Origin of the sequence: Pseudoalteromonas sp. BZA4 (assembly GCF_040104395.1) — a bacterium.
Classification (GTDB): Bacteria; Pseudomonadota; Gammaproteobacteria; order Enterobacterales; family Alteromonadaceae; genus Pseudoalteromonas.
Map to the genome: position 1 here is coordinate 1 of NZ_JBECOT010000032.1, position 47,872 is coordinate 47,872.

Below are 47,872 nucleotides of genomic sequence, written 5' to 3' on the forward strand. Positions count from 1 at the left end.
TACAATCGCCAACTGGTTGAAGCGATGATCAAAGTGAAGGCGCTAAATAAGATCAACACCCTTGGTCTGCCTAAATATCAGTAAGTTAAGTGAGTTTATTAGAGAGCTGCATTTGATCAACAAGGCCAATTTTTTCTGTCAATTCTGTCTCTGAATTTAGAAAATCATTAGAAAATTGTTCTCATCCATTGCTCGTTAGTTGTTTCCCGTTTTTATTTCTAACTAATAACTTCTTCAATTCAATTGCGATTTCACATAAAAAAGAGGCTTTTAAAAACCTAGGACTGGCTTTATTGTGCTGGCTAACCGCAGCTGTTATTTTGTATGTTGCCCATCAATTCCAATATGTATAAGAAGCTAATGGTTTTAATGAGATTCTTTTCACAGTTCCCGGTAAATACACTTTATATAATAGTGATAATTTAGAGAGCGAAATAGGTGGGTATAAATGCGATATTGTCATTACTCGAAGCTGATTTTCTAAACTACAAGGTATGATATGTGGAGTGGAATCGATAACGAAGAAACCATAGGAACGGTAGGCTCTGAAAGTGGTGAAATAATTATAGGAACGGTAGGCTCTGAAAGTGGTGAAATAATTAAAGACGAGGAGCACTTAAAAGGTGCGCGCCTAACTTTAGAAAAAGATAGTGTTAATGCACCATACACCTTAACAAGTGGGGTTTACGGTTGCTTCTTTCATACAACTCACTTATCAACCCTTGAAGAGGGGGTTAGTGAATTTGAAGCAATGAAAGCTGAAATATCAGAGTTCTTTAATAAAGAAACATCAACAGATGAAGAACATGATTGGATTTTAGCGTTTGCTGGTAGGCATTGAATACTTGCAAACTACATTAAACTTTATTTATTAAATTTGGATTTTGAATGATTTTTTTGATTTTGTGTGCTTTATCAATTTTATCTATGTTGATGTATTTCCATCGAAAACATAAGAATAATAAACGTAGACAATGTGCTTACGGATGTATAAAAGCTTACAACGTTTTAGATAAACCTGAACAATACAGTGACCTTAAAGAGTTATTTGAAACATTAGATAGCCATGAGGAGCGTTACTTTTATTCTGTAAGTATGTCTCGAATAATGTTTCCTCAAGCTTTAGATAAGTGGACAAATTCTCATCCAGACTCCGGGGATGCTCTACTTTGTTATGGTGCTCGTTTACTACAATGGTCTTGGTCTGCAAGGGGCTATGGTCGTGGAGCTGAAATATCAGAAGCTCAATGGAAAGAGTTTTTCAGACGATTGGATAAAACTAGGCAAGTATTATTAGAATGTGCAGATAAAACACCAGAGGATCCTACACCATGGGCATACTTGATTATGGTAGCTACATGGTACTCAGATAGCGATGAACTTAAATTTGAATATTATGAGGAAGCAATAGCTAGAGATCCTTATAACTGGGCTGCACACATGCACATGATCATTGCTTTATCTGAAAAGTGGGGCGGTGATAACGAAGAAATGCTTGAGTTTGCAAGAAAAGCTTCTATGAATGCCCCGACAGGTAGTGATCTTAAGCTTATTTTAGTTAAAGCTTATATCGAATATTGGAAGTATTTAGATTTGTTTGAGAATAAAATTGATGAAGCAAATGACTTCCTTATGGACAAAAATATTCAGAAAGACATAGTTGATTTATATAACGACTCGTTAAATCATGAGAGTTTTAAAGAAACGAAAGTAACTATTTTTGTGAGATATAATTTAAGTGGTTGGTTTTGGCTTACCAGAGATAGAAGCCGCTTAAAAAAAGAGTTATCAATACTAGGCAATAAGATTGAAGACATTCATTGGCGGTGGGTTTGTACAGAAGGGCAACTTGAAGACGCTAGGTTGTTTGCTAATGAAAGCTAGAGAATTACCCGTAATCAAAAACTCTTTACTGTACATTAATTACAGTTGTAGCAAGGTGTAAAATTGACATACGAGTTTCCTGATGAAGTAGAGTTTTTTGAAAAAGGATTTGGTTATTCTTGCGAATATGATCATGATGAAGGGCACTTCTCATTCATTAAGACTTATGAGACCGACGAAAAATTAATATTTACTCATTCACCATTTATGAATAATTCAGTGAGTGTAAAGTTATTTTACGGTACGGAGTTAGTATTTCATATTTATAAAGAAGAAATTACAAGAATTGCCTTTCAAGCGTGGGGCGGTGAGTTGGTTTTAAGAGTCTATTTAGCGAACGACGATAATAACTTCTTGGTTTATTTTGAACCAAAACCAAGGCTTAGATATGTTGAGCCGAATATCTAATTGCATATAAAAACCTGTTTTCGCTTAAAAGGATTGAATTAATGGAAATCAAACTAGGGCATGGAATCGACACAATTCAATTTGCCAAATAAAATAAACACTTAAATTTTCAACTCTAGAGGGAGCTATGAGTAAATTTTTAAATGGACTTGCCTTATTACCTATGAGCAGTTTTATAGTGACTATGATTTATATCTTAATGGTTAAGGGTGAGATCTATATAAATCACTATTGGTTTGTTGTTGCCTTGGTGTCACTCCAATCTACTGCAAATCGTCTTAAAAACGTAAGTTCAGTATGTATAATAATATTTGTTTCTAGTATCCTAGCGAACATACTATTGCTTATAGCATCCGGATTTGATTTAAAAATTACTCCAACTACTGTTGGGCTTTTTTTAGGCTATTTAAGTTTTGGTTTACTAATTGTATATGGGAATTTAGCTATAAATTGGTTTAAGCGCTTGAGTAATAACAAAGCTTTATAGCCGCATTTACGACTGTTAGTAGGTTTTGCTTTAACAAAAAATCGCTCAAAATAGTTTAAAAAATTTACGATAATCAAAACTAGAAAAAAAAGAGTAAAGCTTTCACTTTACTCTTTCAGATAATTCAATATCTTGTTAACTCGCAACTTATTTCAATCTAATCGACGTTGCTTCAATCTCGATTAAACCTTGCTTAAACAAACCGCCAATGGCTTTTTTGTAGTTTGCTTTACTGGTTGAGAAAGTCTTTTTAATTGCTTCAGGGTCTGACTTATCACCTAGGTGAAGTACGCCGCCTTCGGCTTTTAATTTAGCTAAGATTTTTTCGCCTAAGTCGTTCACTTTGCCCATGCCTGGCTTTTCAAGTAGTACGTCGATTTTGCCGTCTTCACGTACTTTATGAATAAAGCCTTTTAAGCGCTGTCCAACAAATAGCTTTTTAAATACGGTGTTGTAATAAACCACACCAATGTGGGCTTCGTTTACAAGTACTTTGTAGCCAAGGTCTGTTTTACCGGCAACGATTAAGTCAACTTCTTCCATTACAGCGTAAGTTGGTTCTTCTTTCGATAAAAATTTATTAAAGTTGCTCGATGCACAAATACGTTGGCTGGCGTTATCGAGGTATAAGCGTACAAGATACGAAAAGCCGTCTTTCATTTTTGGCTTTTGTTCGTTGTATGGCGCTAGAACGTCTTTTTCGAGGCCCCAATCCATAAACGCACCAGTGCTATTGATAGCTTTAACACGTAGTAGGGCAAATTCGCCTACCTCAGCCAATGGTTTTTTCGTGGTACCGGTTGGGTGACCTGCGTGATCTAAGTAAATGAATACTTGAACACTGTCGCCAGCTTCTAGTTCGTAATCAATTTCTTTGCTTGGTAAGAATACTTCGCCTAAATCATGGCCATCTAAATAAGCACCTTCGTTAGACATTTCGTTAACGAAAAGGGTTTGTGTGGTTCCTAAAATACTCATTGTTATTCCTGTTCTGGCTTTTTCTTACGGCGCATTGGAGCAAAACCATCTACATCAATTGGTGCTTGAATAGGGGCTTTTGGTTTTTTAGGGGCTGCTTTGCGTTTTGGTTTTGCAGGTTTAGCTGCCACTTTTTTCTCTGCTTTTTTCCAAACAGTGTTTGGTTTTTTCTCACGCAGACCTTTAAATTTACCAACAAGGCCGTCAACGGTGAAAAAGCTTAATTCATCATTTAAAAATGCTTTAATTGCTTTGTAGCTTGGCCAATCTTTCGGGCCCACTAACGAAATAGCAGTTCCTTTAAAGCCTGCGCGACCAGTACGACCAATACGGTGCACATACTCTTCAGCATGTTTTGGTAGGTCAAAATTAATTACGTGGGTCACGCTTAATAAATCAAGACCACGTGATGCAACATCGGTGGTGATTAAGATTTTAAAGTTTTCACGGCTAAAAGCGTCCATGATTTCAAGGCGCTTAGCCTGTGTTAAGTCACCCGCAAGCGCTTGTGCTTTAAAGCCTTTATCATTTAACAGTTGGCTTAAACGCTGAGTGTCGGCCCGTGTTGCGGTGAAAATAATGCATTGGCCAACATTGTCTTGCTTTACAAAGTGCTCAAGTAGGGCTTCTTTATGATCTAAGTGATCAGCTAAATAAAGTTGCTGGGTAATGTCACTATGTTGCTCGTTAGAGGCACTTAACAGAATTTGTTTTGGTGAACGTAAAAGGTTACGTGACAGGGCATCAACTTGTGCATGGTCAAGGGTTGCTGAAAACAATAACGTTTGGCGTAAACGGTGATCAGCAAGCTCGTTAATCATTTTAACTTGATCGGTAAAACCTAAATCTAAGATACGGTCAGCTTCATCAAAAATTAACAGCTCTAAGCCTGAAAGCTGTAATGAGCGTTGACTCAAATGGTCAGCTAAACGCCCCGGTGTGCCCACTACAAAATGAGGGTCTTTACGCAGTGCTTTAATTTGGTCATTAAAGTTTTCACCACCCAGTACTTTTACAGCACTAATGTTTGTACCGGCGATTAATAGCCTTAATTGGCTGTACACTTGGGTTGCTAATTCACGGGTAGGCGCAACGATTAAAACGCGAGGGTCGCGTTTACTGAGTGCTTTTTGTTTCATTACACGCTGTACAGCAGGTAATAAAAACGCCAGCGTTTTGCCCGATCCTGTTTTTGACTGTGCAAAAATATCATGGCCTGCGATAGCTGTTGGTACCGCGTGAGCTTGAATGTCAGTGGGCTGGGTGATGCCTTGATGCGCAAGTTGTTTTTCGAGGCGTGTATCAATCCCAAGTTCAGTAAAATGCAATGCGTAATCTCCGATGAGCAAAATTTGTAAATCCTTTTCATTATAACGCACTTGCCTCACTTGGAGACAGTAAAAACACAGCTATTTCGCATCAGTTTTTGCAATTATCACTAATTCGCGTAAAATACGCGCCCTCAATGCGCCGGATTTGCGATTCGGTTAACGCCCACATGGGCATTTAAAGCAAAAGGTAAAACCATGACTGCTGTTCATAAAGACAATGTAACTAGCGAGCACTTTGTTGTTTGCGCACTTTACAAATTTGTAGCCCTTCCTGATTTTGAAGCGATCCGCCAACCACTACTTAAAGTAATGGAAGACAATGAAGTACGCGGTACTTTGTTACTTGCGGCTGAAGGTATCAACGGTACTGTTTCTGCTAAACGTGAAGGTATCGATAACCTACTTGCATGGTTAGATTCACAACCAAACCTAGACAACATTGTGACAAAAGAGTCATACGATGACGAATGTCCGTTCTACCGTACTAAGGTAAAACTGAAAAAAGAAATCGTAACTATGGGTGTTGAAGGTATCGACCCACGTGAAGTAGTGGGTACATACGTAAAACCAGCTGATTGGAATGCATTAATTTCAGACCCTGAAGTGATTCTTATCGATACGCGTAACGATTACGAAATCGAGATCGGTACTTTCCAAAATGCGGTTGATCCAAACACGAAGACATTCCGTGAATTTCCTGCGTGGGCGAAAGAAAACCTAGACCCAGAAAAGCACAAGAAAGTTGCTATGTTTTGTACCGGTGGTATTCGCTGTGAAAAATCAACTGCGTACATGAAAGAGCAAGGCTTTGACGAAGTATTCCACCTTGAAGGCGGTATTCTTAAGTACTTAGAAGAAGTACCAAAAGAAGAAACCATGTGGGAAGGTGAGTGTTTTGTATTTGATAACCGTGTTGCGGTAAATCATGACTTACAAAAAGGTTCTTACGACCAATGTCATGCTTGTCGTATGCCTATCACTGAAGAAGAAAAGCAAAAGCCTGAATACATGGAAGGTGTTTCGTGTCATCACTGTCACGACAGCCTAACAGAAGAGCAACGTGCCCGTTTTGCTGAGCGTCAAAAGCAAATCGAGTTAGCACAAGCGCGTGGCGAAGGTCACATCGGTAACGAAGCGCAAGAAGTTCTTCGTAAGCGTAAAGAAGCTAAAAAAGCGCAAAAAGAAGCGCAGCGCCAACAGTAATTGTTAGCTTTATAAATTGATAGAAACCCCAGCATAGTCTGGGGTTTTTTTATGCCTATTCAAAAGGAACAAATATCTAATCAATCTGATTGTGTAGAGGTTACCATTGCAAGTGAAGCACACTTAAAAGGGGTCGATTCATCACATTGTCGTTTCTAATTAGAAAACACAGGCGATGTATGCGTTTATTTCACCTTGGCTAATTGTTTATTAAACGAAGTCAGCTTTTTATTGATCACAAAGCTGTTACACTTCGTAACAATTAAAACGATTCTTATTTAGGTGAAATTTTGACAATTGGCAAATTACATACATGGACTTTAATTGCCTGTATTAGTTGTGTTTCCGTCGCAGAGGCGGCTAATGTAGTTGTAGAATCAGTGTCTGTTGAAAAGTCTAAACAACAGATAAAAGCAGTGGGTAATGCTGAAGCGATTCACTCAGTCACTCTTTACCCAGCCGTTGGGGACAGAGTCACCGCTGTTTACTTTAAACCAGGCGATAACGTTGCCAAAGGTGACTTACTATTAGAGCTTGATTCACGTAGACAAAAAGCAGCGTTGATCGAAGCCGAAATTACTTTAAAAGATGCTGAGCGCACCATGAAAAGGCTTGAAGAAAGCCACGCCCGTGGTGCGGTGCCACAAAGTGATTTAGATGATGCGAAAACACTTTATGAGCTTGCAAAAGTCCAGTTAATGCAAGCGAAAACAGAGCGTGAAGACCGCGAAGTTCGCGCTCCTTTTAGTGGTGTTATGGGTTTAACTGACGTCGAAGTTGGCGACAGGATCACAACCCAAACAGCCATTGCCACTATCGATGATATTTCTGAGCTTTATATCAATTTTAATGCCCCAGAGGCAGCTATCTCAGTGCTTAAACAAAAATCTTCGGTCGAAGTGGTGCCTTGGTTAGGCGATAAAGCTTACATGGCTCAGGTGGCAGAGCTTGATTCGCGTATCAATGCGCAAACCCGCACTCTCAGAACGAAAGCCAAACTTGATAATAATGCTCAGCAATTTATGCCGGGTATGAGCTTTCGTGTGCACATAAATATTCTAGGTGAAGAGCTTGCGGTAGTACCTGAAGCTGCGATGATGTGGGGGGCAGCAGGCCCTTACGTATGGAAAAGCGTCGATAAAAAAGCAACTCGCGTTGATGTAAAAATTGAGCAGCGTTTAGCAGGGCGCTTGTTAGTCTCTGGTGGCTTAAACGAAGGTGACTTATTGGTGACAGAAGGGGTTCAGCGCTTAAGACCTAATCAAGAGCTTAATTTCATCAATGAAGTGCAGCTAGCCAAGGAGTAATGATGAAACAGCAACCTATGATGGAAGACTTACCATCAATGGCGATACGTCGCCCTGTTTTAATTGTGGTACTTAACTTACTCATTATTATCGCCGGTATTGCTGCAATAGCAGGGGTTGAAGTACGTGAGCTTCCTGATGTTGATAGACCACGTATTACTGTATCAGCGTCTTTTCCTGGTGGTTCTCCGGAGACCGTAGATACCGAAGTAACCAGTAAACTCGAAGGGGCAGTTGCCAGGGTAAGTGGTGTAAAGTCGATTCGTGCGCAAAGTGAAGAAAACAATGCTCGTATCGTGGTTGAGTTTCGCCCCGGTGTTAATTTAGATGATGCTGCAAACGAAACACGAGAATCGGTAGCCCGTGTGCAGCGAGAGTTACCCGAAGAAGTTGAACGGGTATCAATTATTAAAGCCGATAACGATGCCGAAGCGGTTGTATCTTTAACGGTATCAAGTGATAGCTTATCCCTTGAGGCGTTGACAGAGCGTGTTGATGTTGACTTAGCCCCGCAGTTTTTAACCATTCCTGGTGTTGCCGATGTTCGTTTAAATGGCGACCGTGAACGGGTGCTTAGAGTGCGCATCGACCCACTTAAGCTAAGCAGCTTTAACCTTACGGTACCAGATATTGCCAATGTACTTCGTCAGGCTCCCTTTGATGTGCCTGCGGGTAGTTTAAAATCAAGCGATCAACAGGTGATCGTTCGTGCTGATGCAACGTCAATCTCTGCAGAACAAGTAGCCGATATCATCGTTCGTGACGATACCCGTATTGGCGATGTTGCGGCTGTTTACTTTGGCCCAGCTGATCCGCGTTCGTTCGTGAGGCTCAATGGTACACCTGTGATTGGCATGGAAATTATTCGTCAGGCGCAATCTAATACCATTGAAATTTCGGATGAAGTGCTAACTTTAATCGAACGTATGCGAGTGCGTTTTCCTGAAATGGAATTTACTTTAACCTCTGACGATGCGCAGTTTATCAGAAGCTCAGTTGATGAAGTTATTAACTCCTTGTTACTAACCGTGCTGTTAGTGGTGATCACACTGTGGGTGTTTATTGGTTCATGGCGCGCAACGCTGGTTCCTGCATTTGCGATACCTGTAGCATTAATTGGCTCTTTAGCACTTATTTGGGCACTTGGTTTCTCGATTAATATTCTTACCTTGCTTGCACTCGTGTTAGCTACTGGCCTAATTGTAGATGATGCCATTGTGGTAAGTGAGAACATACAACGTCAGCGGGGCTTAGGTCTTGGTCGCCGTGCAGCTGCAGTGGTTGGTACCCGTGAAGTTTTCTTTGCTGTTGTGGCAACAACTGCCGTATTAGCTGCGGTGTTTGTGCCTATTGCCTTTTTACCATCAACAGCTGGGCGACTATTTAGAGAGTTTGGTGGTGTATTAGCTGGCGCTGTGATCATATCAAGCTTTGTAGCGCTGTCTTTGGTCCCTGCGCTGACGTCAAAACTAAAATTAAAGCAGGGCGGTTTTCATCCATTTGCAAAAGTTGGCCATGTGTTAGCCGCTGTTTATAAGCGCACAATACACGGTGTACTTGAGCATGCATGGATTACCTTCTTTGCATGTTTGTTGGTTGCTGCAGGCTCTGGGGCACTGTATTTCAATTTAGATAACGAGTTATTACCAACAGAAGATCGCGGTAAAATTCGTATTTTTGCCCGTGGTCCAGATGGTGTTGGCTTGAACTTTATGGACAGACAAGCGGTGCAAATGGAAGATATCTTACTGCCGTATGTTGAAAGTGGTGATATTGAGTCTATTTACACTGTGGTTGGGCAGTGGGATCCAAATATTGTATTTATTACTGTGCCGCTAAACATTGGGACGAACGTCATTTTAGTCAGCAAGAAATTATCAATAAAATCCGTGAGCCTTTAGGTAATATTCCTGGTGCGGCTGGTTACCCTGGTGGTTCAAATAGTTTGAACTTGCGTGGTCAAGGCGGTGGTATTGAGCTTGCGTTATTGGGCCAAGACTACCTCGAGATATTTAAAGCTGCGCAAGACTTTTCTGCTGAAATAGAAAAAGCAGTGCCAGAAGTGGCACCTGTGCGTATTTCATATCAGCCGTCACAGCCACAATTACGGGTTAATATTGATAGACGTCGTGCTGAAGAGCTTGGCGTATCGCTCAGTGATATCTCTGTAACTCTTCGTGCTGCAATCAATGGTGATGATATTGCCGATTTAAACATTGATGACCAATCAATCCCGATTATGTTGCAAGCACAAAACCAAACCATCACAAACCCGAGCGATTTAGCTAACTTGTATGTTGGTGGCCGCAATGGTCAGTTAGTGCCATTAAGTAGTGTGGCAACCATTACAGAAGAAGGTGTTGCCGCTGAGCTTGAGCGCCACGCGCAGCGCCGTGCTATTGAACTGAGCATGGAAATGCCTGAGGGCGTAACTATTGCTGAGCTGGTTACAAAAATTCGTGATATTTCAGAGCAATCTCTGCCATCTGGAATCAGCTTGGCGTTTAAAGGTGAGGCATTAACCTTTGAAGAAACTGCCAATGAAGTATTAGTGACCTATGTTCTGGCCTTTTTAATTGTTCTTCTGGTATTGGCAGCACAATTTGAAAGTGTGAATAGTGCAATCGTTGTTATGATCACAGTACCGTTTGGTATTACATCTGCAATTTTAGCGCTGTATCTAACAGGTACATCATTAAACATTTACTCGCAAATTGGTTTAGTGATGCTGATTGGTCTAATTGCTAAAAACGCCATCTTGCTGGTGGAGTTTGCCGACCAATTACGTGACCAAGGCCGCTCGGTTAGAGTGGCGGTAGAAGAGGCCGCACTAGTGCGCCTTCGCCCAATTGCGATGACGCTAGTTTCAACCTTATTGGGTGCATTACCACTTATTTTATCTACCGGTGCAGGGGCTGAGGCTCGTAACGCCATTGGTTGGGTAGTATTTGGCGGTTTAGCACTGGCGGTGTTATTTACCCTATATCTAACGCCTGTTATTTATCTTGGTTTAGCTCGCTTTACTAAACCAAGAGGTGATGAGTCGAAACTTCTGGCTGAAGAGTTAGAAAAGGCTTAATCCTACTTAATTGGCTATTTTTTCTTTGAAAAAATAGCCAATTACCCTCACAATTAAATCAAATGTTTAAAACTAGGTACGCGTATGCAAGCCGAACACGTCGATATAGCCCAATTTCTTTCTGATCATGCCCCTTTTGATGATCTTCCTGAAGAGGCGGTAAATAAACTCGCTACACAAGTCGAAATCGCTTATTTTCGCGCAGGCACTGAAATACTAAATTATGGCGAGGATATTGCTGATTTATTTGTTATTCGAACAGGTGCTGTAGAGATATATCGTCGTGATGGTGATTTATACAACCGTTTAACTATCGGTGGCATTTTTGGACAAATGGGCCTTCTGATGAACCGCAAAGTACGCTTTCCGGCAAAGGCACTCGAAGACACCTTAGTTTATTGCATTAATGTTGAGTTGTTTAATCAATACTGCGACGAATACGAAACATTTGCTGATTTTTTTGAAGCCGATGGTAATGTGCGCCTTCACCAAGCAATTGTTGAACAGGCAGACAGCAACGATTTAACAACCGCCAAGGTTAAGTCGCTTCTTCATCGTGATGTTGTCACTGTGGCAAAAGATGCCTCAGTGCAAATGGTTGCGCAATTGATGACGCAAGAGTCGGTATCGTCTGTGCTGGTTACTGATGCAGATAAACCAATCAGTGATGATCCTGATGACGATGACGGCCAAGTAGTTGGCATCATTACCGACCGTGACTTACGTACCAGTGTTATTGCTGAAGGCTTAAGTTACGAAGCGCCAGCCGCGCAAATAATGCAAAAAGACTTAGTATTGCTTGATAGCAATGCCTATGTGTTTGAAGCCGTGCTTGCAATGCTCAGAGATAACATTCATCACCTGCCTGTAGTCGTTAAGAAAAAGCCGATTGGCGTTATTTCGTTATCGGATATTTTACGCTACGAGTCGCAAAGTAGCTTATTGTTAGTACGAGGCATTTTAGCGCAGCAATCTGTTGAAGATTTAGCTCACTATGCAAGGCAGCTACCTAATGTCTTTGTACGCATGGTTAACGAAGATGCTAATTCTCACATGATTGGTACCGCAATGGCTGTAATAGGCCGTACCTTCAAACAGCGTTTACTTGATTTAGCTGAAGAAAAGTTTGGCCCGCCGCCAGTTCCTTATTGCTTTATCGCTTTAGGTTCAATGGCTCGGGATGAGCAATTAATTGTGACCGACCAAGATAACGCTATTATCCTTGATAATAGTTTTAACGAGGAGTTACATGACGAGTATTTTCAGAATTTAGCTGATTTTGTTTGTGATGGTTTAGCTGAATGTGGCTATAAGTACTGTGAAGGTGAAATTATGGCGTCATTTAAAAAGTGGCGTTTAACACGCGAGCAGTGGAAAGAACAATTTGCAGGTTGGATGGCCGAACCTAAACCGCAGGCTTTATTACATAGCTCGATCTTTTTTGATTTAGACGGTGTTTACGGTAAAAACAAATGGGCCGATGAGCTCAAACGCTTTATCGCAACAGAAGGGCGCAAGAATAAGCGTTTCTTAGCTAACCTCGCCGCTAACGCACGTAACAGAACACCGCCTTTAGGTTTCTTTAAAGACTTTGTGTTAGAGCATAATGGCCAACACAAGCGCTCTATGAACTTAAAACGCCGCGGTACTGCACCTTTATCTGACGTAATACGTGTGCATGCATTAGCGATAGGCAGTCGTAAACAAAATTCATTCGAGCGTTTAGAAGATATTATCGAAGCTAAACTACTCCCTGAAGGTAAAGCACAAGATTTACGAGATGCCCTAGAGTACATTGCCATGATCAGAATAAGACACCAAGCGTGGCAAATAGAAAAGCTTGATGAAGCGCCAGATAACGACTTAGAGCCTCATTTACTTTCTCCTTTTGAACAGCGAAACCTTAAAGAAGCGTTTGCGATTTTAGATAAAGCGCAGAATTTCCTAAAATTCAGATACTCTGCTAACACTGGGATGAAGTAATGGCAAAACAAGGCGCAAAACTTGATTGGCCGACTCGGTATCAGCAGTTATTAGCACAGAGCAAACAGCCGCTGATTCAAGCGTTTTATGAATCAGCTATTTGTGATTTAAACACGCCAATTAGCGATGTTCCCTTAGTAGCACTTGATTTTGAGACGACCGGTCTAAATTATCAAAATGACGATATAGTCAGTGTTGGTTTAATCCCATTCAATACTAAGCGTATTTTTTGTAAAGATAGCCAACATTGGATTGTTCAACCAAGGCGCAAGCTTGCTGAAGAGTCGATTGTTATTCATGGTATAACTCACTCAGAAGTGAGCGATGCACCAGACTTTTCAACAATTATGGAGCCATTGTTAGCAGCATTAAAAGGCAAAGTGATTGTGGTTCATTTTGCTCCCATTGAACGGCACTTTTTATATCAAGCGTTGCAAGCACGCTTAGGTGAAGGGCTTGAATTTGCTGTTATAGACACGCTTGATCTGGAAACGCGTGCACTTAAAGCAAAGCAGGGGTTACTTGGGCGATTGTTTAATTCTAAGATTGATTCTGTGCGCTTAGCTGACTCTCGCATTCGTTATTCGTTACCTGCGTATCAAAACCACAATGCACTTAATGACGCCACAGCAACCGCAGAGCTGCTACAAGCGCAAATAGCTTATCATTACCGCCCTGATACGCCGCTAAGCGAATTACTGATATAGCGCTCGTAGCAACGGTTTTTGCTGGGTAATTTAAATTAATTGAGCAAAGCTTATAAATAAAAAACGCCGCAAAAATGCGGCGTTTTTTATTATTTAAAGGCGTGTTTAGTGTCTTGGTTCTGTTCGTAAACCTAGGAGTAAACTCACACACATTAATAGCAATACAAAGGTAAACGGCAAGCCCGTAGATACGGCGCCGGCTTGTAAGGCCTCGATTGCTTGTGTGCCACCAATCCAAACAAGTGCAGCTGCAATAGCACCCTCGATTGTTGCCCAAAAGATACGTTGTGGCACTGGCGCGTCAACTTTACCACCGGCAGTGATTGAGTCGATTACTAATGACCCTGAGTCAGATGACGTAATAAAGAACACGAGTACTAGCACAATTGCAATGAATGAAAGCACTTGTGACATTGGCAGGGCTTCAAACATTTGGAACATAGCTAGTGGTACATCCGTTAAGCCTTTTTCACCTAGTACACCCACTTTATCAATAACTTGTTCAATAGCGATACCACCATAAATTGACATCCAGAAGATAGTCACAACAGTAGGAACTAGTAATACAGCAATTAAGAACTCACGGATTGTGCGGCCTTCAGATACGCGGGCAATGAACATACCTACAAACGGTGACCATGAAATCCACCAAGCCCAGTAGAATACAGTCCAGCCATGCATCCATGTTTCATCTTCACGACCATGTGGGTTACTTAGTGGAATAATGTTTTCAACATAACCCATAACTGTATTAGGTAGGTTACCAAATGCTGCAGAAAAACCAACAAGTGCAACAAATACAAGTAATACAAAAGCAATAAGCATGTTTACGTTACTAAGTAGTTTTACACCGCCGTCGATACCGCGAACAACAGAAATAACAGCAAGTAATGTAACACCTACAATAACGCCAATTTGTAAGCCAATTCCGCTATCAGTACCAAATACATGGTTAATACCTGCAGCAGCTTGTTGCGCGCCTAAACCAAGAGACGTTGCAAGGCCGAATAGAGTGGCAAGTACAGCTAGAATATCAATAAGGTGGCCTGGCCAGCCCCACGCTTTGTCACCTAAAATAGGGTAAAAAATTGAACGAATAGATAACGGCAAACCTTTGTTATAGCAAAAGAACGCGAGAGAAAGCGAAACAACCGCGTAAATTGCCCAAGGGTGTAAACCCCAATGGAACATAGTTGCACCCATTGCCAGTTTGGCAGCTTCTGGCGTGTTTGCTTCAACACCGAGTGGTGTTTCGTACCAGCCTGTAAAATAGGCAACAGGCTCGGCGACGCCCCAGAACATTAGGCCTATACCCATACCTGCAGCAAATAACATTGCAAGCCAAGAAATACGAGAGTGAGTTGGACGCGCTTCTTTACCACCAAGGCGGATATTACCGTATGGTGAAACAATTAACGCTAAGCAAAACAATACGAATAAGTTTGCTGACCACATAAAAAAGCCATCAAAGTTATTAATAATGTCGTTCTTAATACCATTCAGGGTTGTTTTTGCTGTTTCAGCATCTGAAATAAGTGTTGCCACTAAGAATAGGGCAATTAAACCAGCACTAATGCCAAATACAGGGTTATGCACATCAAAACCCCATTTTTGTACATTGTCCTGACCGACGGTGTAGTCGGTATTGTCGATACTGTACTTATCATGATGTTCGCTCATGAATACCTCTTGTTGTAGTTATATCTAGCAGAAAGCTAAACGGCCGGATGGCACAAGTTCAACTAATACTCTTTTTACGTGTAAAACTTAAAATTAGTTTGTAGACGAACTAAATTTGTACCAAAGTCTAGTCTTTAGTGTAGGAGTTCGAAAAAAAATGTAAATGGTTTTGTCCCTAAACAGCCGAATAAATGCAGTTTTTTACGTTTTTTGTTGGAATTGTGAACAAATTGGGTCGGGAATGGAATAATTTGATGACAGTATTATTTCAAAGCAAATTATTTCAATTGAGAGGAAAGTGCTGCAAACACGGGGCTTGCAGCACAAAATTGCTATTTTTTGTAAGCGTCGTTATGAACGCCAGCAGCACGACCTGAAGGATCAGCATTGTTTTGGAATGATGCATCCCAAGCAAGTGCTTCAGGAGTAGAACAAGCAACTGATTTGCCATGCGGAACACATTTCGCAGCGGCATCACCAGGGAAGTGCTCTTCGAAAATACTACGATAGAAATACGCTTCTTTAGAATCAGGCGTATTGATCGGGTATTTGTATTTAGCATTAGCAAGGTCTTGATCGCTAACTTGTTCGTTCACATACTCTTTTAAAGTATCAATCCAGTTATAGCCTACGCCATCAGAGAACTGTTCTTTTTGACGCCAAAGCACGTCGTCTGGCAGGTAGCCGTCGAACGCTTCACGAATAATGTGTTTTTCGATTTTACCGTCTTTACACATCTTCGCTTCTGGGTTGATACGCATTGCTACGTCAACAAATTCTTTATCTAGGAATGGCACACGCGCTTCAACGCCCCATGCTGCCATTGATTTATTAGCACGCAAGCAGTCGAACATGTGTAGTTTAGAGACTTTACGGTTAAGCTCTTCGTGGAACTCTTGCGCATTTGGTGCTTTGTGGAAATAAAGGTAACCACCAAATAGTTCATCTGCACCTTCACCTGACAACACCATTTTAATACCCATGGCTTTAATTTGGCGCGCCATTAAATACATCGGTGTTGAGGCACGAATAGTGGTTACATCGTACGTTTCGATGTGATAAATCACTTCACGTAGGGCATCAATACCTTCTTGAATAGTAAAGTGAATAGGGTGGTGAACCGTACCAATCATATCAGCTACTTTTTGCGCAGCTGCTAAATCGGGTGAACCTTCAAGACCCACAGAAAATGAATGCAGTTTTGGCCACCAAGCATCAGACTCGTCATTATCTTCGATACGTTTTGCAGCAAAACGCTGTGTGATAGCTGAAATTACAGAAGAATCTAAACCACCAGATAATAGAACGCCATATGGAACGTCACACATTAATTGACGTTTAACAGCTGCTTCTAGGCCTTCTTTAACATCGCTCGCTTTTGCTTCGTTGTCTTTTACTGCATCATAGCTTTGCCAATCACGGCTGTAATACTTACGAAGTTGACCATCTTTGCTCCACAAGAAATGACCCGGAGGGAACTCTTCAATATGTTTACAAATTGGCGAAAGTGCTTTTAATTCTGAGGCAACATAAAAGTTACCATGCTCATCATGACCCGTATAAAGCGGAATAATCCCGATATGGTCACGACCAATTAAGTAGGCATCTTGTTCTTCGTCGTATAAACAAAAGGCGAAAATACCATTTAAATCATCTAAAAACTCAGGGCCTTTTTGTTTATATAAAGCCAAAATAACTTCACAGTCTGACTGAGTTTGAAAAGTAAAATCAGTTTCTAAGCTGGCAGCGAGCTCTTTGTGGTTATAAATTTCACCGTTAACAGCAAGAATATTTGTACGCTCAGGGTTGTACAAAGGCTGTGCACCGCTTGATACGCCAACAATCGCTAGACGTTCGTGCACTAAAATAGCTTTATCTGATGAATACACGCCAGACCAATCTGGCCCGCGATGCCTTAATAGTTTTGACATCTCAATTGCTTGGCTACGCAATTGAGCGGGATCAGATTTAATATCTAATACCCCAAAAATTGAACACATAGTGACTCCTCATTCCAAATATGTGCGCAGTTAACAGAATTTATATAACTGCGAATGTTTCTTTTAACAGAAATAATTACCTAAGTCACACAGGTTTTTTAATTAATTGAGAATAAAATATGCACCCGCACTTACCTCTATGCACCAGTATGGGGTAAGTGGTTAAAGGGTGAGCGGTTTAAATGCTTGATTTGTACAAATTGGATGATAATGAGTGTGGAATAGAGGCTTTTGTTACTAAATTCTCTGCACAGCTTTGGTGCAAAGGAATGTGTAGGATTTTTACCTTTTTAAATGTATAGACAAGCCATGAAGGCAACGCGAGCAAAGACTTTCTTTGCTCGCTTTTTAAACATCAATAAATTAACGCTATTTATTAATATAGTTTAGCGCTATCGCAAGTTGATTTAAGTGCGCAGTGAGCTTTTCTTGTGCCTCGTGGGCTTCGTTGAGTGTAACAAACTTAAAGTGAAGGAAATCGCCGGGTTTTAATTGTGCAAAATGACGAAGATCCGCTTCGATCACAGTGCCGAGCAATGGATAACCACCCGTTGTTTGCGCATCGTTTAATAGCACTATGGGTTCACCGTTTGGCGGTAGCTGAATACAGCCAGGAGCTACAGCCATAGAGGGTAATGAAACATCATGGCTGATATCACATTCCTCACTTAATAGTCTTGTGCCCATGCGGTTACTATTAGGCGATACATGCCAAGAATGATTTATAAAGTTAACGATGGTGTCTTTTGGTAACAGTGCTGCATGTGGTGCAGCATGAATACGAATTTGTGTACTTTTAGGTGGTAGCATGGCGCCTAAGCCAACTTTGGTATTGTACCTTGGCGTTATATCAAAACTATCGCCAGCCTGTAGTGCTTGACCGGTTAAGCCACCAAAACCCGCTAATATATCAGTAGAATAAGAATCTAAAATGGGCTCAGGTAAATGCCACTCGCCGCCAATAGCAAGGTAACTTCTAAAACCATGACGCGCCGCATTAAACTTTAATACATCGCCTTTTTTTATGTAAAAGCTCCAGCCAGGATCAACAGGGTTGCCATTTACTGTGGCTTTCATATCTGTGCCGTGCAGAGCAATGTAGTAATCGTTATCGAACTGAATCTCGGCCAGACCCAAAGTGATCTCAATAACGGGGTTGTTGTCGTCGTTGCCAACTAAACGGTTTGTAATAACTTGAGCGTAAGGGTCTATACACCCTGATTGACCAATGCCTAAATGGCGAGAGCCTGTGCGGCCTTGATCTTGTATAGACATTTGCATGCCAGGTTTGATGATAGTGATCATTTTAACACCTCCTGAATAACAAACTCTAAAGTATCACCGGGTTCAATAGCACAAGGCGAGGCTGCATTGATATTAAACAGACGAAAATCTGTATGACCAATAATTTGCCAGCCACCAGGGGAGCTTTCAGGGTAAATACCGGTTTGATCGCCGCCAATAGCAACTGAACCTTTTGGAACAGAGAGCCTAGGTTTGGCATGGCGAGGTGTGTAAAGTTGTGGATTTAAACCATCTAAATAAGCAAAACCGGGCTTAAAGCCTAAAAATAGTACGTGGTATTTGGCACTACTGTGCATTTGAGCAACATCATCAACAGAAAGATTATGATGTTTAGCAACATGCGCTATATCAGGCCCATATTCACCACCATAACGAGTAGCAAGTTTATGATGACGTGAGTTAAAGTCAGTGGCTTTTAGTTCGTGCCATTGTTCAAGTAATCGTGGTAGCCAGCCAGCAAGTTGAGCGGGCTCTTTTAGATAAAGCGTTAAATTATTATTGGCAGGGACTACATCAACAAAGTCATCACTGCTTTGGCAATATTGGGCTAATGCCCATATTTTCTTTTGCGTAATCAGTGTGTCGCTTACTGTTTCATAGGCATCAAAAAAGATGCTATGCGTAGTGAGCGCCATAATTTTAGGTGTACTATTGGTCGTCGTCATTGCGTATCAATCTTATTATTATCCCTTAATGCTTATTAGCATATAGGCTGTTTGTTGATGATGTAAATGTGTCTTTAGTGTTAATTAGAAAAACTCAAGACAATCAAGTGGCTATAATAGCTTATAACCACTTGATAAAGCGCAATGCCTAATTACTGTGCGTTATTTAGTAACCAATTAGACAGTAAACGCACGCCATAGCCTGTACCGCCTTCAGCTAGTTCATCTTTTGCTTTAGAATTTAACGCGTTACCAGCAATATCAATGTGAACCCAACGTGTGTCACCGGCAAAGTTTTGTAAGAAACTCGCTGCTGTAGTAGCACCTGGGCCATGTGAACCAATGTTTTTAAGATCAGCTATGTCTGACTTTAATGCATCTTCATAACCTAAAGGTAAACGCCATAGGTTCTCGTTTACTTGCTTACCAGCAACAGTTAGTTGCTCTACAAGCGTGTCGTCATCAGAGAACACAGCCGCATAGTCATTACCTACAGCACGAATTTTAGACCCGGTTAGGGTCGCAACATCAACCATAATACTTGGCTTGTACTTGTCGCGGGCATACCACATTGCATCACTTAATACTAAACGGCCTTCAGCATCTGTATTTACAATCTCAACGCTTAAACCTTCAGCGGTTCTTACAACGTCACCCGGCGCTACGGCAAATTGCGATACCATATTAGCTGCCATGCCCATGACAGCAACTACGTTTGTGTCGGCTTTAGCCAGTGCCATTGCTTTTACAGTACCCAGTACGGCTGCTGCGCCTGCCATGTCTGATTTCATGCGGGCGATTGAAGCGCCTGTTTTAAGGCTGTAACCACCAGAATCAAAGGTAATACCTTTACCCACTAATGCGATAGGGGTGTTTTTATTACCTTGATAATGAGCAACCACTAAACGTGCACCTTCTTCGCTACCACGGCCAACAGCCTCAAGTGCACCCATGCCCAGCTTTTTAAGTTGCTTAGGCTCTAAAACAGTAATTTTAACACCTAACTTTTTAAGCTCTTTTGCCGCTTTAGCAAAATCAACCGGCGTCATTTCTGTTGCAACTTCAGACGTTAAGTCACGTGCTAAAAATACACCTTGTTCAATGCTTTGTAGTAGTTTATGGGTTTTGACCGCTTGGTCTAAATTTTCAACATCTACCGTGTAGTTAACAACGTGGCTGTCTTGTTCTTTTTTGTATTGCTCAAAACGGTGGTCACGTAAATTTGCGCCATGTGCAAATTCTGCTGCATATTTAGCATTGATTGCGCTGTCTTTTAGCTCTGAAAAATCAAGGCTAACATTGGCTTGTTTAGCCGATTGTAATTTAGCGTGAACATTACCACCTAGTTTTGCCATTTTTGCTGCATCTAGTTTTGGCTGCTCTCCTAAGCCAACAAGTAAGATGCGTTGATGGTCGCTACCGTTTGGTGCGATAACTTCTAACGTTTTGCCATAGCCTGCTTTAAAGTCGCTAAATTCAATGACTTTATTTAGGTGAGTTTGGGTTTCTGGCTTTAAATAATTAAAGTTAGCAACTTGGCTATCTGTATCTAAAAATAAAACTAGGGTGTTGTCGTTCGGTTTAATTGATTTCGCAAAAGTGAACTCTGCGGCATTCACTTGCGTAGCAAGTGTTAATCCTAATGCAATAGCAGATAAGCTGTGTGCAATTTTCATTTTTTAATATCCCAATGTTAAAAAGCTGTGTTTTACCGTAAATAAGGTTAAGAGTTAAATTGTTAGCGGTGAATCGCTGTTTGCATGCGTTTAAGTTGAAATTATTAATACCTATGCTCGGTCTGTCTTAAATACAGGCTTTTAAGAGGAAATTAGTATGACAATTAAGTCGATGTTACTGACACTATTCACTTGCAGTGCCATTTTTACCACCAGCTCAATTAAAGCTGAAACAATGCCAGATAACGCGACAGGGCATATTGAAACCATTGTGCTTGGTTCAGGTTGCTTTTGGGGAGCAGAAAAACGATACGAAGCACTTGATGGTGTGTTGGATGCGGTATCTGGCTATGCCGATGGGCATGGATTTAAAGCGACTTACAAGAACATAACACGTAGCTCTCGACGCTTTGATAAAAACAATTATGCAGAAGTTGTTAAAGTGACATACAACAGTAACGAGTTAACAACTCAATCGCTTTTAAAGCATTATTTTGAAAATCATGATCCAACTCAGCTAAATCGCCAAGGGAATGATGTTGGTACTCAATACCGCTCAACAATTTTGGTAAGTAATAATGAGCAACTCGAGATTGCCAATAAACTTAAAGATGAATACCAAAGCAAATTAACCGCAGCAGGCTACGGCAAGATTGTGACTGTGATAAAACCGCTTGATGCATTTTATGCCGCTGAGGATTATCACCAAGATTATTTAAAGAAAAACCCCAATGGCTATTGCCCTGATCATTCAACGGGCGTTGTATTCACACCAGTAGAAAAACAGCAGGTTGATAACACAGCCTTATTGGCCGGTAAGCAAATTGTAGTGATAGATGCTAAAGGTTATTGCCCATACTGTGAAAAGTTTAAAAAAGAGGTGGCTAATCAGTACATGGGCTCGATACCTATGACATTCCGTCATGCTGATCAACTTGATGGCTTAACGATTAAAACGCCGACTTGGGCAACGCCCACGTTATTATTTATAGAAAATGGCGAAGAGGTTTATGGTCGCCAAGGCTATGTTAGCAAAGGTGAGTTTTACAAAGCCTTAGGCGCATTTAAACTAGGTGACAGTGAAGCCTTTAGAGTGGCGTTTCATGCAAGAACAGACAGCCCATTTTGTAAGCAATACGATATCTTTAAAAATACACCAGACGGTATTTTTATTGATAAGCTAAGTGGAGCGCCGCTTTTTGACACCCGAGATAGATTTAACTCAGGCACTGGCTGGCTTTCTTTTACTCATCCTGTGAAAGACAGTGTAACTATGCATGAAGACAACAGTTATGGCATGCAACGTATTGAGCTTAAATCAAAAAGCTCGGGTATTCATTTAGGTCATTTGTTCCCTGGTGAAGGGCCAAGAGGTAAAGACAGGTACTGCATTAATGCTACTGTGCTTGATTTTGTGCCAAGAGATAAATCTTAAAAGGTAACTGATGTAAGAAAACCAGCCGACATGGCTGGTTTTCTTTTAGCCTGATGACTTATTACCACAATTTTAATTCCTGTTTCGCGAGATTTAATTTAAACATTGTTTTCTCCTTGTTAGCGTAAGCGTTGTGCTTACTCTATAAAGTTAGAAAACAGGGGTGAAAACTGACAAACGATATAATCGCACCCATAAGGTGAAGAAAAGTATTCTATAACGCAGATATTTTAGACGAAAAAAAGCCCGGTCAGAACACACAAGAACCGGGCTTTCGACAACAATTTGGTTGGGGTAACTTTTACAGCGCTAGGTTTTGCTTTGCGCGGCTTAAGTTGTGGTTAACAAGTTCGTTTTTAGAAATTTGCACTGCTTCATAAAAGTCAGAAAGAGCAGCAGTATCGTTTTCAGACATGATGCGTGCAACACCACGGTTACTAAGTGCAAATGATGTTAATTCGCGGCGTTTGTAACCTGGTACTTTACTTGTGCTTAGAAGAGAAATTGCTTGTGTACACAGGCTTTCCGCTTCTGAAAAATTCTTTTCTTTAACGCTTAATGCACAGCGGTTGAAGGCAGTTTCGTATTGGCTTGTTGCATTATCGTTAGTTTGAGCTTGCTCAATAACCATCAGTTTATAATCAGCTTGATCGGCTACTGCCATCGCTGAGCAAGTTAATAAAGAGCTAAGTGCAATAGTTTTTACAAGTGTTTTTAACATGATAGTTTTCCTCTGAATAAGTTGGTGTTTCTTGCCAACGAGTGAACTTTAAAATATTCCTATAAGCTAAACAAACGATTAAATTAAAACTGATAGATGAAGAAATTTAATCTATAGAGTAATTACTCAGGATTCAGGGTTTTACTGTGGTGTAGAGGAGGTGAAGTTGTTTTATTCCTGTATTAAAAAGTGAAATTAGCTTAGCTGAGTGCTGATAATTTAATGGCGTCACGTCATGTACAAATGTTATTTGGGCTTAAGGGACGCGGCCGTACTGTTAGGACAGTAGCAAAAGGTAAGTAACTTTGTTAAAAATTGTCTTTTAAGTAATATTCTGTCGAATTGTTCAGGTGATATTGTTCTCATAGCTAAAAAATTTGGTTTACTACCCAGAGATAAACCGACTTGGATTGAAGTTGAATAAAAGGCTCTTTTTCTAAAGACCGACAAAATTAGAAAATTTGAATTCTGTTTGCTTTGCACTCATTTTAACCTACCGTTAAAGCTAATTAAGTTGGCGAAACAACTCAAGGAAAGGCATGGATAAATTTATTTGGGAGATTACTGTTCAAGATATTAATGAACATGCTGTTTGGCTTTTTAAGTACTGTAAGGACTATTCTGTTGATGAAACGATTGTAACACCAGCATCTGAAGCTGATATATTAAACCCAAATAATCAGTTACTTGTAAAATCACAGTTTACTGATGCTATTGGCAATAAATTCTTGGGTTACATTAATGCTGGCTTAGTTGGAGTTGAGTATACACAACCATGTATGTTTGTTGATGATGAACCAGTTGGCTTTTGGTTTGGCATATCAACACCCAATACAATTGATTTACCAAAACTAAACTTTCCAATTCAGGCTGTTTCAGAGCCTATCTATGGTCTGCCTTCTCAAATCGAGATTATTAACGGTTATATTTCCTCGAGTATTGAGATATCGTCACAATAGACTACTCACCTAACAAATATTTCTAACTATAATTATGCAAAAATTATCTAAATTTCTTTTACTCGCCAGTCTCATATCTGGAGTGCTTTCATTTAAAACGCATGCTAACAACCAGTCAGCTGATTTCGAAGTCATTAATCTCGCTGATGATTTTTATACTTTATATCAGTCAAGCAAGACGTTGACTGCAGAAAATAGAGCAGAGCAGTTTTCTCAACATGTCACCTCTCAATTTGCGCCTTTTTATAGTGATAAAAGCTTTGTTAAAGCTATTGAGGGTTTCAGTGAAATAGAAGAACTCTATTTATCAAAAAATAGGCGTTTATCTAAAGATTTAAATAGCAGTATGGAATCATTTATTGCTACTTTCCCTGATTTCAAATCTGAAACCCCCATTTACATACTTCACTCGTTAGGAAGGTTCAATGGGGCAACGCGAGAGTTAAATGGTAAGTCTTACTTAATGTTTGGTGTAGACCTTATGGCCGAATATCATACCTGGAAGAACGATACGCCATTCTTTCATCACGAGTTATTTCATGTTTATCATGAAAAATTATTTCAATGTAAGGATGAGTTATGGTGCTCTATTTGGACTGAGGGATTAGCTACTTACGTTTCATATAAATTAACTCCGTCAGCCAGTGATGATGAATTGATGCTAAACATACCTAGCAATCTGGTAAAAAAGATTCGCTCAAGGCAGCTCGATTCTCTCGTTGACCTCAAGAAAAAGTTTTATTCGAAAAAACCTGAAATATATTCTTCATTTTTCAACTTCGCAAAGGACGAGACAAAGCTGCCATACCGAAGAGGTTATTACCTAGGTTTTATTTTAGCTAAAGAAATTGGCAAAAATTACAGCTTAGAGCAATTGGCTAAAATGGATAAACAGACAGTAGAGAGCCTATTGCTAAAAGAGCTTGATTTATTGATAAAAGCGGAAGGCTAAAAAACTAAACACCTAAACGACAAAACCCAGCCTAAGCTGGGTTTTGAGACAACACAATCCTGTGAGAACTTATAAAGCTAAGTTCTTTTTCGCACGCGTTAAGTTGTGCTCAACTAACTCGTTACCTGAAATTTGTACTGCTTCATAAAAGTCTGACAATGCAGCAGTGTCGTTTTCAGACATGATGCGTGCAACACCACGGTTACTTAACGTAAATGACGTTAGTTCGCGACGTTTATAGCTAGGTACTTTACTCGTACTTAGTAAGCTAATTGCTTTTGAGCATAATGTTTCAGCTTGAGAGAATTTTTTCTCTTTAACACTCAAAGCACAGTCATTAAATGCTTGTTCGTATTGACGGTTCTCTGCAACATCAGCAGTGATAGATTGGTCAATTACCATTAATTTGTAGTCACTCTGATCAGCCACTGCCATAGCTGAACAAGTTAACAAAGAGCTAAGTGCAACGCGTTTCATAAGTGTACTAAACATAATCTTTTCCTCTATTTGAATCGGTATCATTCGCCGACAAATGAACTTTAATTGAACTGCGCAAATTCAACAAACGATAAAAAATGACCTAATAGATGAAGAAATTTAACCTATAGACTTTAGTCTAATGTAATGAGTTAGTCTTAAAGCCGTCAGCCGTCAGCCGTCAGCCGTCAGCCGTCAGCCGTCAGCCGTCAGCCGTCAGCCGTCAGATCTGTGATCTGACCCCGATAAAGTAGACGCGGGGTTTAAATAGCTAATGTTTACTATAAAGAAAAATAAAGTAGCAGAGTACGCAGAACAAACAAATTATTGTTAATTAAAAATAAAATCGGTACTTTATGATGGTATGTATAGTTTATGACTTAATTTATTCAGGATAAGCGTATAACCATGAAAATGATATTTGCGTTGTTACTTTTAGTGCCTGTTATTGCCAATGCTGCTGAAGATAAAGTGGCCGTTTATCTTAATTTTGAGCAGGCTTATTTGAGCAATGATGTATCTTTGTTTGCACCATTATTAAGTAAAAACTATACCATTAGACAAACATTGCATATTCCAGGCATAGGGTCAGATACTGTTCCTGTTACTAAAGCTCAGTTACTTGAAGGCATGAAGCAAAATCCTAAGCCTAGTTCATTACCGCGCTCAAAAGCTGAATCAGTTAAAATAGAAACAATTTCAAAACAGCAATTCTGTGCAAGTTCACAAACTTTAGATCAAGTCGTAGTAGCAGGTAAAAACTACGAAGAGAAGGAACTACGTAAAGCATGCTTCCTTCATAAAAACAATCGCTATGAAGCTATATCACATACCATTGATGTTTATTATCGAGAGCTTTGATTGAGATAGTTAACATTCAGAAATTTCTGTGTATCAAATAAACGTACTAACTGATATTAATTACGGATAAACCCTATAAATGAGATAAGGAAATAAATATGAACAAACAGTTAGGTTTAGTAGCAGGGGTATTACTAGCTTCAACAAGTTGTTTCGCAGCTGATCGTTTTCAAGTTGAAACATCTGTTTATAAAGCGAATGAGCTACTAGCATCGCCAGTAATGCTGGTGGAAGAAAAACAAGCTGCGGCTATCTCTATAGGTGAGGGGTTTAGCTATGAAGTTACAGTTATACCACAACAAAATAATACGGCAGCTGTAGAAACATCAATCACACTCGCTGGCAGCTATTTTACACCTTCTTTTATTGTGGAATATGGTAAACAGGCTTCTTTTGAAATTGATGAAAACAAAGTGAGTATTTTAGTAACCAAGTCGAAAAGTTAAATTAGCAATAAAAGACCCTCAAAAAATTGAGGGTCATTTATCTATTATTTTAGATGTTTAAAAGTATCAATCATCCATTTTATAAATAGCTCTAATTGTGCATTAGTTTCACTAGGATCGTGTTGCACTAAGTAATATTTATCTTTTGTTTTTAATGGCATATCGGTGAAATTAAATAACCACTGCTCATCAAACCAAGTCTGACTGATAGGTAAGGGGATTAGGGCAATACCCATACCCTGTTGTGCGGCACGTGCCACACCAAACATACTATCAACTTGAATAATTTGCTTTGGTGCAAAGTCTTCAATACCAGCATGCTCTGCCCATTGGTGCCAAGCCCAAGGACGCGCTTTATGAAGTATAAGAGGTACTTCATTTAATGCCTGAAACGGGTTTTCTTGCCATGCTTGCCAGTTTTCTTTATTGCAAGCTGGTGTATACGATAGCGAAAATAGCTCATGTACAACGCCTTCGTGCGGTTTAGATGAAGACAATACAATCGACAAATCGCTTTGCTTAGTCAGCTCTTTACGCGTTTTTAAGGTATTAAGCTGTAAGTTTGTATTTGGGTGCTCACTGGTCCATTCGCTCAGTTTTGGCATTAAAAGCTCACTGGCAAAAAACTCAGGTAGCGTAATACTGATGGTTACGTTTTCTTGTAACTGACTAAACTCATTGATGGTTTTTTCTAGCGCTTTGATCAGCGGTGATACAGAGTCATAAAAATTCTTCCCCGCAGCAGTTAGGCGGATAGAGCGGGTTTGACGTTCAAAAAGTTCAATACCCAATTGTTCTTCTAATTGTTTAATCTGATGGCTTACGGCAGACGGCGTAAGGTAAAGTTGGTTTGCAGCATCTTTAAAGCTAAGGGTGCGTGCAGCAAAACAAAATGAGCGTAAGCCACGAATAGGTGTTTGCATAGTTAATTTCAGTAAGTCTCAATAGCGCTTGTTAGTTAATTAACTGCTAAGCAATTATTATCCCAAAATGTAAAAAAATAGAGAGTAAAGAATGAATATAGCTAACTCTTGCCATATTGTATAAAAAACAATCTTGAATCGCTCGTTTAATCTATGTTTAGGCAAATGTTTAGTAAAAAAGTGATCTTAGCAGTTTTAGCTATTTCGTCATAGTCTCAGTATTAGATACTGCCAATTCACTAAAGCAGGGCATTTTATACTATTTATGTGACAAAATGGTGCGGCGAAGGGCTAACTTTAGATAAAAAAAATCCCTCTTGCGAGGGATTTTGGGTAACTCAGCGCCATTGGCACTGGGAATGAGGTCGGTACATGGGATGTGAGTGGCTTAAAAAACCATCTCTGGAACATCACCTTCAACAAGCAATTTGCCTGCCGTTTTGCTAATAATTTCATCTACCGACACGCCTGGAGCGCGTTCGATTAGATGAAATGCGCCGTCTTTAACTTCTAGTACGGCTAAATCAGTTACGATTTTCTTTACACAGTTAACCCCAGTTAGCGGTAAAGTGCAACTTTCTAATAACTTAGAGTCGCCATGCTTGCTTGCATGAGTCATCGTAACAATAATATTCTTCGCGCCAGCAACGAGGTCCATCGCGCCACCCATGCCTTTAATTAGCTTTTTTGGGATCATCCACGATGCGATGTTACCGTTCTGGTCAACTTCAAATGCACCTAATACTGTTAAGTCTACATGACCACCCCGTATCATGGCAAAACTATCTGCACTATTAAATATTGCTGCACCTGTGGCTGCTGTCACGGTTTCTTTACCCGCGTTGATCATATCTGCATCAACTTGGTCTTTGGTTGGGTACGCACCCATACCTAATAAGCCATTTTCAGACTGCAACATAACCTCTATACCGTCAGGTACATAGTTAGCAACCAGAGTAGGGATACCAATACCTAGATTTACGTAATAGCCATCTTGTAGTTCTTGTGCAACACGCATTGCAACTTGTTCACGTGATAATGCCATTTTATTGCTCCTTAATCGCGAGTTGTTACACGTTCAATGCGTTTTTCAAAGTCGCCTTTGATCACGCGATTAACATAAATACCTGGGGTATGAATTTGGCTTGGCTCAAGTTCACCTGGCTCAACAATCTCTTCTACTTCAGCAACAGTAATTTTACCTGCTGTTGCGGCCATCGGGTTGAAGTTCATTGCTGTGTGGCGAAATACAAGATTTCCGTAGCGGTCAGCTTTCCATGCTTTAACAATGGCAAACTCGCCTGTAATTGACTCTTCTAAGATATACGGGCGACCATCAAATTCTTTGACTTCTTTACCTTCGGCAACCGGAGTACCGTAACCTGTAGCAGTATAAAACGCAGGAATACCCGCACCACCAGCACGCATCTTCTCAGCGAGTGTCCCTTGTGGTGTTAAAACAACATCAATTTCGCCATCGAGTAGTTGTTTTTCGAAAAGCGCATTTTCACCCACATAAGAAGCGATGATTTTTTTAATTTGCTTATCGTGAAGTAAAACCCCTAAACCAAAATCATCTACACCGCAGTTGTTCGAAACAACGGTTAGATTTTTAGTTTGTTTACGCTTAATTTCACTGATAAGTCCCTCAGGAATACCACACAAGCCAAAGCCACCAGCGATAACAGTATCGCCATCTTTTAAACCTTCCATTGCAGCTTCATAACTTGAAACCACTTTATCGAAACCGGCCATGAGCCTACTCCTTAATTATTCTGAGTGTTCTTTAGAGCAAGTGATACCTTGCTGACAGGTTGTTTATTTAATGCACTGCAAATAGCCCAACCAGCTTTCGCCAGTCTTTCTAAATCAATTCCATGCTCTATGCCAAGCCCTTGTAGTAAGTAAACTACATCTTCAGTGGCAACATTTCCTGACGCACCTTTGGCATAAGGGCAACCACCAAGGCCTGCAACAGCACTATCAACCGTTGCTATACCGCGTGTTAGGGCGGTGTAAATATTTGTGAGCGCTTGTCCGTAGGTGTCGTGAAAATGTACAGCGAGTTTTGATTTATCAATATGTTGCAAGAGTAAATCTAATAACTCATCAACTTTTTTCGCCGTACCTACACCAATGGTGTCGCCAAGGCTAATTTCGTAACAACCAAGCTCTAATAATCGCTGTGATACTTTTAATACATCATTGTAGTCGACATCACCTTGATATGGACAACCCATCACACAGCTAACATAACCTCTAACACGAATGTTATTCGCTTTGGCAAAATCCATGACATCTTTAAAGCGATCAATACTTTCATCAATAGAGCAGTTAATGTTCTTTTGACAAAACGCTTCACTTGCTGCTGTAAAGATTGCAAATTCTTGTATGCCGACTTGTTTTGCCGCCTCTGCACCCCGTAAATTCGGGGTGAGGGCACTTAAGTTAACATTAGGCAAATTTAACGCGCTAATTACATCGCTTGAGTCAGCCATTTGTGGCACCCATTTAGGTGACACAAAGGCGCCTGCTTCAATATCTTTAAGCCCAGCATCTGCAAGGGCGTTGATAAGAGCGACTTTATCTTGAGTGCTAACGGCAGCTTCATTTTGCAAGCCGTCTCTGGCGCCAACTTCTACAATGCGAACAAAATCAGGAAACTGTGCCATTACGCCTCCGGCTCTTCAACAATCGCGAGCATATCACCGTGACTCACCAGTTCACCTTCAGCAAAGCAATAGCTGGTTAATACACCATCATGCGGGGCATTAAGAGTATATTCCATTTTCATCGCTTCTATGATGACAACAGCGTCACCTTTAGCGACAGTACTACCCACTTCAACTAAATGCTTAACAACAGTACCATTGAGTGGTGCAGCAAGTGGTAGTGCATCACTTTCGTGTTCACTAATATAGTGTTTATCAATTAGCTCTAGCACCGTTTGCTGTGCTTTGTACATCACTGTGATGTGAGAGTCTGTTTGATTAATATGAGCCACAACTTTTTCGCCATTAACGACTAGGTTTGCAAGGCCATTTTCAACCTTGCCTGAGCTTGTATAGTCAACTCCATCTAGGCTGATTTTAAAGCCATCTGAGGTCTTAATAGCATGAACGTTTAAATCAACAAACGGAATCGTTGTCTTAGCGTCACTGTTTAGCATAAAGCCTGTTAATTGTTGCCATGGGCTACTGCTTTCACCTTTTAATTGATGTGCATACGCATAGGCTGCCACAACAGTTGCAATAACAGACTGTTGCTCACTTTTAGCAACAAGGCGCTCACCTTGGTCTTCAATAAAGTGCGTATCGGGTGCACCTGCTTGAAAAGTAGGGTGGTTAGCAAGATTATGTAAGAAATTAACGTTACAGCTAAAACCTGCAAGGTGGAATTGCTCTAGTGCTTTTGATAAACGCCCAAGCGCTGCCTCACGGTTATCGTCATGCACAATTAATTTAGCAATCATAGGGTCGTAGAACGGGCTAATTTCATCACCCGCTGCAATCCCTGTATCTATACGTACAAATTCAGATTCGTTCGGTGTGAATAGGGCGTCAATGTGGCCAGAACACGGAATAAAGTCATTACTTGGATCTTCTGCATAAATACGCGCTTCAAAGCTGTGACCTTGTAGCTGAATATCTGATTGGCTAAGTGGTAATGCTTCACCTGCAGCAATGTTGATTTGCCAATTCACTAAATCAACACCGGTTACCATTTCTGTTACTGGGTGCTCTACTTGTAAACGTGTGTTCATTTCCATGAAGAAGAATTCATCACCGCATAATAAAAACTCAACCGTACCTGCACCGCGATAGTTAATCGCTTGGGCACAACGTACTGCTGCTTCACCCATTTCTTTACGAAGTTCATCAGATAAACCTGGAGCAGGGGCTTCTTCAATTACTTTTTGGTGACGACGCTGCAAAGAGCAGTCTCGATCACCTAAGTACACACAGTTACCATGGCTATCGGCAAAAACTTGTACTTCAACATGGCGAGGTTTAGTGACATAGCGCTCTAACAGCACTAAATCGTTACCAAAACCGGCTTTTGCTTCACGTTTTGCGCCTTCAAGTGCACTGATAAAATCTTTTGCGTGTTCGACAACTCGCATACCTTTACCACCGCCACCAAAAGCTGCTTTAATCAGTACCGGGTAACCAATTTTTTCAGCTTCGGCTTGTAAAAACTCAGTATCTTGGTTGTCACCATAGTAACCAGGCACTAAAGGTACATTTGCTTGGTGCATAATTTCTTTAGCGCGGGTTTTTGAGCCCATGGCTTCAATACTTGATGCTGGCGGGCCAATAAAGGCGATATCATTTTTCTCACACGCGAGCGCAAAGTCACAGTTCTCTGATAAAAAACCATAGCCAGGGTGGATACAATCAACACCAGCTTGTTTTGCAACATCGATGATTTTGTCTGCCACTAAGTATGAGTCTTTACTTGGCGCAGGACCAATATGATACGCCTCATCAGCAAGCTTTACGTGCTGAGCTTGTTTATCAGCATCTGAGTACACTGCAACCGTTGTTAAGCCCATTTGCTTTGCTGTACGCATAACTCGGCAGGCAATTTCACCACGGTTGGCAACGAGAATTTTTTTCAATGATTTTGTTGTCATAATGGTTCCTATTTCTGCCAGTTAGGGGCACGTTTTTCAAAAAATGCAGTTAGGCCTTCTTGGCCTTCTTCAGATACACGAATGCGAGCAATGCGCTCAGCGGTTAACTCAATCAGTGCATCATCTATTACGTTGCCAGCGACATCATTGATTAGCTGCTTCGCTGCTTTAACAGCAATAGGGCCATTGTTGACAAGGTTTTGTAAGTGTTTATCGAGCGCTGTTTGTAAATCGCCTGTGATCTGGTGAATTAACCCCAGTTGCTTAGCTGTATGCGCGTCAAAAATCTCTGCCGTTAAAAAATAACGACGTGCAGCGCGCTCACCAATAGCTTTAATAACATAAGGGCTGATAACCGCAGGAATAAGACCAAGCTTTACTTCACTTAAGCAAAATTGTGCATCGTCTTGGCAAATTGCGATATCACAACACGCAATCAAGCCTAACGCACCGCCAAATGCAGCACCTTGTACGGCACAAATTGTAGGGTGAGGGCTTGTAGCAAGGACTTTCATAAGCTTTGCTAGCTGCATAGAATCCGCTAAGTTTTCTGCAAAGTCATTGCCAGCCATCGACTTCATCCAGTTTAAATCAGCGCCTGCAGAGAAGTGCTTACCTTCGGTTTTTAAAACCAGTGCGCGCACATCACAGCTGTTTGCGTGTTCAATTAAACGGATCAGTTCACTGATGACTTCTTCGTTAAATGCATTGTGTTTTTCAGGGCGACTTAGTACCAGTACAGCCACATTTGATTTTGTTATTTCGAGTGTTACTGACATAAGGCCTCCATTACATTCTAAATACGCCGAACTGCGAATCGCGCTCTGGTGCATTTTTAGCTGCACTTAAGGCAAGCCCTAATACATTGCGGGTATCAGCAGGATCGATAATGCCATCATCCCAAAGGCGGGCACTGGCGTAATATGGATGACCTTGTTTTTCGTATTGCTCGATAATTGGCTTTTTAAACTCACTGACTTGCTCATCAGTCATGCTTTCGCCTTTACGGGCTAAACCATCTTGTTTAACTTGTGCAAGAACGCCAGCCGCTTGTTCACCCCCCATTACAGAGATACGAGCATTTGGCCACATCCACATCATGGTAGGTTCAAACGCGCGGCCACACATACCGTAGTTACCTGCACCATACGAGCCACCAATTAACACAGTAAATTTTGGCACATCAGCACATGACACAGCGGTTACCATTTTCGCCCCATGTTTGGCGATCCCTTCGGCTTCGTACTTTTTACCAACCATAAAGCCAGTAATGTTTTGTAAAAACACTAAAGGAATTTTGCGTTGTGCACATAGTTGTATGAAGTGCGCGCCTTTTTGCGCTGATTCACTGAATAAAATGCCGTTGTTGGCAACAATACCGACAGGGTGACCAAAGATTGTTGCAAAGCCGGTTACTAGTGTTTCGCCAAAGTATCGTTTAAATTCATCAAATGATGAATCATCAACAACACGGGCAATTACTTCGCGTACATCAAATGGTTTTTTAAGGTCGGTACCCACAATGCCGTAAATTTCGTTAATGTCGTAACGCGGCGGTTTAACATCATCAAGTAACGGTGCAGTAGGGCGCTGATAGTTAATTCGTTCAATACATTGGCGCGCGATAGAAAGTGCATGGGCATCGTTTTCAGCATAGTGGTCGGCAACACCTGATGTTTTACAGTGAACATCAGCACCACCGAGCTCTTCAGCACTCACTTCTTCACCTGTAGCCGCTTTAACCAGAGGCGGACCAGCTAAGAAAATTGTGCCTTGCTCTTTTACAATAATACTTTCATCAGCCATTGCTGGTACATAAGCACCACCTGCGGTACATAAACCCATTACGACTGCAATTTGTGGAATGCCTTTTCCAGACATACGAGCCTGATTATAGAAAATACGGCCAAAGTGTAATTTATCTGGAAATACATCATCTTGTTCAGGCAGGTTTGCACCGCCTGAATCAACTAAATAAATACACGGTAAATGACAACGCTCTGCGATATCTTGGGCACGCAAGTGTTTTTTCACCGTTAGTGGAAAGTATGTACCGCCTTTTACAGTTGCATCATTGGCGATGATCATACATTCAACGCCTTTCACACGACCAATACCAGCAACAACACCAGCACAAGGAATAGCTTGTTCGTACACACCAAAGGCAGCAAATTGAGAAATCTCTAAAAATGGCGAGCCTTCATCAAGTAGCGTTTCAATACGGTCACGAACAAACAACTTACCACGACCTTGGTGGCGTTCAATCAGGGCTGGGCCACCACCTAAACGGATATCAGCTACTTTTTCACGTAAATCACTTACGAGCGCTGCCATGTTGTCGTGATTTTGCAAAAATTGCGGATCGTGTGGATTTACACTCGATTTTAAAATCGTCATAACAAGGTCCTATCGGCTTTCAGTGAATAATTCGCGACCAATTAGCATGCGGCGGATTTCTGAAGTACCTGCGCCAATTTCATATAGTTTTGCATCACGTAATAAACGACCAGTCGCGTATTCGTTGATATAGCCATTACCACCTAAGATTTGGATAGAATCAAGGGCCATTTTAGTCGCCAGCTCTGCCGCATATAAAATAGCGCCAGCGGCATCTTTACGCGTTGTTTCGCCGCGATCACATGCACGAGCTACCGTGTAAACGTATGAACGAGCTGCATTCATTTGCGTATACATGTCAGCAATTTTGCCTTGAATAAGTTGGAACTGACCAATTGGGCTATCAAATTGTTTACGCTCATGAATATAAGGAACCACAATGTCCATACATGCTTGCATAATGCCAAGCGGGCCTGCAGCTAAAACAACACGCTCATAATCTAGGCCACTCATAAGTACTTTTACGCCTTCGTTTAAGTTACCTAGAATGTTTTCTGCTGGTACTTCGCAGTTCTCGAACACTAATTCACAGGTGTTAGAGCCACGCATACCAAGTTTGTCTAGCTTTTGTGCAGTAGAAAACCCTGGCGTGTTACGTTCAACGATGAAGGCTGTGATCCCTTTTGGGCCTGCATTTAAATCTGTTTTTGCATAGATAACAAAGGTATCGGCATCTGGACCATTGGTGATCCACATTTTGTTACCGTTAAGTACAAATACATCGCCTTTTTTCTCAGCTTTTAATTTCATTGATACAACGTCAGAACCCGCATTTGGCTCACTCATCGCAAGGGCACCAATGTGCTCACCGCTGATAAGTTTAGGTAGGTATTTTTCTTTTTGAGCCTGTGACCCATTACGGTTAATTTGGTTAACACAAAGGTTTGAATGAGCACCATAACTTAAACCAATCGATGCACTTGCACGGCTAATTTCTTCCATTGCAATAACATGTTCAAGGTAGCCAAGGCCAGCACCGCCAAATTCTTCAGGCACTGTCATACCTAATAAACCCATTTCGCCAAGTTGTGGCCAAAGTTGATTAGGGAAGGCATTTTCTACATCTGTTTGTTCCGCAAGTGGGGCAATTTCTTGGCTCGCAAAGCTATTTACGTGATCGCGGATCATGTCTGCTGTTTCGCCAAGTCCGAAGTTCATTTCTTTATAAAGTGAAATAGTGCTCATAATGTGTGTTCCTGTGAGAGTCTGTTGACGAGATTGTTGTCAGGTTATTCGTCTAAATTATTAAGGGTTTCACGACAGCGGCGTTCTGCAGTCACCAATTCCATTAGTACAACTTTAATGTCGTCCATTTGTTGGCTCAGGTCCGCTTTTTTCTCTGCGATAAGGTCAAGCATAGTCACTAGCTGCTTAGCGCTCGATTTATCTGCATCGTACAGTTCAAACAAACGACCCGTTTCAGCCAAGGTAAAACCTAAGCGTTTACCGCGTAGAATAAGTTTTAGTCTTACTTTGTCGCGTTTTGAATAAATACGGGTTTGACCATTGCGATCTGGTGAGATCAGACCTTGGTCTTCATAAAAGCGGATAGAGCGGGTGGTTATATCAAATTCTTTTGCTAGTTCGCTGATACTAAACGTTTGCTCATTGCTCGCAGGTTCAACTGCTGCGCTTTCAAAGTTTGTTTGATTGTCTTGTTTCATGATTTATTTACCTCATTCGAATAACACCAATATAAGTGAAGTTTACGTAAAGGTAAAGGGTGATTTGGGAGTTATACTTTAGACTTATAAAGATAACTGGTTGGATTTGTTGAAAAGCTTTATTTATCTAGCCTTGTAAGCAGATGTTTGATTTTTAATACAACAAAATACAGATAAGTTTACAGTTTTGCCGGCCGCAAAAATGTTGATTTTAGATTTACGTTGGCGTAAACGTAAATATTATGTATGCTGAATTAAATCGAAATTAAACTATAACAAATTAACTGTTTGGTTACACATGATTTGAACACATGATGATAACCACTTACATGGAGCCAATTATGACTACTGAAGCCGTTGTTATTGTTGCCGCAAAACGTACCCCTATGGGTGGTTTTATGGGCGCACTAAGTGGTGCACACGCAACTGATTTAGGTGCTACAGCTATTAAAAGTAGCTTAGAGCAAGCCGGTTTATCTGCCGATAAGATTGACGAAGTGATCATGGGCTGTGTATTACCAGCTGGTCTTGGTCAAGCACCTGCACGCCAAGCAATGTTAAAAGCGGGTCTTAATCAAGGTACTGGCGCTACAACAATCAACAAGGTATGTGGCTCTGGCTTAAAGGCTGCAATGTTTGCCCATGACTTAATTAAATCAGGCTCTATCAACTCAGCGGTTGCTGGTGGCATGGAAAGCATGAGTAATGCCCCTTATATGTTACCAAATGCACGTTCAGGTATGCGTATGGGTCATGGCGAAGTAAAAGATCACATGATGTGTGATGGTCTTGAAGATGCTTACGACAATAAAGCAATGGGTTGTTTTGCACAAGACACTGCCGATCAGTATTCAATTGGTCGTGAACAAATGGATAACTTTGCACTTAGCTCTCTGACTAAAGCAAATAGTGCGATTGAAACAGGCGCATTTGCAAACGAGATTGCCGCGCACACTATTTCTACACGCAAAGGTGATGTGACCGTTGCGATTGATGAGCAACCAGGCAATGCACGTCCTGATAAAATCCCAGGTTTACGTCCTGCATTCAAAAAAGACGGCACGATTACAGCTGCAAACTCGTCATCAATTTCTGATGGTGCAGCAGCGCTTGTGTTAATGCGTGAATCAGATGCTAAAGCACAAGGTTTAACACCACTTTGTCGTATCGTTGCTCACAGCACACACTCTCAAGCCCCGAGCGAATTTACTTTAGCACCGGTTGGCGCAATGCAATCGCTTTTAGAAAAAGCCGGTTGGTCTGTGAATGATGTTGATTTATGGGAAATCAACGAAGCGTTTGCCATGGTGACTATGCTTGCAATTAACGAGTTAAAACTTGATGAAAGCAAAGTAAACGTAAACGGCGGTGCCTGTGCACTTGGTCACCCAATTGGTGCAAGCGGCGCGCGCATCTTAGTTACCTTAATTCATGCATTAAAGAATCGTGGTCTTAGCAAAGGTGTTGCCTCACTGTGTATCGGTGGTGGTGAAGCTGTTGCTATGGCAGTTGAAGCTATTTAATCGCTTTAGAATTTTAATCTCTCACAGCCGCAACGTATTTTAAAAACTATCATGTTGCGGCCTCTTTATACCCACTGGGGAGGAGTGCCTCATGCACCAAGTACCTTTATTTATTAACGGCGAATTTACCCAATCAAGTTCATCGCAGCTGATTGATGTGATCAATCCTGCAAACCAAGAAGTGTTAGCTCAAGTTCCATGTGCAACGGAAGCTGAAATGGATGCAGCCATTGCCTCTGCAAAAGAAACATTTAAAACATGGAAAGAAGTGCCAATTTCTGAGCGTGCGCGCATTATGATGAAATACGCTGCACTACTAAAAGAAAACCATGATGAGCTTGCGACGATTATTTGTCATGAGCTGGGTAAAACATTTGAAGACGCCAAAGGCGATGTTTGGCGTGGTATTGAAGTTGTTGAGCAAGCAGCCAATGCACCATCACTGATGATGGGTGAAACAATGGAAAACGTAGCGCGTAAAATCGATACTTACTCTTACATGCAGCCACTGGGTGTATGTGCGGGTATTACGCCATTTAACTTCCCAGCGATGATCCCATTATGGATGTTCCCACTGGCAATTGTGTGTGGTAACACCTTTATTCTGAAACCATCAGAGCAAGATCCACTAACACCAATGCGTTTAGCTGAACTATTTGTTGAAGCGGGTGCACCAAAAGGGGTGTTACAAGTTGTTCATGGTACAAAACCACAAGTTGACCGTTTATTAGAAGACCCAGCAGTACGTGCAATTTCATTTGTTGGTTCGTGTGGTGTAGGTGAATACATTTATTCAAAAGGCACAGCAAACCTTAAACGCGTGCAAGCTTGTGTAGGTGCAAAAAACCACATGGTTATTATGCCTGATGCAAGTAAATCGCATGTTGTCAACAACCTAGTAGGTGCGTCTGTAGGTGCTGCGGGTCAGCGCTGTATGGGTATTTCGGTTGCTGTGTTTGTTGGTCAAGCAAAAGACTGGGTTGACGAAATTAAAGCAGGCTTTGAAAACGTACGCCCAGGTGTATGGGATGATACCAACGCGGCTTACGGCCCACAAACATCAAAAGCTGCTAAAGACCGTATTTTATCACTTATCGCAAGTGGTAAAGAACAAGGTGCAACGTGCTTAATTGATGGCTCTGACTTTACTGTTGAAGGTTACGAGCAAGGTAACTGGGTTGGTCCAACGCTATTTACTGATGTAACCACCGAGATGGATTTATACAAAGAAGAGATCTTTGGTCCAGTACTGGCTTGTATGTTTGTAGATACTCTTGAAGAGGCGATTGAGCTTATCAATAACTCGCCTTACGGTAACGGTACTTCGTTATTCACATCAAGCGGCGCTGCTGCACGTAAATTCCAACATGAAATCGAAGTAGGTCAAGTTGGTATCAACGTGCCAATTCCTGTGCCACTACCGTTTTTCTCTTTCACAGGTTGGAAAGGCTCATTCTACGGTGACCAACACACCTACGGTAAGCAAGGTATTCGTTTTTACACAGAAACGAAAACAATTACTTCACGTTGGTTCGAGGATGATATCGCCTCAGGTCCTAACATGAGTATCAACCTTAAATAAGCTGTAATTAATTTACTGCTGAGCGAGCACACGCTCGCTCAAAGAACACACATTTAAACGACAACAATAATTCTTTAAAGAATAAGACAACAAATAGAGGTCTACTATGGACTTTAATTTAACCGAAGATCAGCAAGCGTTTGCTGAAACAGCCCGTCAGTTTGCAGAGTCTGAACTTGCTCCACATGCAGCTAAGTGGGACCAAGAACACATTTTCCCTAAAGACACCATTAAAGCAGCCGGTGAGCTTGGCTTTTGTGGTTTATATACCCCAGAAGAAGCGGGTGGCTTAGGTTTATCTCGCCTAGATTCAAGCATTATCTTTGAGCAGCTAGCCATGGGTTGTACCGCAACAACCGCTATGTTGACCATTCATAATATGGCAACCTGGATGATTGCAAGCTTTGGTACTGAGGACGTTAAAGCCAAGTACTGTGAACAATTAGTAATGGGTGAGTTACTTGCTTCTTATTGTTTAACAGAGCCAGGCTCTGGCTCTGATGCAGCATCACTAAAAACTAAAGCGGTAAAAGAGGGCGATGAGTATGTGATCTCAGGCTCTAAAATGTTTATTTCGGGCGCCGGTGAAACTGATTTACTTGTGGTTATGGCGCGCACTGGTGGTGAAGGCGCAGCCGGTATTTCGGCATTTGTTGTGCCTGCAGATGCTGCAGGTATTGAATACGGTAAAGCTGAAGAAAAAATGGGCTGGAATGCACAGCCAACACGTTTAATTAGCTTTGAAGGTGTCAGAATTCCTGCGGCTAACTTACTAGGCCAAGAAGGCGAAGGCTTTAAGTTTGCAATGCAAGGCCTAGATGGTGGCCGAATTAATATTGCTACCTGTTCATTAGGTACAGCACAAGCAGCACTTAACACTGCACGCGAATACCTAAAAGAACGTGAGCAATTTGGTAAGCCATTAGCTGCCTTCCAAGCACTGCAATTTAAGATTGCCGATATGAACACTGAGCTTGTTGCCGCTCGTCAAATGGTGCGCTTAGCCGCATTTAAACTAGATACCGGTGACAGCGAAAAAACCACTTACTGCGCGATGGCAAAACGTTTTGCTACAGATGTTGGTTTTAAAGTATGTGACGACGCACTACAAATTCATGGTGGTTATGGTTACATCAAAGAATACCCATTAGAGCGTCATTTCAGAGACGTCCGTGTGCATCAAATTCTTGAAGGCACAAACGAAATCATGCGTGTGATTATCGCACGTCGTATCTTAGCTGAGTCAGCTGGCGACATTCTATAAGGAGCAACCTATGTCTAATCCATCGATTGATTTAAATATTGAAGGTAACGTAGCGGTTTTAACTATGAATAACCCGCCAGCGAATACCTGGACACAAGATACATTAACTGCATTAAAAGACACTGTAACTGAGCTAAATGCTAACAAAAATGTCTATGCATTAGTGATTACAGGTCAAGGTGAAAAGTTCTTTAGTGCAGGTGCCGATTTAAACGTGTTTGCCAGCGGCGACAAAGGCGTTGCTGCCACTATGTCAAAAGTGTTTGGTGATGCATTTGAAGCATTAACCAATTTCCGTGGTGTATCAATCGCGGCAATTAATGGTTATGCCATGGGCGGTGGTCTTGAAGTGGCTCTTGCTTGTGATATTCGTATTGCTGAAGAGCAAGCTCAAATGGCACTTCCTGAAGCGAAAGTTGGCTTGTTGCCTTGTGCTGGCGGTACGCAAAACCTTGCATGGCTTGTCGGTGAAGGTTGGGCAAAACGCATGATCTTATGTGGCGAGCGCCTAAAAGCAGGTAAAGCACGTGAAATTGGCCTTGTTGAAGAAGTTGTTGGTGCTGGCGAAAGTTTAGCGGCGGCAATGAAACTTGCTAATCAAGTAGCTGAGCAAAGCCCAGTTGCTGTGACTGCATGTAAAGAACTTATTCAAAAAGGTCGCACACAACCTATGGCCCATGCATTGCCATTAGAGCGTGAGTTATTTGTACAATTGTTTGATACGCAAGACCAAAAAGAAGGCGTGAATGCGTTCTTAGAAAAGCGTAAAGCAAATTGGGTAAATGGCTAATGACTAACGTAACACTACTAAATCATCAAGATGCGCCTGTGGTGTTTGAAACTGCAGAGGCCGAGAGCGGCCTCATTGCAATTGCGACACTCAATGCGCCTAAGTCGTTAAATGCCTTAAATTACGACATAATCCAATTGCTTGAGCCTCAGCTTAGAAAATGGGCTGACGATGATGCAATTGCCATGGTCGTGCTAAAAGGGGCTGGCGAAAAAGCATTTTGTGCCGGTGGCGATGTAGTAAGCCTGCATAAAGCAATGAGTACAGCAGAGCCTGCTAATTATATTGAAGACTTTTTTACCCTAGAGTATAAATTAGACTACCTAATTCACTGCTATGAAAAGCCAATATTACTTTGGGGTAATGGCATTGTTATGGGTGGCGGTCTTGGCTTAATGGCTGGGGCAAGTCACCGAGTGGTAACAGAAACATCGCGTATTGCAATGCCTGAGCTAACCATTGGTTTATACCCTGATGTGGGTGGCAGTTACTTCTTACATAAAATGCCTGAGCAAGTGGGTCTATTCTTAGGGTTAACTGCGGCGTCTATCAATGCTGAAGATGCCTTGTTTGTTAATCTTGCTGATCACTATGCAACAGCAGATAAATATGACGCTATTTTAACGGCTATCACCGCTGAAAAATGGGGTAAAACAGCCTCATTAAATCACGAAAAGCTAACTAACATTTTAATCTCGATTGATAATATTTCAGGCCGGGTTCCTAAAGGCAATGTAAAAGATAACTTAGCGGTTATTCAAAAGCTGGCTGAATTTGACTCACTTCAGGGCAAAATTGACTACATTCAAGCTTTAGAAACTGAAGATAAATGGCTTACCCGTGCGCAAAAGTCATTAGCGCATGGTTGTCCGCTTAGTTGTGCACTGGTTGAACGTCAATTAGCTAATTCAAAAGAGATGACGTTAGCAGATTGCTTCAAAATGGAGCTGGGTATGTCGGTACGCTGTGGCGAAGTAGGCGAGTTTCAAGAAGGCGTTCGTGCGCTATTAATCGACAAAGACGGTGCACCTAACTGGCAGTTTAAATCGCTTAGCGATATCGACGAAGCAGTTGTAGATAGCTTCTTTACAGTACGCTGGGATGAGAAATCACACCCACTTAACTCATTAACGTCATCTTAAGTCCAAGGGGTAAACAAATGGCTAAATTAACAATAGGATTTATTGGTTTAGGCAACATGGGTGGCCCAATGGCGGCAAACCTTGTCAATGCAGGTCATACAGTTCACGTGTTTGACTTAAATAAAGCGGCGGTCAGTGAGCTTGCCGATAAAGGTGCAATTGCTGCAAACGATGCAGCAGAGTGTGCCATTGGCGCTGATATTTTTATCAGTATGCTACCAGCAAGCAAACACGTTAAGTCTCTTTATTTAGGCGAAACAGGCCTTATCAACTTACTTGATAGCAAAACTTTAGTGATTGACTGCTCAACCATTGATGCAGAATCAGCGCGTCAAGTGGGTAGTGAACTTGCTCAAAAAGGCATTGATTTTGTTGATGCGCCGGTATCAGGTGGTGTTGCAGGTGCAACAGCGGGTACTTTAACCTTTATCGTCGGTGGTGAGCAAAGCAACTTTGAAAAAGCCAAGCTGGCTTTAGTGGATATGGGTAAAAATATCTTCCATGCTGGTGATATTGGTGCAGGCCAAGTCGCAAAAATCTGTAACAACATGCTGCTCAGCATTCTAATGGCTGGTACTAGCGAAGCACTACAAATGGGCATCAACAATGGGCTTGACCCAAAAGTGTTAAGTGACATCATGACTGCAAGCTCTGGCCGTAACTGGACACTTGAGCTTTATAACCCATGTCCTGGTGTAATGGAAACGGCGCCAGCAAGTAATGATTATAAACCGGGCTTTATGGTTGATTTAATGGCAAAAGACTTAGGTCTTGCTATGGAAGCGGCTCAGCAAAGTAATTCATCTACCCCAATGGGGTCAATGGCGAAGAATCTATACACTATGCTTCAGCATCAAGGTGCGGGTAGTGATGATTTTAGCGCTATTTTTAAATTATTCTCGAAGTAGGAGATTGTTGTGGAAATTAAAAACAACAACATCGTAATTACCGGTGGTGCGCAAGGTTTAGGCTTTGCGATGGCCGAGAAATTTGCATCCCTTGGCGCGAACATCGCTCTTATCGATATGCAACAAGACGTACTTGATACTGCAGTATCAGCGCTTGCTAAATATGGCACAAAAGTTATGGCGTATGCTGCTAATGTGACTGACGAAGACGCCGTGGTAGCAACGTTTAACACTATTAACAAAGACTTTGGCCATATCGGTGTGTTAATTAATAACGCAGGTATCTTACGCGATGGTATGTTTATCAAAGCAAAAGAGGGCAAAGTGGTAGATAAAATGTCGCTGGCTCAATTTCAATCTGTGATTGATGTGAACCTGACCGGTGTATTCTTAGCAGGTCGTGAAGCTGCGAGCCACATGATTGAGTCTGGCAAAGGTGGCGTTATTGTTAATATGTCGAGTGTTGCCCGTGCTGGTAACATCGGCCAAACAAACTATGCAGCGTCTAAAGCCGGTGTTGTTGCGATGACAACGGGTTGGGCGAAAGAATTAGGTCGCTTTGGTATCCGTGTTGGTGCAATCGCACCGGGTGTTATTCGCACAGCAATGACAGATGCGATGAAACCAGAAGCAAAACAACGCATGATGGCAGTAACGCCAGTGGGTCGTTTTGGTGAAGCAGATGAAATTGCTCAAACAGCACAATACATTGTAGAGAATGACTTCTTTACAGGTCGTGTTGTTGAAATTGATGGCGGTATCCGCCTTTAATTTCATAAGGTAACCCTTTACCCATTGAAAGTACCAAAACGGTAAGCCTAGCTTGCCGTTTTTTTATTTTTAAAGTATTTTAAATTCATAATGATAAGGAGATTTTTTATGAACACTGATGGCATTACAGTATCAATGAGCAAAGGAATTAAAGCTAACTTCAAACTGGGTGAACATTTAATTGAATACTGGGGTTCTGCTTACTCAGGTAAAGAAGTACTGAAAGTAGACGGTGAATTAATAGCAGAATCACGTAACTTTAAAACGAAATCTGTTCATGAGTTTAATGTTGATGGTAAAGCCTGCCAATTAACAATTTCAGTGACTTTATTCAGGAAGTTTTCTTCTACCATCACATTAGAGTGTCAGGGTGAGCTAGTTCACAGTTATCAACTCACATATGGTAAAACCCGACAAATTGCTTGGTATTTAAAAGCAATCCCATTTTTATTTGCAGGGGTTTTAGGCTGGTGTTTTGCCGCTGATATTCTTACCTTATTAGAGTTAGCCATCTTTGGCTGCTTAACCTTTGCAGTATCAGAGCTTCTTATGAAAGATCAAGGCTGGATCATCGAAGAGCAAAAGCCTTGTAATTAACTGCCTAGCATTCAATAATTAAGCGGTTAAAAGCCGCTTAAATTTGAGAGATGCAGTGAATCCCAAACAAATCCGCAATTTTTATATAAATGAAGAGCAGTCTGTTTATTTACTGTCTCACCATGATGCTAAAAAACACCGTCAATGGCTTAACATTTGTATTAAACAGCTTACTTTGCTTGGTTACAGTGACGTTGAATTAATTGGCTCTGGTGCGTTTGGATTTGTTTTTGCCGGTGTCGATGATGAAGACTTACCTTGGGTATTTAAGTTTTCACGTATAACCCTTGCACAAAGTGTACGTGACCGTTTAGAAGACGAAGCGTACATGCTCTCGCAAGTTAATAATCCGATGGTGCCAAAATTTTATGCCTTTGAACGCATTAAAAAGCAAGGCATTTTAATGATGGAGCGCGCTCTAGGTGAAGACTTAGAGAAAATATCCATCAAACAAGGGCGTTTTAGTGCAGCAAAAGTCATGGCGCTGGCTCTTAGGTTACGTAATGTGCTGGTAGATTTACGTGAACACAAAAATGGCTTAAGCCCTCAGCCAATTGTGCATGGCGATATTAAACCCTCTAACATCGTTTATGATGAACAAACCAATAAATTGTCATTGGTAGACTGGGGCAGCTCTGTTTATGCACAAATAGATGCTGAAGGTAATCCGGTTGCCAGCAATTTTATGGATCTTATGTCTGCTGATATTAGCACCACTAATGCACGTATGGGTGATGTGTATTTTATTGGTGATGAGCAAATGTCAGGCGGGCAGTCATCGCCACGTTTTGATGAGCAAGGTGTCGCATCAACCCTTTATGCATTGGCCTCTGCACAATCATGCCGGTTTGGTGCGGCAGTTATTCCGGCTACAAGCCTGAATTTACCTATGGAGCTTGCCCGGGTTATCGACGGTATGCTTTCAAAAGATAAGGCAACTAGAGATGGCGCTGGTGATTATTTTATGCGAAACATGCCTACAATGGCTAAAGCTTACCTCCCTGAGCTGCCCCGTAAAGTCATTCGACCGTATATTCCTTATTGGTTTAGTGAGTTTGATGAACACCCAGACACAGTAGTTTATAGCTCACGTAAGCAATTTTTAAGACAAGCTGACCATAATCAACAATTACTTGATGTAAACGATGCCCAACTCGACAGATACTACAAAGAGTTTTTATTTGATACCGGCGACACCGAAAAAGCATTTTTGGCCTCTATTAGCCGATTAGCAAAATACCCAGTAGTAGGGGGCCTTAGTTTTCATTGGAAAGAAAACTCACTGTTTGTTGAGTCTTCCCTTATTTTGCATGATGAAACGCTTGGCACTGCGTTTACCGATGCGATTAACAACACGGTGATGTTAGCACAGGGGATCGAACAAAAAGGTCTCTTTAAATGTTGCTTGTTTGATGCGCGTAAAACGATTCAGCTCGAGCGTGATGGCACAGGTGCGTTTAAGTTTGAGAATTTACCTGAGCTTGATTACGAAGTAATGGATGTACAAGCCTCAGACGTAACCAGGCCACACTCTTACTTTGAAGATGGTAAAGACCCTGATGAGCAACTACAGCTCCCGAAAAAGGTTATAAAGTGCGTATTTGAGCTAAACCAAATACACCATACGGGCTGTATTATTTTTGAAGCCTTACCTGATAGGATGAAAATACATCATTACTATCGACTGCTTGATGCCAGTAAAGAGCCTGAATTTAAACGCTTATTGAGTAAGCTTATGCAATACGCAGTCAATATTACCGATGTTGGTGTGGCAGGCTTTATGAAGCTACCTTACAAAAACACCCGTGAATTTGATTTATGCACTAAACAGCCCGATGAGTTTTATCCAAGAGATCCAAAAAGAGCTGAATGCTAAAAGCTGATTAGTTTCAAGCAGTTTAGGAGAATAACAAACATGGACTACACCCCAAATTATAAAAATTATTCATTGGATGAGCTTTTAGATGCTCAAAAATATATTGATAAAGAAAGCTTCCCACAAAGAGCACAAGAGTTAGAATTAGAGATTGCAAATAAACTAAAAGACCCAAAAATAAAAGCAGAGTTTGAAGAGCTAGAAACGAATAAAAGGTATGCTACTTTTTGGCCTCGTTTTTGGGCTGCTATTATTGATGGCTTAATTTTTACAGCATTACTTTATATCGAATGCTTACTCTTTGGTGTTGAATACTCTCACCAAAACATGGTTTTACAAGCCGTTAATGGCATTCAGTATATTGGCTATGTTGTTTTTATGCATGGGTTTTATGGGCAAACACTTGGCAAGATGGTGATGGATGTTAAAGTCCTTGATCATGACACTGAAACAGATATTACGCTTAAACAATCAGTGCGCCGAGAATCTGTAAATATTGCTATTAACTCATCTTGGATACTATTACTTTTATCTATTTCAATATCGTTACAACAACTTGGTAGCGTACCTGAAGTTTTAACTTATTTAATTATGGGTCTGAATTCATTAGCTACAGTTTGGGCATTGTCAGAATTTATAACCATGCTGTTTAATGAAAAGCGTCGTGCAATACATGACTTCATTGGTAAAACGGTTGTTGTTAGGTTGTAATAAGGCGTTCTACTATGACTACCGTAATAAAAATACCTGAATTTCCTAATGATATTGTCGTTAGTTCTTTTGGCAGTAGCAATTAATAGGAATTGTTTATTAATCCTTTCAATTTATCTAAAGGCTTTTAATGAATGCAAATGTGTAAAGTTCTTGTCGAAAATTTATATTATGATGGGCCAAGAGGGGGTATAACATCTATCGAGGGGAGACATTACAGGTTTGTTTCAGACTTCAATGATGACAGCGGTTTTACTGATGAGTTTTCTCTTTATTTAATATCAGAATCTGAACTTGAGTTAGAGATAGAGCAATGGCAAATTTTTGTTAAATGGCATAAAAAATATATCAGTCAGGTGAATTTAAAGCCGATAGTCATCCTGGGCATGGTGGTATATCTCAAAGATGGGATGAAATCACGGCGGGATCGCACTTTGTAAAAAGGCTTTAACATCCGCCTCTTTTCTGATCTAATAACGCCCACATTGTCACTATCTACTTGTTAATTATGTCGTTATTTAGCCACCTTGAACTTGTGGAAGAT

The 47,872-nt window shown here is 41.1% G+C and carries 42 protein-coding genes and 1 pseudogene; 25 read left to right on the plus strand and 18 right to left on the minus strand.

Annotation, left to right across the window (positions count from 1 at the left end; translation table 11 throughout):
- Positions 1-499: 499 nt before the first annotated feature.
- The 4 genes from ABMY41_RS13525 (at position 500) to ABMY41_RS13540 (ending at position 2,779) form a co-directional block, all read left to right on the plus strand.
- On the plus strand, positions 500-841 hold the full coding sequence (locus tag ABMY41_RS13525) for a hypothetical protein (protein WP_349275038.1): 342 nt from the start codon (positions 500-502) through the stop codon (positions 839-841).
- 47 nt (positions 842-888) lie between these two features.
- Positions 889-1,884 carry a hypothetical protein gene (locus ABMY41_RS13530; RefSeq protein WP_289096578.1) on the plus strand — a complete coding sequence of 332 codons (996 nt, stop codon included), beginning with the start codon at positions 889-891 and terminating at the stop codon, positions 1,882-1,884.
- Positions 1,885-1,947: 63 nt separating this feature from the next.
- Entirely contained in the window at positions 1,948-2,292 is a 345-nt protein-coding gene (locus tag ABMY41_RS13535; RefSeq protein WP_289096579.1) for a hypothetical protein, read from the plus strand.
- A 127-nt stretch (positions 2,293-2,419) separates the two neighbouring features.
- Complete coding sequence (locus tag ABMY41_RS13540) at positions 2,420-2,779, plus strand: hypothetical protein (RefSeq protein ID WP_250659315.1); 360 nt, start codon at positions 2,420-2,422, stop codon at positions 2,777-2,779.
- A gap of 147 nt (positions 2,780-2,926) precedes the next feature.
- Here the strand turns inward: ABMY41_RS13540 and ABMY41_RS13545 are convergent, their stop codons facing one another.
- Positions 2,927-3,757, minus strand: coding sequence for a S1-like domain-containing RNA-binding protein (locus ABMY41_RS13545; protein WP_349275041.1), 831 nt, complete (start codon positions 3,755-3,757; stop codon positions 2,927-2,929).
- Positions 3,758-3,759: 2 nt separating this feature from the next.
- On the minus strand, positions 3,760-5,085 hold the full coding sequence (locus ABMY41_RS13550) for a DEAD/DEAH box helicase (protein ID WP_054551932.1): 1,326 nt from the start codon (positions 5,083-5,085) through the stop codon (positions 3,760-3,762).
- Positions 5,086-5,283: 198 nt separating this feature from the next.
- Here ABMY41_RS13550 and ABMY41_RS13555 point away from each other — a divergent pair, with 198 nt between their 5' ends.
- The 5 genes and pseudogenes from ABMY41_RS13555 (at position 5,284) to ABMY41_RS13575 (ending at position 13,367) form a co-directional block, all read left to right on the plus strand.
- Entirely contained in the window at positions 5,284-6,291 is a 1,008-nt protein-coding gene (locus ABMY41_RS13555; RefSeq protein WP_055197229.1) for a rhodanese-related sulfurtransferase, read from the plus strand.
- 296 nt (positions 6,292-6,587) lie between these two features.
- The gene (locus tag ABMY41_RS13560; RefSeq protein ID WP_287242437.1) at positions 6,588-7,598 is read left to right on the plus strand and encodes an efflux RND transporter periplasmic adaptor subunit; all 1,011 of its coding nucleotides are present in this window, start codon (positions 6,588-6,590) and stop codon (positions 7,596-7,598) included.
- A 2-nt stretch (positions 7,599-7,600) separates the two neighbouring features.
- Positions 7,601-10,677 (plus strand): annotated as a pseudogene (locus tag ABMY41_RS13565) (efflux RND transporter permease subunit).
- Positions 10,678-10,761: 84 nt separating this feature from the next.
- Positions 10,762-12,660: a DUF294 nucleotidyltransferase-like domain-containing protein gene (locus ABMY41_RS13570; RefSeq protein WP_175078356.1), complete on the plus strand. Its 1,899-nt coding sequence runs from the start codon at positions 10,762-10,764 to the stop codon at positions 12,658-12,660.
- Entirely contained in the window at positions 12,660-13,367 is a 708-nt protein-coding gene (locus ABMY41_RS13575) for a 3'-5' exonuclease (protein WP_175078355.1), read from the plus strand. Before ABMY41_RS13570 ends, ABMY41_RS13575 begins: the two co-directional genes overlap by 1 nt.
- A gap of 105 nt (positions 13,368-13,472) precedes the next feature.
- On the opposite strand, the gene ABMY41_RS13580 is transcribed toward ABMY41_RS13575, so the two are convergent.
- From ABMY41_RS13580 to ABMY41_RS13600, 5 genes are all read right to left on the minus strand, one after another.
- The gene (locus ABMY41_RS13580; RefSeq protein WP_063527756.1) at positions 13,473-15,047 is read right to left on the minus strand and encodes a BCCT family transporter; all 1,575 of its coding nucleotides are present in this window, start codon (positions 15,045-15,047) and stop codon (positions 13,473-13,475) included.
- Between the two features lie 332 nt (positions 15,048-15,379).
- Positions 15,380-17,047, minus strand: coding sequence for an asparagine synthase B (gene asnB, locus ABMY41_RS13585; protein ID WP_058585067.1), 1,668 nt, complete (start codon positions 17,045-17,047; stop codon positions 15,380-15,382).
- 369 nt (positions 17,048-17,416) lie between these two features.
- Complete coding sequence (locus ABMY41_RS13590) at positions 17,417-18,352, minus strand: biotin-dependent carboxyltransferase family protein (RefSeq protein WP_349275045.1); 936 nt, start codon at positions 18,350-18,352, stop codon at positions 17,417-17,419.
- Entirely contained in the window at positions 18,349-19,017 is a 669-nt protein-coding gene (gene pxpB, locus ABMY41_RS13595; protein ID WP_349275047.1) for a 5-oxoprolinase subunit PxpB, read from the minus strand. The genes ABMY41_RS13590 and pxpB overlap by 4 nt, the downstream gene beginning before the upstream one ends.
- 152 nt (positions 19,018-19,169) lie before the next feature.
- Positions 19,170-20,693 (minus strand): leucyl aminopeptidase, encoded by a 1,524-nt coding sequence (locus tag ABMY41_RS13600; RefSeq protein ID WP_349275049.1) that lies wholly within the window; start codon positions 20,691-20,693, stop codon positions 19,170-19,172.
- 157 nt (positions 20,694-20,850) lie between these two features.
- Between ABMY41_RS13600 and msrA the strand changes: the two genes are divergently transcribed.
- On the plus strand, positions 20,851-22,128 hold the full coding sequence (gene msrA / locus ABMY41_RS13605; protein WP_349275051.1) for a peptide-methionine (S)-S-oxide reductase MsrA: 1,278 nt from the start codon (positions 20,851-20,853) through the stop codon (positions 22,126-22,128).
- Positions 22,129-22,429: 301 nt separating this feature from the next.
- Here the strand turns inward: msrA and ABMY41_RS13610 are convergent, their stop codons facing one another.
- Positions 22,430-22,849 carry a hypothetical protein gene (locus ABMY41_RS13610; RefSeq protein ID WP_175081986.1) on the minus strand — a complete coding sequence of 140 codons (420 nt, stop codon included), beginning with the start codon at positions 22,847-22,849 and terminating at the stop codon, positions 22,430-22,432.
- A gap of 539 nt (positions 22,850-23,388) precedes the next feature.
- Here ABMY41_RS13610 and ABMY41_RS13615 point away from each other — a divergent pair.
- Both ABMY41_RS13615 and ABMY41_RS13620 read left to right on the plus strand, forming a co-directional pair.
- Positions 23,389-23,808 carry a hypothetical protein gene (locus ABMY41_RS13615; protein WP_349275052.1) on the plus strand — a complete coding sequence of 140 codons (420 nt, stop codon included), beginning with the start codon at positions 23,389-23,391 and terminating at the stop codon, positions 23,806-23,808.
- Between the two features lie 34 nt (positions 23,809-23,842).
- Positions 23,843-24,760, plus strand: a complete 918-nt coding sequence (locus tag ABMY41_RS13620) for a hypothetical protein (RefSeq protein WP_349275054.1) — start codon at positions 23,843-23,845, stop codon at positions 24,758-24,760.
- Between the two features lie 69 nt (positions 24,761-24,829).
- Here ABMY41_RS13620 and ABMY41_RS13625 read toward each other — a convergent pair whose 3' ends face one another.
- On the minus strand, positions 24,830-25,252 hold the full coding sequence (locus tag ABMY41_RS13625; RefSeq protein WP_349275056.1) for a hypothetical protein: 423 nt from the start codon (positions 25,250-25,252) through the stop codon (positions 24,830-24,832).
- Positions 25,253-25,645: 393 nt separating this feature from the next.
- Here ABMY41_RS13625 and ABMY41_RS13630 point away from each other — a divergent pair, with 393 nt between their 5' ends.
- Positions 25,646-26,098, plus strand: a complete 453-nt coding sequence (locus tag ABMY41_RS13630; RefSeq protein WP_349275058.1) for a hypothetical protein — start codon at positions 25,646-25,648, stop codon at positions 26,096-26,098.
- Positions 26,099-26,196: 98 nt separating this feature from the next.
- Entirely contained in the window at positions 26,197-26,544 is a 348-nt protein-coding gene (locus ABMY41_RS13635) for a hypothetical protein (protein WP_349275060.1), read from the plus strand.
- A 44-nt stretch (positions 26,545-26,588) separates the two neighbouring features.
- Here ABMY41_RS13635 and ABMY41_RS13640 read toward each other — a convergent pair whose 3' ends face one another.
- The 9 genes from ABMY41_RS13640 to ABMY41_RS13680 all read right to left on the minus strand — a co-directional run bounded on the left by ABMY41_RS13640 (position 26,589) and on the right by ABMY41_RS13680 (position 36,164).
- A complete protein-coding gene (locus ABMY41_RS13640) occupies positions 26,589-27,467 on the minus strand; it encodes a LysR family transcriptional regulator (RefSeq protein WP_054561525.1) in 879 nt (292 codons plus the stop codon).
- Between the two features lie 388 nt (positions 27,468-27,855).
- Entirely contained in the window at positions 27,856-28,512 is a 657-nt protein-coding gene (locus tag ABMY41_RS13645; RefSeq protein ID WP_054553796.1) for a 3-oxoacid CoA-transferase subunit B, read from the minus strand.
- 11 nt (positions 28,513-28,523) lie between these two features.
- Positions 28,524-29,222, minus strand: a complete 699-nt coding sequence (locus ABMY41_RS13650; protein ID WP_138557504.1) for a CoA transferase subunit A — start codon at positions 29,220-29,222, stop codon at positions 28,524-28,526.
- Between the two features lie 11 nt (positions 29,223-29,233).
- Positions 29,234-30,139 carry a hydroxymethylglutaryl-CoA lyase gene (locus tag ABMY41_RS13655; protein WP_175081978.1) on the minus strand — a complete coding sequence of 302 codons (906 nt, stop codon included), beginning with the start codon at positions 30,137-30,139 and terminating at the stop codon, positions 29,234-29,236.
- Positions 30,139-32,103, minus strand: coding sequence for an acetyl/propionyl/methylcrotonyl-CoA carboxylase subunit alpha (locus ABMY41_RS13660; protein ID WP_349275063.1), 1,965 nt, complete (start codon positions 32,101-32,103; stop codon positions 30,139-30,141). The genes ABMY41_RS13655 and ABMY41_RS13660 overlap by 1 nt, the downstream gene beginning before the upstream one ends.
- Positions 32,104-32,111: 8 nt before the next feature.
- Positions 32,112-32,882 carry an enoyl-CoA hydratase/isomerase family protein gene (locus ABMY41_RS13665; RefSeq protein ID WP_054553800.1) on the minus strand — a complete coding sequence of 257 codons (771 nt, stop codon included), beginning with the start codon at positions 32,880-32,882 and terminating at the stop codon, positions 32,112-32,114.
- Between the two features lie 10 nt (positions 32,883-32,892).
- Complete coding sequence (locus ABMY41_RS13670) at positions 32,893-34,500, minus strand: carboxyl transferase domain-containing protein (protein WP_187489625.1); 1,608 nt, start codon at positions 34,498-34,500, stop codon at positions 32,893-32,895.
- Positions 34,501-34,509: 9 nt separating this feature from the next.
- A complete protein-coding gene (locus ABMY41_RS13675) occupies positions 34,510-35,685 on the minus strand; it encodes an isovaleryl-CoA dehydrogenase (RefSeq protein ID WP_349275066.1) in 1,176 nt (391 codons plus the stop codon).
- A gap of 44 nt (positions 35,686-35,729) precedes the next feature.
- Positions 35,730-36,164, minus strand: a complete 435-nt coding sequence (locus tag ABMY41_RS13680) for a MerR family DNA-binding transcriptional regulator (RefSeq protein WP_054553803.1) — start codon at positions 36,162-36,164, stop codon at positions 35,730-35,732.
- Positions 36,165-36,505: 341 nt separating this feature from the next.
- Between ABMY41_RS13680 and ABMY41_RS13685 the strand changes: the two genes are divergently transcribed.
- The 11 genes from ABMY41_RS13685 to ABMY41_RS13735 all read left to right on the plus strand — a co-directional run bounded on the left by ABMY41_RS13685 (position 36,506) and on the right by ABMY41_RS13735 (position 47,768).
- Complete coding sequence (locus tag ABMY41_RS13685; RefSeq protein ID WP_054553804.1) at positions 36,506-37,687, plus strand: acetyl-CoA C-acyltransferase; 1,182 nt, start codon at positions 36,506-36,508, stop codon at positions 37,685-37,687.
- A gap of 91 nt (positions 37,688-37,778) precedes the next feature.
- A complete protein-coding gene (locus tag ABMY41_RS13690; RefSeq protein WP_349275068.1) occupies positions 37,779-39,269 on the plus strand; it encodes a CoA-acylating methylmalonate-semialdehyde dehydrogenase in 1,491 nt (496 codons plus the stop codon).
- Between the two features lie 106 nt (positions 39,270-39,375).
- Positions 39,376-40,533 (plus strand): acyl-CoA dehydrogenase family protein, encoded by a 1,158-nt coding sequence (locus tag ABMY41_RS13695; protein WP_175078338.1) that lies wholly within the window; start codon positions 39,376-39,378, stop codon positions 40,531-40,533.
- Positions 40,534-40,543: 10 nt separating this feature from the next.
- On the plus strand, positions 40,544-41,323 hold the full coding sequence (locus ABMY41_RS13700; protein WP_289096615.1) for an enoyl-CoA hydratase: 780 nt from the start codon (positions 40,544-40,546) through the stop codon (positions 41,321-41,323).
- Positions 41,323-42,465, plus strand: a complete 1,143-nt coding sequence (locus tag ABMY41_RS13705) for an enoyl-CoA hydratase/isomerase family protein (RefSeq protein WP_349275071.1) — start codon at positions 41,323-41,325, stop codon at positions 42,463-42,465. Before ABMY41_RS13700 ends, ABMY41_RS13705 begins: the two co-directional genes overlap by 1 nt.
- Positions 42,466-42,482: 17 nt before the next feature.
- Positions 42,483-43,373 carry a 3-hydroxyisobutyrate dehydrogenase gene (gene mmsB / locus ABMY41_RS13710; RefSeq protein WP_289096619.1) on the plus strand — a complete coding sequence of 297 codons (891 nt, stop codon included), beginning with the start codon at positions 42,483-42,485 and terminating at the stop codon, positions 43,371-43,373.
- A gap of 9 nt (positions 43,374-43,382) precedes the next feature.
- The gene (locus ABMY41_RS13715) at positions 43,383-44,144 is read left to right on the plus strand and encodes an SDR family oxidoreductase (RefSeq protein ID WP_175081973.1); all 762 of its coding nucleotides are present in this window, start codon (positions 43,383-43,385) and stop codon (positions 44,142-44,144) included.
- A 108-nt stretch (positions 44,145-44,252) separates the two neighbouring features.
- Entirely contained in the window at positions 44,253-44,741 is a 489-nt protein-coding gene (locus ABMY41_RS13720; protein WP_349275073.1) for a hypothetical protein, read from the plus strand.
- A gap of 55 nt (positions 44,742-44,796) precedes the next feature.
- Positions 44,797-46,617, plus strand: coding sequence for a serine/threonine protein kinase (locus ABMY41_RS13725; RefSeq protein ID WP_349275075.1), 1,821 nt, complete (start codon positions 44,797-44,799; stop codon positions 46,615-46,617).
- Positions 46,618-46,656: 39 nt separating this feature from the next.
- Entirely contained in the window at positions 46,657-47,328 is a 672-nt protein-coding gene (locus ABMY41_RS13730) for an RDD family protein (RefSeq protein WP_289096625.1), read from the plus strand.
- 134 nt (positions 47,329-47,462) lie between these two features.
- Entirely contained in the window at positions 47,463-47,768 is a 306-nt protein-coding gene (locus ABMY41_RS13735; protein WP_349275076.1) for a hypothetical protein, read from the plus strand.
- Positions 47,769-47,872: the final 104 nt, after the last annotated feature.

What these genes read in the sequence shown, in the direction of transcription:
- ABMY41_RS13525 (WP_349275038.1), top strand. Translation starts at nt 500, where the DNA reads ATGTGGAGTGGAATCGATAACGAAGAAACCATAGGAACGGTAGGCTCT.
- ABMY41_RS13530 (WP_289096578.1), top strand. Translation starts at nt 889, where the DNA reads ATGATTTTTTTGATTTTGTGTGCTTTATCAATTTTATCTATGTTGATG.
- ABMY41_RS13540 (WP_250659315.1), top strand. Translation starts at nt 2,420, where the DNA reads ATGAGTAAATTTTTAAATGGACTTGCCTTATTACCTATGAGCAGTTTT.
- ABMY41_RS13545 (WP_349275041.1), bottom strand. Translation starts at nt 3,757, where the DNA reads ATGAGTATTTTAGGAACCACACAAACCCTTTTCGTTAACGAAATGTCT.
- ABMY41_RS13555 (WP_055197229.1), top strand. Translation starts at nt 5,284, where the DNA reads ATGACTGCTGTTCATAAAGACAATGTAACTAGCGAGCACTTTGTTGTT.
- ABMY41_RS13570 (WP_175078356.1), top strand. Translation starts at nt 10,762, where the DNA reads ATGCAAGCCGAACACGTCGATATAGCCCAATTTCTTTCTGATCATGCC.
- ABMY41_RS13575 (WP_175078355.1), top strand. Translation starts at nt 12,660, where the DNA reads ATGGCAAAACAAGGCGCAAAACTTGATTGGCCGACTCGGTATCAGCAG.
- ABMY41_RS13580 (WP_063527756.1), bottom strand. Translation starts at nt 15,047, where the DNA reads ATGAGCGAACATCATGATAAGTACAGTATCGACAATACCGACTACACC.
- asnB (WP_058585067.1), bottom strand. Translation starts at nt 17,047, where the DNA reads ATGTGTTCAATTTTTGGGGTATTAGATATTAAATCTGATCCCGCTCAA.
- ABMY41_RS13590 (WP_349275045.1), bottom strand. Translation starts at nt 18,352, where the DNA reads ATGATCACTATCATCAAACCTGGCATGCAAATGTCTATACAAGATCAA.
- pxpB (WP_349275047.1), bottom strand. Translation starts at nt 19,017, where the DNA reads ATGACGACGACCAATAGTACACCTAAAATTATGGCGCTCACTACGCAT.
- ABMY41_RS13600 (WP_349275049.1), bottom strand. Translation starts at nt 20,693, where the DNA reads ATGAAAATTGCACACAGCTTATCTGCTATTGCATTAGGATTAACACTT.
- msrA (WP_349275051.1), top strand. Translation starts at nt 20,851, where the DNA reads ATGACAATTAAGTCGATGTTACTGACACTATTCACTTGCAGTGCCATT.
- ABMY41_RS13610 (WP_175081986.1), bottom strand. Translation starts at nt 22,849, where the DNA reads ATGTTAAAAACACTTGTAAAAACTATTGCACTTAGCTCTTTATTAACT.
- ABMY41_RS13615 (WP_349275052.1), top strand. Translation starts at nt 23,389, where the DNA reads ATGGATAAATTTATTTGGGAGATTACTGTTCAAGATATTAATGAACAT.
- ABMY41_RS13620 (WP_349275054.1), top strand. Translation starts at nt 23,843, where the DNA reads ATGCAAAAATTATCTAAATTTCTTTTACTCGCCAGTCTCATATCTGGA.
- ABMY41_RS13625 (WP_349275056.1), bottom strand. Translation starts at nt 25,252, where the DNA reads ATGTTTAGTACACTTATGAAACGCGTTGCACTTAGCTCTTTGTTAACT.
- ABMY41_RS13630 (WP_349275058.1), top strand. Translation starts at nt 25,646, where the DNA reads ATGAAAATGATATTTGCGTTGTTACTTTTAGTGCCTGTTATTGCCAAT.
- ABMY41_RS13635 (WP_349275060.1), top strand. Translation starts at nt 26,197, where the DNA reads ATGAACAAACAGTTAGGTTTAGTAGCAGGGGTATTACTAGCTTCAACA.
- ABMY41_RS13640 (WP_054561525.1), bottom strand. Translation starts at nt 27,467, where the DNA reads ATGCAAACACCTATTCGTGGCTTACGCTCATTTTGTTTTGCTGCACGC.
- ABMY41_RS13645 (WP_054553796.1), bottom strand. Translation starts at nt 28,512, where the DNA reads ATGGCATTATCACGTGAACAAGTTGCAATGCGTGTTGCACAAGAACTA.
- ABMY41_RS13650 (WP_138557504.1), bottom strand. Translation starts at nt 29,222, where the DNA reads ATGGCCGGTTTCGATAAAGTGGTTTCAAGTTATGAAGCTGCAATGGAA.
- ABMY41_RS13655 (WP_175081978.1), bottom strand. Translation starts at nt 30,139, where the DNA reads ATGGCACAGTTTCCTGATTTTGTTCGCATTGTAGAAGTTGGCGCCAGA.
- ABMY41_RS13660 (WP_349275063.1), bottom strand. Translation starts at nt 32,103, where the DNA reads ATGACAACAAAATCATTGAAAAAAATTCTCGTTGCCAACCGTGGTGAA.
- ABMY41_RS13665 (WP_054553800.1), bottom strand. Translation starts at nt 32,882, where the DNA reads ATGTCAGTAACACTCGAAATAACAAAATCAAATGTGGCTGTACTGGTA.
- ABMY41_RS13670 (WP_187489625.1), bottom strand. Translation starts at nt 34,500, where the DNA reads ATGACGATTTTAAAATCGAGTGTAAATCCACACGATCCGCAATTTTTG.
- ABMY41_RS13675 (WP_349275066.1), bottom strand. Translation starts at nt 35,685, where the DNA reads ATGAGCACTATTTCACTTTATAAAGAAATGAACTTCGGACTTGGCGAA.
- ABMY41_RS13680 (WP_054553803.1), bottom strand. Translation starts at nt 36,164, where the DNA reads ATGAAACAAGACAATCAAACAAACTTTGAAAGCGCAGCAGTTGAACCT.
- ABMY41_RS13685 (WP_054553804.1), top strand. Translation starts at nt 36,506, where the DNA reads ATGACTACTGAAGCCGTTGTTATTGTTGCCGCAAAACGTACCCCTATG.
- ABMY41_RS13690 (WP_349275068.1), top strand. Translation starts at nt 37,779, where the DNA reads ATGCACCAAGTACCTTTATTTATTAACGGCGAATTTACCCAATCAAGT.
- ABMY41_RS13695 (WP_175078338.1), top strand. Translation starts at nt 39,376, where the DNA reads ATGGACTTTAATTTAACCGAAGATCAGCAAGCGTTTGCTGAAACAGCC.
- ABMY41_RS13700 (WP_289096615.1), top strand. Translation starts at nt 40,544, where the DNA reads ATGTCTAATCCATCGATTGATTTAAATATTGAAGGTAACGTAGCGGTT.
- ABMY41_RS13705 (WP_349275071.1), top strand. Translation starts at nt 41,323, where the DNA reads ATGACTAACGTAACACTACTAAATCATCAAGATGCGCCTGTGGTGTTT.
- mmsB (WP_289096619.1), top strand. Translation starts at nt 42,483, where the DNA reads ATGGCTAAATTAACAATAGGATTTATTGGTTTAGGCAACATGGGTGGC.
- ABMY41_RS13720 (WP_349275073.1), top strand. Translation starts at nt 44,253, where the DNA reads ATGAACACTGATGGCATTACAGTATCAATGAGCAAAGGAATTAAAGCT.
- ABMY41_RS13730 (WP_289096625.1), top strand. Translation starts at nt 46,657, where the DNA reads ATGGACTACACCCCAAATTATAAAAATTATTCATTGGATGAGCTTTTA.
- ABMY41_RS13735 (WP_349275076.1), top strand. Translation starts at nt 47,463, where the DNA reads ATGCAAATGTGTAAAGTTCTTGTCGAAAATTTATATTATGATGGGCCA.